The sequence below is a fragment of the Pantoea phytostimulans genome, assembly GCF_046118715.1.
GTDB classification, from domain to species: Bacteria; Pseudomonadota; Gammaproteobacteria; order Enterobacterales; family Enterobacteriaceae; genus Pantoea; species Pantoea phytostimulans.
In genome coordinates this window covers 2,248,668-2,306,338 of the sequence record NZ_CP173698.1, presented here as the reverse complement: position 1 = coordinate 2,306,338, position 57,671 = coordinate 2,248,668, and the positions used below count along the sequence as shown (strand labels likewise).

Annotated in this window: 50 protein-coding genes, 3 tRNA genes and 1 pseudogene (1 of these 54 only partly in view); 37 read left to right on the top strand and 17 right to left on the bottom strand. The window is 51.9% G+C overall.

What is annotated here, in order from left to right; translation table 11 throughout:
• Nucleotides 1-301 precede the first annotated feature (301 nt).
• From prfB to ACF2G4_RS10690, 4 genes and pseudogenes are all read left to right on the top strand, one after another.
• Nucleotides 302-1,400, top strand: a protein-coding gene (gene prfB / locus ACF2G4_RS10705; protein WP_243079038.1) for a peptide chain release factor 2 whose coding sequence is annotated in 2 segments (ribosomal slippage) — nucleotides 302-376 and nucleotides 378-1,400 — 1,098 coding nt in all. Because the reading frame shifts where the segments join, the coding sequence is not laid out codon by codon here.
• Between the two features lie 9 nt (nucleotides 1,401-1,409).
• Nucleotides 1,410-2,930 carry a lysine--tRNA ligase gene (gene lysS, locus ACF2G4_RS10700; RefSeq protein WP_215845699.1) on the top strand — a complete coding sequence of 507 codons (1,521 nt, stop codon included), beginning with the start codon at nucleotides 1,410-1,412 and terminating at the stop codon, nucleotides 2,928-2,930.
• 331 nt (nucleotides 2,931-3,261) lie between these two features.
• Nucleotides 3,262-3,363, top strand: a pseudogene (locus tag ACF2G4_RS10695) (aminomethyltransferase); the annotation flags it as partial.
• A gap of 77 nt (nucleotides 3,364-3,440) precedes the next feature.
• Nucleotides 3,441-3,935 carry a cupin domain-containing protein gene (locus ACF2G4_RS10690; RefSeq protein WP_409074805.1) on the top strand — a complete coding sequence of 165 codons (495 nt, stop codon included), beginning with the start codon at nucleotides 3,441-3,443 and terminating at the stop codon, nucleotides 3,933-3,935.
• Here the strand turns inward: ACF2G4_RS10690 and ACF2G4_RS10685 are convergent, their stop codons facing one another.
• The gene (locus tag ACF2G4_RS10685) at nucleotides 3,936-4,562 is read right to left on the bottom strand and encodes a serine protease (protein WP_409074804.1); all 627 of its coding nucleotides are present in this window, start codon (nucleotides 4,560-4,562) and stop codon (nucleotides 3,936-3,938) included.
• Between the two features lie 366 nt (nucleotides 4,563-4,928).
• Between ACF2G4_RS10685 and ACF2G4_RS10680 the strand changes: the two genes are divergently transcribed.
• Nucleotides 4,929-6,092, top strand: coding sequence for an MFS transporter (locus ACF2G4_RS10680; protein WP_409074803.1), 1,164 nt, complete (start codon nucleotides 4,929-4,931; stop codon nucleotides 6,090-6,092).
• Here the strand turns inward: ACF2G4_RS10680 and ACF2G4_RS10675 are convergent.
• The gene (locus tag ACF2G4_RS10675; RefSeq protein ID WP_409074802.1) at nucleotides 6,089-7,009 is read right to left on the bottom strand and encodes a LysR family transcriptional regulator; all 921 of its coding nucleotides are present in this window, start codon (nucleotides 7,007-7,009) and stop codon (nucleotides 6,089-6,091) included. The genes ACF2G4_RS10680 and ACF2G4_RS10675 overlap by 4 nt on opposite strands.
• Before the next feature lie 123 nt (nucleotides 7,010-7,132).
• Between ACF2G4_RS10675 and lysA the strand changes: the two genes are divergently transcribed.
• Nucleotides 7,133-8,389, top strand: a complete 1,257-nt coding sequence (gene lysA, locus ACF2G4_RS10670; RefSeq protein ID WP_409074801.1) for a diaminopimelate decarboxylase — start codon at nucleotides 7,133-7,135, stop codon at nucleotides 8,387-8,389.
• A gap of 22 nt (nucleotides 8,390-8,411) precedes the next feature.
• Here the strand turns inward: lysA and ACF2G4_RS10665 are convergent, their stop codons facing one another.
• Nucleotides 8,412-8,720 carry a PTS lactose/cellobiose transporter subunit IIA gene (locus ACF2G4_RS10665; protein WP_215845709.1) on the bottom strand — a complete coding sequence of 103 codons (309 nt, stop codon included), beginning with the start codon at nucleotides 8,718-8,720 and terminating at the stop codon, nucleotides 8,412-8,414.
• A gap of 178 nt (nucleotides 8,721-8,898) precedes the next feature.
• Between ACF2G4_RS10665 and ACF2G4_RS10660 the strand changes: the two genes are divergently transcribed.
• From ACF2G4_RS10660 to ACF2G4_RS10640, 5 genes are all read left to right on the top strand, one after another.
• Nucleotides 8,899-10,248, top strand: a complete 1,350-nt coding sequence (locus ACF2G4_RS10660; RefSeq protein ID WP_243079044.1) for a PTS sugar transporter subunit IIC — start codon at nucleotides 8,899-8,901, stop codon at nucleotides 10,246-10,248.
• On the top strand, nucleotides 10,245-11,672 hold the full coding sequence (locus tag ACF2G4_RS10655; protein ID WP_409074800.1) for a glycoside hydrolase family 1 protein: 1,428 nt from the start codon (nucleotides 10,245-10,247) through the stop codon (nucleotides 11,670-11,672). The genes ACF2G4_RS10660 and ACF2G4_RS10655 overlap by 4 nt, the downstream gene beginning before the upstream one ends.
• Before the next feature lie 15 nt (nucleotides 11,673-11,687).
• A complete protein-coding gene (locus ACF2G4_RS10650; protein ID WP_409074799.1) occupies nucleotides 11,688-12,005 on the top strand; it encodes a PTS sugar transporter subunit IIB in 318 nt (105 codons plus the stop codon).
• A gap of 95 nt (nucleotides 12,006-12,100) precedes the next feature.
• Nucleotides 12,101-12,874 carry an FCD domain-containing protein gene (locus ACF2G4_RS10645; RefSeq protein WP_243079102.1) on the top strand — a complete coding sequence of 258 codons (774 nt, stop codon included), beginning with the start codon at nucleotides 12,101-12,103 and terminating at the stop codon, nucleotides 12,872-12,874.
• On the top strand, nucleotides 12,871-13,332 hold the full coding sequence (locus ACF2G4_RS10640; protein ID WP_409074798.1) for a GNAT family N-acetyltransferase: 462 nt from the start codon (nucleotides 12,871-12,873) through the stop codon (nucleotides 13,330-13,332). Before ACF2G4_RS10645 ends, ACF2G4_RS10640 begins: the two co-directional genes overlap by 4 nt.
• A gap of 36 nt (nucleotides 13,333-13,368) precedes the next feature.
• On the opposite strand, the gene ACF2G4_RS10635 is transcribed toward ACF2G4_RS10640, so the two are convergent.
• The 4 genes from ACF2G4_RS10635 to mutH all read right to left on the bottom strand — a co-directional run bounded on the left by ACF2G4_RS10635 (nucleotide 13,369) and on the right by mutH (nucleotide 16,377).
• A complete protein-coding gene (locus tag ACF2G4_RS10635; RefSeq protein ID WP_215845713.1) occupies nucleotides 13,369-14,409 on the bottom strand; it encodes an NADP(H)-dependent aldo-keto reductase in 1,041 nt (346 codons plus the stop codon).
• 141 nt (nucleotides 14,410-14,550) lie between these two features.
• Nucleotides 14,551-14,769, bottom strand: a complete 219-nt coding sequence (locus tag ACF2G4_RS10630; RefSeq protein WP_215845714.1) for a YgdI/YgdR family lipoprotein — start codon at nucleotides 14,767-14,769, stop codon at nucleotides 14,551-14,553.
• Nucleotides 14,770-14,887: 118 nt separating this feature from the next.
• On the bottom strand, nucleotides 14,888-15,598 hold the full coding sequence (locus ACF2G4_RS10625) for a TerC family protein (protein WP_243079046.1): 711 nt from the start codon (nucleotides 15,596-15,598) through the stop codon (nucleotides 14,888-14,890).
• A gap of 101 nt (nucleotides 15,599-15,699) precedes the next feature.
• Complete coding sequence (gene mutH / locus ACF2G4_RS10620) at nucleotides 15,700-16,377, bottom strand: DNA mismatch repair endonuclease MutH (protein ID WP_215845716.1); 678 nt, start codon at nucleotides 16,375-16,377, stop codon at nucleotides 15,700-15,702.
• 684 nt (nucleotides 16,378-17,061) lie between these two features.
• On the opposite strand from mutH, the gene rppH reads away from it, so the two are divergent.
• From rppH to recD, 12 genes are all read left to right on the top strand, one after another.
• Nucleotides 17,062-17,589 (top strand): RNA pyrophosphohydrolase, encoded by a 528-nt coding sequence (gene rppH / locus ACF2G4_RS10615; RefSeq protein ID WP_009087042.1) that lies wholly within the window; start codon nucleotides 17,062-17,064, stop codon nucleotides 17,587-17,589.
• A gap of 12 nt (nucleotides 17,590-17,601) precedes the next feature.
• Nucleotides 17,602-19,848 carry a phosphoenolpyruvate--protein phosphotransferase gene (ptsP, locus tag ACF2G4_RS10610; protein WP_215845717.1) on the top strand — a complete coding sequence of 749 codons (2,247 nt, stop codon included), beginning with the start codon at nucleotides 17,602-17,604 and terminating at the stop codon, nucleotides 19,846-19,848.
• Between the two features lie 119 nt (nucleotides 19,849-19,967).
• Nucleotides 19,968-20,849, top strand: a complete 882-nt coding sequence (lgt, locus tag ACF2G4_RS10605) for a prolipoprotein diacylglyceryl transferase (protein ID WP_243079103.1) — start codon at nucleotides 19,968-19,970, stop codon at nucleotides 20,847-20,849.
• Nucleotides 20,846-21,640 (top strand): thymidylate synthase, encoded by a 795-nt coding sequence (thyA, locus tag ACF2G4_RS10600; RefSeq protein ID WP_409074797.1) that lies wholly within the window; start codon nucleotides 20,846-20,848, stop codon nucleotides 21,638-21,640. Before lgt ends, thyA begins: the two co-directional genes overlap by 4 nt.
• A gap of 196 nt (nucleotides 21,641-21,836) precedes the next feature.
• The gene (locus ACF2G4_RS10595) at nucleotides 21,837-22,307 is read left to right on the top strand and encodes a prepilin-type N-terminal cleavage/methylation domain-containing protein (RefSeq protein ID WP_409074796.1); all 471 of its coding nucleotides are present in this window, start codon (nucleotides 21,837-21,839) and stop codon (nucleotides 22,305-22,307) included.
• Nucleotides 22,304-22,831: a prepilin peptidase-dependent protein gene (locus ACF2G4_RS10590; RefSeq protein WP_409074795.1), complete on the top strand. Its 528-nt coding sequence runs from the start codon at nucleotides 22,304-22,306 to the stop codon at nucleotides 22,829-22,831. The genes ACF2G4_RS10595 and ACF2G4_RS10590 overlap by 4 nt, the downstream gene beginning before the upstream one ends.
• A complete protein-coding gene (locus tag ACF2G4_RS10585; protein WP_215845721.1) occupies nucleotides 22,828-23,232 on the top strand; it encodes a DUF2509 family protein in 405 nt (134 codons plus the stop codon). The genes ACF2G4_RS10590 and ACF2G4_RS10585 overlap by 4 nt, the downstream gene beginning before the upstream one ends.
• Entirely contained in the window at nucleotides 23,183-23,518 is a 336-nt protein-coding gene (locus ACF2G4_RS10580; RefSeq protein ID WP_243079048.1) for a prepilin-type N-terminal cleavage/methylation domain-containing protein, read from the top strand. Before ACF2G4_RS10585 ends, ACF2G4_RS10580 begins: the two co-directional genes overlap by 50 nt.
• 264 nt (nucleotides 23,519-23,782) lie before the next feature.
• A complete protein-coding gene (gene recC, locus ACF2G4_RS10575) occupies nucleotides 23,783-27,160 on the top strand; it encodes an exodeoxyribonuclease V subunit gamma (protein ID WP_409074794.1) in 3,378 nt (1,125 codons plus the stop codon).
• Nucleotides 27,161-27,263: 103 nt separating this feature from the next.
• Nucleotides 27,264-30,155 carry a pitrilysin gene (gene ptrA / locus ACF2G4_RS10570; RefSeq protein WP_409074793.1) on the top strand — a complete coding sequence of 964 codons (2,892 nt, stop codon included), beginning with the start codon at nucleotides 27,264-27,266 and terminating at the stop codon, nucleotides 30,153-30,155.
• The gene (gene recB / locus ACF2G4_RS10565) at nucleotides 30,152-33,691 is read left to right on the top strand and encodes an exodeoxyribonuclease V subunit beta (RefSeq protein ID WP_409074792.1); all 3,540 of its coding nucleotides are present in this window, start codon (nucleotides 30,152-30,154) and stop codon (nucleotides 33,689-33,691) included. The genes ptrA and recB overlap by 4 nt, the downstream gene beginning before the upstream one ends.
• Complete coding sequence (gene recD / locus ACF2G4_RS10560) at nucleotides 33,688-35,529, top strand: exodeoxyribonuclease V subunit alpha (RefSeq protein WP_215845724.1); 1,842 nt, start codon at nucleotides 33,688-33,690, stop codon at nucleotides 35,527-35,529. Before recB ends, recD begins: the two co-directional genes overlap by 4 nt.
• A gap of 51 nt (nucleotides 35,530-35,580) precedes the next feature.
• Here the strand turns inward: recD and argA are convergent, their stop codons facing one another.
• Nucleotides 35,581-36,909 carry an amino-acid N-acetyltransferase gene (gene argA, locus ACF2G4_RS10555; RefSeq protein ID WP_215845725.1) on the bottom strand — a complete coding sequence of 443 codons (1,329 nt, stop codon included), beginning with the start codon at nucleotides 36,907-36,909 and terminating at the stop codon, nucleotides 35,581-35,583.
• Nucleotides 36,910-37,141: 232 nt separating this feature from the next.
• Here argA and amiC point away from each other — a divergent pair, with 232 nt between their 5' ends.
• Entirely contained in the window at nucleotides 37,142-38,386 is a 1,245-nt protein-coding gene (gene amiC / locus ACF2G4_RS10550) for an N-acetylmuramoyl-L-alanine amidase AmiC (protein ID WP_409074791.1), read from the top strand.
• A 206-nt stretch (nucleotides 38,387-38,592) separates the two neighbouring features.
• On the opposite strand, the gene ACF2G4_RS10545 is transcribed toward amiC, so the two are convergent.
• The 3 genes from ACF2G4_RS10545 to ACF2G4_RS10535 form a co-directional block, all read right to left on the bottom strand.
• A tRNA-Met gene (locus ACF2G4_RS10545) sits at nucleotides 38,593-38,669 on the bottom strand.
• 49 nt (nucleotides 38,670-38,718) lie between these two features.
• Nucleotides 38,719-38,795: transfer RNA gene (locus ACF2G4_RS10540), tRNA-Met, on the bottom strand.
• A 49-nt stretch (nucleotides 38,796-38,844) separates the two neighbouring features.
• Nucleotides 38,845-38,921 (bottom strand) — tRNA-Met (locus tag ACF2G4_RS10535).
• Between the two features lie 204 nt (nucleotides 38,922-39,125).
• Here ACF2G4_RS10535 and mltA point away from each other — a divergent pair.
• The gene (gene mltA, locus ACF2G4_RS10530; RefSeq protein ID WP_215848226.1) at nucleotides 39,126-40,274 is read left to right on the top strand and encodes a murein transglycosylase A; all 1,149 of its coding nucleotides are present in this window, start codon (nucleotides 39,126-39,128) and stop codon (nucleotides 40,272-40,274) included.
• A 48-nt stretch (nucleotides 40,275-40,322) separates the two neighbouring features.
• A complete protein-coding gene (gene tcdA, locus ACF2G4_RS10525) occupies nucleotides 40,323-41,123 on the top strand; it encodes a tRNA cyclic N6-threonylcarbamoyladenosine(37) synthase TcdA (RefSeq protein ID WP_215845727.1) in 801 nt (266 codons plus the stop codon).
• Here the strand turns inward: tcdA and csdE are convergent.
• Complete coding sequence (csdE, locus tag ACF2G4_RS10520) at nucleotides 41,120-41,569, bottom strand: cysteine desulfurase sulfur acceptor subunit CsdE (RefSeq protein ID WP_332625950.1); 450 nt, start codon at nucleotides 41,567-41,569, stop codon at nucleotides 41,120-41,122. The genes tcdA and csdE overlap by 4 nt on opposite strands.
• Nucleotide 41,570: 1 nt before the next feature.
• The gene (gene csdA, locus ACF2G4_RS10515) at nucleotides 41,571-42,779 is read right to left on the bottom strand and encodes a cysteine desulfurase CsdA (RefSeq protein ID WP_332625948.1); all 1,209 of its coding nucleotides are present in this window, start codon (nucleotides 42,777-42,779) and stop codon (nucleotides 41,571-41,573) included.
• 222 nt (nucleotides 42,780-43,001) lie between these two features.
• On the opposite strand from csdA, the gene ACF2G4_RS10510 reads away from it, so the two are divergent.
• From ACF2G4_RS10510 to rlmM, 4 genes are all read left to right on the top strand, one after another.
• The gene (locus ACF2G4_RS10510) at nucleotides 43,002-43,226 is read left to right on the top strand and encodes a YgdI/YgdR family lipoprotein (protein ID WP_215845730.1); all 225 of its coding nucleotides are present in this window, start codon (nucleotides 43,002-43,004) and stop codon (nucleotides 43,224-43,226) included.
• 335 nt (nucleotides 43,227-43,561) lie between these two features.
• The gene (locus tag ACF2G4_RS10505; RefSeq protein ID WP_215845731.1) at nucleotides 43,562-44,479 is read left to right on the top strand and encodes a transcriptional regulator GcvA; all 918 of its coding nucleotides are present in this window, start codon (nucleotides 43,562-43,564) and stop codon (nucleotides 44,477-44,479) included.
• A gap of 94 nt (nucleotides 44,480-44,573) precedes the next feature.
• Entirely contained in the window at nucleotides 44,574-44,969 is a 396-nt protein-coding gene (locus ACF2G4_RS10500) for a DUF423 domain-containing protein (protein ID WP_215845732.1), read from the top strand.
• Nucleotides 44,962-46,062: a 23S rRNA (cytidine(2498)-2'-O)-methyltransferase RlmM gene (gene rlmM, locus ACF2G4_RS10495; protein WP_409074790.1), complete on the top strand. Its 1,101-nt coding sequence runs from the start codon at nucleotides 44,962-44,964 to the stop codon at nucleotides 46,060-46,062. The genes ACF2G4_RS10500 and rlmM overlap by 8 nt, the downstream gene beginning before the upstream one ends.
• A gap of 26 nt (nucleotides 46,063-46,088) precedes the next feature.
• On the opposite strand, the gene xni is transcribed toward rlmM, so the two are convergent.
• The 3 genes from xni to queF form a co-directional block, all read right to left on the bottom strand.
• Nucleotides 46,089-46,844 carry a flap endonuclease Xni gene (gene xni / locus ACF2G4_RS10490; RefSeq protein ID WP_409074789.1) on the bottom strand — a complete coding sequence of 252 codons (756 nt, stop codon included), beginning with the start codon at nucleotides 46,842-46,844 and terminating at the stop codon, nucleotides 46,089-46,091.
• A 34-nt stretch (nucleotides 46,845-46,878) separates the two neighbouring features.
• Complete coding sequence (gene ppnN / locus ACF2G4_RS10485; protein ID WP_215845734.1) at nucleotides 46,879-48,243, bottom strand: nucleotide 5'-monophosphate nucleosidase PpnN; 1,365 nt, start codon at nucleotides 48,241-48,243, stop codon at nucleotides 46,879-46,881.
• Between the two features lie 294 nt (nucleotides 48,244-48,537).
• Nucleotides 48,538-49,383 (bottom strand): NADPH-dependent 7-cyano-7-deazaguanine reductase QueF, encoded by an 846-nt coding sequence (queF, locus tag ACF2G4_RS10480; protein WP_243079054.1) that lies wholly within the window; start codon nucleotides 49,381-49,383, stop codon nucleotides 48,538-48,540.
• A gap of 65 nt (nucleotides 49,384-49,448) precedes the next feature.
• On the opposite strand from queF, the gene syd reads away from it, so the two are divergent.
• The 4 genes from syd (at nucleotide 49,449) to ACF2G4_RS10460 (ending at nucleotide 52,152) form a co-directional block, all read left to right on the top strand.
• Nucleotides 49,449-49,994, top strand: coding sequence for a SecY-interacting protein (syd, locus tag ACF2G4_RS10475; RefSeq protein ID WP_243079055.1), 546 nt, complete (start codon nucleotides 49,449-49,451; stop codon nucleotides 49,992-49,994).
• 591 nt (nucleotides 49,995-50,585) lie between these two features.
• On the top strand, nucleotides 50,586-50,915 hold the full coding sequence (locus tag ACF2G4_RS10470; protein WP_215845737.1) for a YqcC family protein: 330 nt from the start codon (nucleotides 50,586-50,588) through the stop codon (nucleotides 50,913-50,915).
• Complete coding sequence (gene truC, locus ACF2G4_RS10465; RefSeq protein ID WP_409074788.1) at nucleotides 50,915-51,694, top strand: tRNA pseudouridine(65) synthase TruC; 780 nt, start codon at nucleotides 50,915-50,917, stop codon at nucleotides 51,692-51,694. The genes ACF2G4_RS10470 and truC overlap by 1 nt, the downstream gene beginning before the upstream one ends.
• An 11-nt stretch (nucleotides 51,695-51,705) precedes the next feature.
• Complete coding sequence (locus ACF2G4_RS10460) at nucleotides 51,706-52,152, top strand: flavodoxin (RefSeq protein ID WP_215845739.1); 447 nt, start codon at nucleotides 51,706-51,708, stop codon at nucleotides 52,150-52,152.
• A gap of 40 nt (nucleotides 52,153-52,192) precedes the next feature.
• On the opposite strand, the gene garD is transcribed toward ACF2G4_RS10460, so the two are convergent.
• Complete coding sequence (gene garD, locus ACF2G4_RS10455; protein ID WP_409074787.1) at nucleotides 52,193-53,752, bottom strand: galactarate dehydratase; 1,560 nt, start codon at nucleotides 53,750-53,752, stop codon at nucleotides 52,193-52,195.
• A 634-nt stretch (nucleotides 53,753-54,386) separates the two neighbouring features.
• On the opposite strand from garD, the gene ACF2G4_RS10450 reads away from it, so the two are divergent.
• The 3 genes in view from ACF2G4_RS10450 to gudD are tightly spaced (at most 10 nt apart) and all read left to right on the top strand, a layout consistent with a single transcriptional unit that may run on beyond the window.
• Nucleotides 54,387-55,733 (top strand): MFS transporter, encoded by a 1,347-nt coding sequence (locus ACF2G4_RS10450; protein ID WP_215845741.1) that lies wholly within the window; start codon nucleotides 54,387-54,389, stop codon nucleotides 55,731-55,733.
• Between the two features lie 9 nt (nucleotides 55,734-55,742).
• Nucleotides 55,743-57,089 carry an enolase C-terminal domain-like protein gene (locus ACF2G4_RS10445; RefSeq protein ID WP_332625946.1) on the top strand — a complete coding sequence of 449 codons (1,347 nt, stop codon included), beginning with the start codon at nucleotides 55,743-55,745 and terminating at the stop codon, nucleotides 57,087-57,089.
• A 10-nt stretch (nucleotides 57,090-57,099) separates the two neighbouring features.
• On the top strand, nucleotides 57,100-57,671 hold the beginning of the coding sequence (gene gudD, locus ACF2G4_RS10440) for a glucarate dehydratase (RefSeq protein ID WP_243079060.1). The gene runs 760 nt beyond the window's last position; only the first 572 of its 1,332 coding nucleotides appear in the window; its start codon is at nucleotides 57,100-57,102; its stop codon lies off the right edge, out of view.

Below are 57,671 nucleotides of genomic sequence, written 5' to 3'. Positions count from 1 at the left end.
TTCATTTTTTATTTATTTTTCAGCCACTTTTTTTAGGTGGGTGTCCTTTTAACCGTAAAAAATGCAGGCTTTTCTTGTGGCTTTTAGCATAACGCGGTCTGTGAAACAGGTTTTTCCTTAATTATCTGTAAATCAACCTCTCTGATGTTTCCAGTAATTAAGCGCGAATTTTTTCCTGTTGTTCAGGTTTGCGAAATGCCTTCCCGTCGCAGACGGTCTCAGCGCTACAAACTGGCGTCGATTTCGGGTAAACTTATGCGTTAATTTCTCACCCATCGAACGCTAAAAAGACGCTAAAGCCATGTTTGAAATCAACCCGGTTAAAAACCGTATTCAAGACCTCACCGAGCGCAGCGACGTTCTTCGGGGGTATCTTTGACTACGATGCTAAGAAAGAACGCCTCGAAGAAGTAAACGCCGAGCTGGAGCAGCCAGATGTCTGGAACACGCCAGATCGTGCACAGGCGCTTGGAAAAGAGCGCTCCTCACTGGAAGCTATCGTTGAAACCCTCGACCAAATGACTCAAGGCCTGGAAGATGTACAGGGCTTGCTGGAATTGGCGGTAGAAGCGGACGACGAAGAAACGTTTAACGAAGCCGTTACCGAACTGGATGTGCTGGAAGGCAAGCTGGGCGAATTAGAATTCCGCCGCATGTTCTCTGGCGAATATGACAGCGCTGACTGCTATATCGATTTGCAAGCCGGTTCTGGTGGCACCGAAGCGCAGGACTGGGCCAGCATGCTGGCGCGTATGTATCTGCGTTGGGCTGAAGCCAAAGGCTTCAAAACTGAAATTATTGAAGAATCTGAAGGTGACGTAGCCGGAATTAAATCGGTCACGATTCGTGTTTCAGGTGATTATGCGTTTGGCTGGTTGCGTACTGAAACGGGCGTGCATCGCCTGGTGCGTAAAAGTCCGTTCGATTCGGGTGGTCGTCGTCATACCTCATTCAGCTCGGCCTTTATTTACCCGGAAGTAGATGACGATATTGATATCGAAATCAACCCAGCCGATCTGCGTATCGACGTTTACCGCGCATCGGGTGCGGGTGGTCAGCACGTTAACCGTACTGAATCCGCGGTGCGTATTACCCACCTTCCAACCAATACCGTGACGCAATGTCAGAACGACCGTTCTCAGCATAAAAACAAAGATCAAGCGATGAAGCAGATGAAGGCGAAGCTGTATGAGCTTGAGATGCAAAAGAAAAATGCCGAGAAGCAGGCGTTGGAAGACAACAAATCCGACATCGGTTGGGGTAGCCAGATCCGTTCTTACGTTCTCGATGATTCACGTATCAAAGATTTGCGTACCGGCGTTGAAACCCGCAACACCCAAGCGGTGCTGGACGGCGATCTGGATCGATTCATTGAAGCAAGTTTAAAAGCAGGGTTATAAGGAACCGACATGTCTGAACAACAACCGCAGAGCGCTGACGTCGCACTTGAGTTAAATAATGAACTGAAAGCACGTCGCGAGAAGCTTGGCGCGCTGCGTGAAACCGGCGTGGCGTTTCCTAACGATTTCCGTCGTGACACCACTTCTGATCTGCTGCACGCCAGCTACGATGAGAAGAGCAACGAAGAGCTGGAAGATCTCGGCATCGAGATCAGTGTCGCGGGTCGTATGATGACTCGCCGCATCATGGGTAAAGCCTCATTCGTTACCCTGCAAGATGTGGGTGGCCGTATCCAACTCTATGTATCGCGTGACGATTTGGCCGAAGGCATCTACAACGAGCAGTTCAAAAAATGGGACCTTGGCGATATCCTCGGTGCCCGCGGCAAGCTGTTCAAAACCAAAACCGGCGAGCTGTCGATTCACTGTTCTGAACTGCGCCTGCTGACCAAAGCACTGCGTCCGCTGCCAGACAAATTCCATGGCCTTGCCGATCAGGAAACGCGTTATCGCCAGCGCTACCTTGATCTCATCGCTAACGATGAATCACGTAACACGTTCAAAATTCGTTCGCAAATCATGGCAGGTATTCGCCAGTTCATGGTTGGCCGTGACTTTATGGAAGTGGAAACCCCAATGATGCAGGTGATCCCAGGCGGTGCTTCTGCGCGTCCTTTTATCACCCATCACAATGCGCTGGATATTGATATGTATCTGCGTATTGCGCCGGAGCTTTATCTGAAGCGTTTGGTGGTTGGCGGTTTTGATCGCGTGTTTGAGATCAACCGTAACTTCCGTAACGAAGGTATTTCGCCGCGTCATAACCCTGAGTTCACCATGATGGAACTCTACATGGCGTATGCGGATTATAAAGATTTGATCGAACTGACGGAAAGTTTGTTCCGCACGCTGGCACAAGATGTGCTGGGCACCACTGTGGTGCCTTACGGCGAACAAGAGTTCGACTTTGGTAAGCCGTTTGAAAAGCTGACCATGCGCGAAGCGATCAAAAAATACCGCCCGGAAACCGATTTGACCGACCTGGAAGATTTTGACAAAGCGGTCGCGATTGCGCAGTCAATCGGCATTAAAGTTGAGAAAAGCTGGGGCTTAGGCCGCGTAGTGACAGAGATCTTTGAAGAGACCGCAGAAGCGCATCTGATCCAGCCGACTTTCATCACCGAATATCCGGCTGAAGTGTCACCACTGGCGCGTCGCAATGACGACAACCCAGAAATCACTGACCGCTTTGAGTTCTTCATCGGTGGTCGTGAAATCGGTAACGGCTTCTCGGAGTTGAACGATGCGGAAGATCAGGCTGAACGTTTCCTGCAACAGGTTAATGCAAAAGATGCCGGTGACGACGAAGCGATGTTCTATGACGAAGATTACGTTACTGCGCTGGAACACGGTTTACCACCAACTGCCGGTTTAGGCATTGGTATCGACCGTATGGTGATGCTGTTTACCAACAGCCACACCATCCGCGACGTGATTCTGTTCCCAGCGCTGCGCCCAACCGGCAAGTAATTTTTGCTGAACCGCTGTTGATGAAGGCCGGGACGCTTCCCGGCCTTTTTTATGCGTGCGTTTTGCTGCTCTGAGCGCTGTCCTCCATCTGCCGGGGCAGGAGACGCTGCTCCATACAGTGTCATTACTCACCTGTGGCAGCATCCTCTCCCCTTTATGGCGGAGGATTGAGGTGGGGGACACATCAAACTAAATTCCTGATGACATTCCGGCGCGCTCTGTGCAGGATGAGACTTTTGTTTTTCAGGGATTTGTAATGAGCGCAAAACCGGCATCGTTAGAAGGCCGTATCCGACAACATTGGGATCAGCTTTCGCTGCATGAACAGCGACTGGCCGATACTTCGCCGGGCGTGCACGATACCTTTATGGCAGCGGGCGATGCACGTCGCTATGAATTGCTGGACTGCACAGAACCGCATCGCAATTGCCACCCGCACAATCTCTCCCTGTCTTGAGCAACATCCCATCATCTGCCAGGCTGAACACTTCAACTCTGGAGCCGATAAACATGAGCAAGCAGCGTCCCGACTTTATTCGCCACTGGCGTGAGCTGGAAGGCGAAGACAATGAGCACTATCCCGATAGCGAAGTGTTAATGTCGATTGGCGCACCGCTGGCGCGCCAGTTGGGGCTGACTCGTCTTGGTATCCATCATGAACGGCTGCTGCCAGGCCGTAGAATGTCCTATCCCCATGCCGAACGTCTCGAAGAAGAGTTCGTGTACGTTATTCAGGGATCGCCGGATGTCTGGATCAATGGTGAACTCTATCCACTCACGCCCGGTGACGCGGTGGCCTTTCCGGCAGGCACCGGCATCTGCCATACCTTTATCAACAACAGCGAAGCAGAAGCCCACTTTTTAGTGGTGGGTGAAGTAAACAAACCGGACAACCAGATCTGCTATCCCCTTAATCCCGTCTATGAAGCCACGCGTGAAGATCGCTGGCTAAATCCGCCGGAACAGAATATGGGCGATCATAACGGTTTGCCTGACAAGCAATAATCAGGATTTTACCGCCTGTTTCAGCCAGGTTTCAAAACGTGCATAGGGCACATACAGCGCCACATTTTTGTATAACGCCTTGCCGCTCTGGTTGTCATTGATGCGGTCGCTGTAGCCGACAATCACCCCCGCGAGCGTATCGTCGGAGGCGTTATACACCGCGCCGCCTGACATGCCTTTCACCACGCCCGCATTCGCGGCCACAACAACGCAAGCGGCTTTATTCCAGGTGTTAGCTAAGGTGGTATTAATCAGGTTCTGTCCGCTAGAGCTGACCGGCAGCGCCGAGATAAAGCTGTAGCCGTAAAGATTAACGCGATCGCCAATGTGGCTGTTACGGAAAATGGGCGGAAGATTGGCTTCGCTGTTTTTGTGGTAAACCACCGCCAGATCACATTCGGGATGCCAGGCTTTCACCCGGTAAAGCGAAAACTTAGCCACATGCGCAGCGGTCAGGCTGTAATCTGCCGTCAGCGGAATGGTGGTGCCGAGTGTGCCTAAGCCCAACACGGTTGGAATGCCGGTTACGGTCATATCGACGCGTTTCGCTGCTTCCTTACTGTACTCATAATGACCGACCGAGCAGCCGGTTAAGCCAAATACCATTAAGGCAATAAGCCGTTGCATTCTCTTTCCCCATGTCAGATTCACATTACATCACCTGGCAATCCATTAGGGGTATCGGCAACGCTATAACTTTATTGATTGATAACGCATGAAAAAGTGGCGATTGGTCGTAGCCAACTCGTTATTTAGCGTAGCGTGGAAACGCTAATCTGTCTTAGTCGACAGACATGAAGGCTTAATAAATCAGCTTTTATCGCGTTTGTTGCGTACCAGGCAAATGAGCTTTGCAGGCATCAGGGTGTATGAGAAGAGAAGGCTATGATTTAATACACACCGTGACGAAGATCAAATTTTAATAAGCGTCCATCGCACCACGTAAAATCTTGCGTGGATCGCCTGCGTTTTCAATTTTATTGGGAGAGTGTTATGCCTGTTGCTTTATTGGCGCTGGCGCTGAGTGCGTTCGCCATCGGCACCACTGAGTTCGTGATCATGGGCCTACTACCGGAAGTGGCGGGCGATTTACAGGTGACAATTCCGTCGGCGGGTTGGCTGATCAGCGGCTATGCCTTGGGCGTGGCGATCGGCGCGCCGATCATGGCGCTGTTAACCGCAAAACTGCCGCGTAAACGCACCTTGGTTTTGTTAATGGTGATTTTTATCATTGGCAACGTGCTGTGTGCGCTGGCTTACAGCTACAACTTGCTGATGATGGCGCGGGTGTTTACCGCATTGTGTCACGGTGCTTTCTTTGGCATCGGTTCGGTGGTGGCGGCCAGTTTGGTGGCACCGAGTAAGCAGGCTTCGGCGGTGGCGCTGATGTTTACCGGTTTAACCCTGGCTAACGTATTAGGTGTGCCGTTGGGAACCTGGTTCGGTCAACTGTTCGGCTGGCGTGCAACCTTTTGGGGCGTGGCCATCATCGGGATTCTGGCATTCATCGGACTGATTATCAGCTTACCCACCAATAAAGAGGAAAAACCGGTTCATCTGGCGAGTGAAATCGGTGCGCTGGCGAACGGCAAACTCTGGCTATCACTGCTGATGACGGTATTTTTCGCGGCAGCAATGTTTGCGCTGTTTAGCTATATCGCTCCGCTGTTGCTGCAGGTGACGGGCATAACTAATCGCGGCGTTAGCTGGACACTTTTCTTGATTGGCGCAGGCTTAACCGTGGGGAATATTCTTGGCGGCAAACTGGCGGACTGGAAAGTTTCTTTTAGCCTGATCCTCAGTTTTTCACTGATTGCGCTGTTCTCGTTGTTGTTTAGCTGGACCAGTCATGCGCTGTGGCTGGCGGAAATTACCTTGTTCCTGTGGGCGATGGCAACATTTGCCACGGTGCCGGGATTGCAAATCAATGTCGTGCGCCACGGTAAAGAAGCGCCAAACCTGGTCTCAACCCTGAACATCTCAGCCTTTAACGTAGGTAACGCATTGGGTGCTTGGGTGGGTGGCGCGGTTATTGGTCGTGGTTACGGCTTAACGGCAGTGCCGGTCGCAGCGGCAGCGCTGGCGGCGGTTGGCCTGGTGATCTGTTTGATTACCTTCCGCAAATCGGGTGGCACCGCTGCCACCGTACAGGCTTAAGTCAGCCGCGCAGCGATGCGTGCTGGAAAGTCGGCCACTTGCAATTGCAGGTGGCTGATAAAAGCATCCAGCAGCGCCGATGCCGGTCGATGACGCGGTTTTACCAGGCTAACGGTAAACGGCACCGCGATACTGAACTTGCGCATTACCACTCCGCTGTCGGCGTAATCCAGCGCCGTCAGCGGATTCACCACTGAAATTCCCACGCCCGCTTTTACCATTGCACATACCGATGCCGCACTGTGCGTTTCCAGCACCAACCGACGTTCTACGCCTTGCTCATGAAACAGCGTGTCGAGCAATTGCCGATAGCTGTCGGTACGTGACAGGCTGACATAATTCTCTCCGGCAAAATCTTGCGGCGTAAGGCAATCACGCTGACACAGCGGATGGGTTTTCGGCAATACACAGACTTCATCGCACGTTAGCAGCGCCAGACGCTCGGTACCCGCTGGCGCGTGTTGGGTTTCGGTCAAGCCAAGATCGTAGCGCTGAGCTGAAAGCCACTCTTCCAGCAGCGGCGATTCCTGCGGGATGATATTCATACTGACGTCGGGATAACGCTGTAGAAAGGGTTGGCACAACAGCGGCAGCAGCGATTGTGAAAACACCGGCAAGCAGGCAATCGATAACTCGCCTTGACGAAACTGCCGTAAACCTTCGGCGGCATCCATAATGCGATCCAGCCCATACCATGAGCGCTGCACTTCTTCGAACAGCCGCAGCCCTTGCACCGTGGGCTGTAAACGCCCGCGCACGCGTTCAAAAAGTTGCAATCCTAACTGCTGCTCAAGCCGTGCCAGTTCTCGGCTCACGGTGGGTTGAGACGTATTCAGCAGCGTGGCAGCTTGCGTTAAGTTGCCGCTGGTCATCACCGCGTGAAAAATTTCTATATGTCGCCAGTTAATCTTTGCCACACGTTTACCTATATCCATTCTGCATAGATGCTATTTAAACAGATATTTTTCGGCATGGTGCGATTCTGGCTTAATAAAAGAATAAGCCGCGCATAGCCAGCGAATTGCCACAGGAGAATTATCATGCCACGTCCGTTAGATAACACCGAAACCGCCTTAACCCGCGCAAATCTGCTGCCTCTGGCGCGTCAGTACAGCGGCCCTTTCTGGGCTTACGATGCGCAGGTTATCCTGGCGCGAATTGGACAGCTGCACGCGTTTGACGTGGTACGTTTTGCTCAGAAAGCGAGTTCAAATATTCACATTCTGCGTTTGATGCATTCAGCGGGTGTGAAGGTCGATTCGGTGTCGCTGGGCGAAATTGAGCGCGCACTGGCAGCCGGTTATCAAGCGGGCGGCGATGAAATTGTTTTTACTGCTGATGTCTTTGATACACCAACGCTGGCACGTATTGCGGAGCTGAAAGTACCCGTTAACGCGGGTTCAGTGGATATGTTGCATCAGCTGGGTAACGTGTCGCCAGGTCATGCGGTTTGGTTACGGGTTAACCCTGGCTTTGGTCACGGTCACAGCCAAAAAACCAATACCGGCGGTGAAAACAGCAAACACGGCATCTGGCATGCCGATTTGTCGCTGGCGCTGGCGGCCATCCAGCAATATGGCTTGCGTTTAGTTGGTATTCACATGCACATCGGCTCTGGCGTAGATTACGCACACCTGCAACAAGTGTGCGACGCGATGGTCAATCAGGTCGTTGAGTTTGGCCAAGATCTGGAAGCGATCTCAGCGGGCGGGGGCTTATCTATTCCTTATCGCTACGATGAAGAGGCGATTGATACCGCGCACTACTTTGGCTTGTGGGATGCCACACGCCAGCGTATTGCTGCGCATTTAGGGCATCCGGTGAAACTGGAGATCGAGCCTGGCCGTTTTTTGGTGGCAGAATCGGGCGTATTGGTTTCTCAGGTACGCGCAGTGAAAGAGATGGGCAGCCGTCATTTCGTGCTGGTGGATGCCGGTTTCAGCGATTTAATGCGTCCTTCGATGTACGGCAGTTATCACCACATTTCACTGATGGCGGGCGACGATCGCCAGATCAATGAGCAGAATTGTGTTGAGTGCGTGGTGGCTGGCCCGTTGTGTGAATCCGGCGATGTATTTACTCAGCTAGAGGGCGGCAAAGTGGAAACCCGTGCGCTGCCTGCGGCGCAGGTCGGCGATTATCTGGTCTTCCACGATACCGGCGCTTACGGCGCGTCGATGTCCTCTAATTACAACAGCCGCCCGCTGATCCCGGAAGTGCTGTTTGAGCAGGGAAAACCACGCGAAATTCGCCGGGCGCAAACTATCCAGGAACTGTTGGCGCTGGAGCTGGGTTAACGCTGCATGGTAGCCTCGAGGCTCAGCTAAACATCTCTTTGCGCAGCATCACTAACTCTTCCGCCAGATCCCGACACAACATCGCGTTCATTAAATGATCCTGGGCATGCACCAGGATCAACGTCACCGGCACTTTGCCACAACCTTCATCGACACCAATCAACTGCGTCTGAATATGATGAGCGCCCTTGGCGGCTTCTGACGAGGCTAACAGCGCTTCGTCTGCGGCTGCCCATTCACGCTTGCGCGCAAACTGGATCGCCATCATGGCTTGAGATCGCGCTTCCCCAGCATTGATCAGTAATTCCATCATAGTTTGTTCAAAATCCATACGATTCTCGCTTTTGGTATGCCAAATTGGTGTTTTTTATCTTACTGGAATGCCAAAAAGAGTTTCCGCGAGTTCGGTCACAGAAACGGATGAGATAAATCGTCATTTTGGTATGCCAATGACAGGGAAGATATCGACCAATACAGGAATGCTGATCTTTTATCTCTGAGGATGACCCATGTCTTTACAGGACCGTCTTATCGATTCTCTGGGAAGCTTTGCCACACGCTTCAACAGTTATCGCTACATCATGGCGATCAAAGCTTCCTTCATAACGTTAATGCCAGTGATCATCGTCGGCGCTTTCTCAGTGCTGATCTCCAACATGGTGCTCGACAGCAAAAATGGTTTAGCCAGCTTCGCCGCGCTGTCGTTTCTGGCGGATCTCAAACCGATTACCAGCAGTATCAATTACGCCACGCTCAGTTTCCTGAATATTGGCGCGGTGTTCTTGATCGGGATAGAACTGGGCCGCATCAATGGTGTGAAAACACTGTTTCCCGGTCTGCTGGCGATTATCTGTTTTATCTCGGTTACGCCAACCACCTTGCAGATGATGGTCAATGGCGAAATGCAGCTGGTCACAGATGTGCTGGCGAAACAGTTTTCGGACACGAAAAGTCTGTTTCTCGGCATGTTTATCGCCATCCTGTCGGTGGAGATTTATTGCCGACTGGAAAGGGTTGAACGTCTGAAAATCAAGATGCCGGACACCGTGCCGCCCAATGTCGCTGCCTCATTTTCAGCGCTGATTCCGTCAATATTCACCGTCACGCTGGTGGCAACTTTCGGCTTTATTTTCCACCGCATTACCGGGCTCTATCTGTATGACGCGGTCTACAAAGTGGTACAGCAACCGCTGGAATCGGTGGTACAGAGCCTGTGGGGCATCTTGATTCTAATGTTTGTCGCACAGCTGTTTTGGGTCATCGGTATTCACGGAAATCAGATGGTGAAACCGATCCGCGAGCCGCTGCTGTTAGGGGCGATTCTGGTCAATATGAACGCCTTTGAGCAAGGCATTGAAGCCCCGAATATCATCACTATGCCGTTCTGGGATGTCTATATGAGTATTGGCGGATCGGGCCTAACGATCGGCTTGTTAACCGCAGTCATGATTGCCACCAAGCGCAAAGAGATGCGTGAAATCGCCAAGCTGTCGTTTGGGCCAGGTATCTTCAACATCAATGAGCCGGTGATCTTTGGTATGCCGATAATGCTCAATCCGATCCTGGCCATTCCTTTCATTATTACACCGCTGGTCACCGGCTCAATTGGCTATTTCGCTACGGTGATGGGTTTTGCTGGAAAAGCCGTGGTGATGGTGCCGTGGACTACGCCGCCGATCATTAATGCGTGGCTGTCGACTGCCGGTTCAATGGGTGCGGTAGTGACGCAAATCGTCTGCATTTTGGTTTCGGTGCTGATTTATCTGCCGTTTGTCAAAGTGGCGTCGCGACGTGCAGAAGCTGCAGAAGCCAAAAACAGGCAGCCTGAACTGGCGCAAAACTCACAGGAGATGTCATGAGTAAGTTGACCCTTAAGGTGCCGCAAGATTTTATTCTGGGCGCAGCGGCTTCGGCCTGGCAAACCGAAGGCTGGAGCGGCAAAAAGCCTGGGCAGGATTCGTGGCTAGATGCCTGGTATCAGAACGATCGTGATGTCTGGCACAACGGTTATGGGCCAGCCGTCGCCACGGATTTTATCCATCGCTTTCGTGAAGATGTCGCGTTGATGAAGGCTACCGGACTGACGCATTATCGCACCTCAATCAACTGGTCGCGCTTTCTGACGGATTATGAAAACGCCACGGTGGATGAAGAATACGCTGCCTATTACGATCATTTGATAGATGAGATGCAGCGGCAGGGCGTTGAACTCATGTTGTGCCTTGAACACTATGAACTGCCAGCGATCTTGCTGGAGCAATATGGCGGCTGGCAGTCAAAACATGTGGTTGAGCTGTTTACTCGCTATGCCGAGCAGGTGTTTAAACGCTATGCCGGTAAGGTGACGCGCTGGTTTGTATTCAATGAGCCGATTGTAGTGCAAACCCGCGTCTACCTTGATGCGCTGCGTTGGCCTTATGAACAGAACACCCACAAATGGATGCAGTGGAATCATCACAAAAATCTCGCCACGGCGAAGGTGGTAAAGCTGTTTCGCGAAAAGGGTTACAGCGGCAGCATTGGCACTATTTTGAATCCAGAAGTCACCTATCCACGCTCTTCTGCACCGCATGACGTAAAAGCAGCGAATATCTACGATCTCTTCTACAACCGGGTGTTTCTTGATCCGGCGCTTAAAGGGGAATACCCGGCGGAGCTGTTAGCGCTGCTGGACAAGCATCAAGTGAAGTGGGATGTGACGCAGGAAGAGCTGGCGATTATCGCTGCCAACACCGTCGATGAGGTTGGGCTGAATCTCTATTATCCGCATCGCGTTAAAGCGCCGTCGCACGCCTGGCATCCTGACACGCCGTTCCATCCTGCCTGTTACTACGAACATTTCGCGCTGCCGGGCCGACGCATGAACAGTTCACGCGGGTGGGAGATTCAGCCGGGCATCATCTGGGATATGGCGCTGCGGATGCGTGATGAGTATGGCAACGTGCCGTGGTTTGTTGCCGAGAACGGAATGGGAATTGAGAACGAAGCGCAGTTTAAAAATGCCGAAGGCGAAGTGCAGGATGATTACCGCATCGACTTTATCAGCGAGCATCTTTATCAGGCGATCCGCGCTCATGAAGCAGGGATCAACTGTCAGGGCTACATGCTGTGGGCATTTACTGACAACGTATCGCCGATGAATGCCTTTAAAAACCGCTACGGCTTGATTGAGATCGATTTGGATAATCAGCGCCAGCGCCGCATGAAAAAGTCCGCGCACTGGTTTCGCCAGTTACGCGACAGCCAGCAACTTACCTTGACCCTTGATGATCAGCCCAAATAACAGAAGGAACAGACGATGAAACGTATCGTATTGGCCTGCGCAGCAGGCATGTCGACCTCAATGGTGGTGTCGCGCATGGAAAAAGAAGCCACCGCGCGCGGTCTGGAATTTGAAATCTATGCGATTCCTGAACAGAACCTACGAGAAGAACTACAAAATTACGGTAATGAAGTGGTGGCGGTGCTGCTGGGACCGCAAGTGCGCTTCAAGCTGGAAGAGAACAAAAAGCTTACTGACAGCTACCAGTTACCGATTGCGGTGATTGATACCGTCGCTTATGGCACCCTAAACGGTGCAAAGGTACTCGATCAGGCGCTGGCTTTGATACACTGAGCCTCAGTTTGTGAGCCTTCTCGCAGGGTTCGCTGATATTGCCGCACAAGGGAGGCGGCGATATCCTCAGCGCATTGATTGTTAAGGGTGACAGCGTGGATAAAGCCGTAGCGCCACAAGAAAAAAAACAGTATCAGGAAATTGGTCAGCATTTGCGTCAGCAAATCAGTGAAGGTCATTATCCCGTGGGATCGCGCTTGCCGCCCGAGCGTCAGCTGGCCGAAACCTGGGGCGTTAGCCGCACCATCGTCCGTGAAGCCTTGCTGATGTTGGAGCTGGAGGGCACCGTTGATATCCGCCAAAGTTCCGGCGTGTATGTGATGCGCATTCCCTCCGCCAGCGATGACGAAGAAGAGGCTTTTTTCCGCAGTGATGTCGGCCCCTTTGAAATGTTGCAGGCACGGCAACTGCTGGAAAGTAACATTGCTGCCTTTGCCGCCAAAATGGCCACCAAAGCGGATATTGAAAACCTGCGTCGCACATTGGAACAAGAGCAACGCGCTATCGCCGCCAACGACAGCAGCCAGGATAATGACAAGCTGTTTCATCTGCTGCTGGCGGGGGCCAGTCAAAATCAGATGCTGCTCGATACCGTAACCAGCATCTGGCGCCATCACGATAGCAGCCCGCTGTGGCAACAACTGCGCCCGCAATTCGAAACCCGCGCTTACCGTCTAAAATGGCTTGGCGATCACCAAACCATTCTTGCTGCGCTGCGCCGTCGTGACGTGATGGGTTCCTGGCAGGCAACCTGGCAACATCTGGAAAATGTGAAAAACACTTTGCTGGAGCTCTCTGATGCCGATGCGCCAGACTTCGATGGTTTTCTGTTTGAATCAGTGCCGATTTTTCAAGGGAAGCTAATGTGATAGAAATCCTGCCACTCAGCGCAGTGCCGCATTTTGCTGAACAGATTATTGAGTGGCAATGGCGCGCATTCGGTGAAGAGAACAGTCGGGATTTTTTTGCCAGCATTGTCGCCAGCAGCATGACGGGCGCAGAGTTTCCCATCACTTTCGTGGCGGTTGAGGCGGGAAAAGCGCTGGGTACGGCGGGGTTCTGGCGTTGCGATTTGATCAGTCGGCAAGATCTGTTTCCCTGGCTGGCAGCGTTGTATGTGGATGAACACGCACGCGGCAAAGGGTTAAGTGCAGCGTTACAACAACATGTCATTGAGTTCGCGCAGGCACGTGGCTATCCGCATTTATGGTTGTGGTCCACTTTTGGTAACTATTACGAACGCTTTGGCTGGATACCCGCGGGCGACGCGCTGGAATATCCGAATAAATCGGTGCGGCTATATACCCGCGCTTTGACTGGAGAATGAATTGCCAGCCACGAAGCCGCAGCTGGCAAATAAGCCTTACGGTGCCGGATAAGTATAGCGGCGATGAATTATTTCTAACTCTTCTAACACGTCGGTACTCAGCGTCAGGTTGAAGCTGTCGATGTTGGTTTTCAACTGATCCAACGTAGTGGCCCCCAACAAGGTACTGGCCACAAATGGCTGCTGACGCACGTAAGCCAGCGCCATTTGGGAAGGATCCAGCTGGTGCTTTTTCGCCAGTTCCACATATTCCGCAATCGCTTTTTCTGACTGCTCGCTGCTGTAGCGCGTAAAGCGGCTAAACAGCGTATTACGTGCGCCTGCCGGTTTAGCACCGTTGAGGTATTTACCGCTCAATGTCCCGAACGCCAGGCTGGAGTAAGCCAAAAGCTCCACGCCTTCATGCTGGCTGATTTCCGCCAAACCCACTTCAAAACTGCGGTTCAGCAAACTGTACGGGTTTTGTATGGAAACGATACGTGGCAGCTCATGCTTTTCAGCCAGTTGCAGATAGCGCATCACGCCCCATGCCGTTTCGTTTGAAACCCCGATATAACGAATTTTACCGGCGCGCACCTGCTCCGTTAAAGCTTCAAGCGTCTCAAGCAGCGTTACCGATGCGGTGTTGTCGCTGTAGTGATAGCCGAGTTTGCCAAAATAGTTGGTTTGGCGCTGCGGCCAGTGCAGTTGATAAAGATCGAGGTAATCGGTATTCAGGCGTTTCAGGCTGGCTTCCAGCGCTTCACGGATGTTTTTACGATCCAGCGCCATGTTCGGACGAATCGACGCATCATTGCCACGCGAAGGACCCGAAACTTTACTGGCCAGAATGATTTTGTCACGGCTGCCACGCTTTTTCAGCCAGCTGCCAATGTAGCTTTCGGTTAAACCCTGAGTTTCCGGGCGCGGCGGCACCGGGTACATCTCGGCGGTATCAATTAAGTTGATGCCGGAACTAACCGCCAAATCCAGCTGAGCATGGGCGTCGGCTTCGCTGTTTTGCTCACCAAACGTCATAGTTCCCAATCCCAACTGACTCACTTCCAGCGTGCTGTGGGGGATACGGTGATAATGCATTGCCGGCTTCCTTTTTCTTTATGGAATGGAATGTTGTGTCCTCAAGGACTATAGCGCGAGCAACAGCGGGGAAGGAAGGGGGGAAATTCGGGGAAATTGCCTGCCAGCGGGGAATTTGCGGCAGGCTACGTAATTTCGCACTTAACGCTCAATGATGGTCGAGACCTCATCACCGTTAATCTGCATATCATGTCCTGACTGATCGGTGTATTGCACCAGCCCGGTTTCTTTATCAATGGCCGGTTTGCCTTCGGTCATGATCATTCGACCATCTTTCGTCGCCATCACATAATCTGAACTGCATCCGCTTAATGTCGCTGCGGTTACCACCAAAAATAGTACGCCAACCAACCCTTTCATCACTCTTCGTCCTCACGCTAAATCAACAGCAAACAGTGTAGTAATAAATTGTTTTGCTGGCTGGGTTAATCGCATGAATCCGAAAAGCATTGGGCGAGCATGCTCGCCCTTGACAACGTTACGCCGTTTTTTTCTTGCTGCGCAATAAGTTCAGGCACTCTACCGCGATGGCAAAGAACATGGCGAAATAGATGTAACCTTTTGGTACATCGATGGCAAATCCTTCCAAAATCAGAGTAAAGCCCACCAAGAGTAGGAAGGAGAGTGCCAATATTTTTACCGAAGGATGTCGCGCCACAAACTCGCCAATAGTGCGCGCAGCAAACATCATCAGCAGCACAGAAATCACGACGGCGGCCATCATAATGAACAGATGATCGGAAAGGCCCACCGCGGTAATAACAGAATCAAGGCTCAAAATGATGTCAAGCATCATGATTTGTACAATCGCGCCAAAAAAGGAGTGCACATTTGTTTGCTGTTCTTCTTCACCACCTTCAATGGTTTCGTGAATCTCCTTGCTGGATTTCCACAGCAGAAACAGGCCACCAAACAATAAGATCAGATCACGCGCCGAGAAGGCGTGATTCATTATGCTGAAGAGGGGATGGGTGAGTTTTATGACCCAAGCGATACACGCAAGCAACAGCAGGCGCATCACCATGGCACCCACTAAACCGAGGCGACGTGCGCTGGCTTGCTGATGTTGGGGCAGTTTTGCAACAACTAAAGAGAGAAAAATGATGTTATCAATTCCCAACACCACTTCCAAAATGGTCAAAGTTCCCAGAGCCAGCCAGGCATTGGGATCGGCAATCCACTCAAACATGCGTACATTCAATCCTAAACGAAAAGTAAACGGTAATTATACGCAATCACTTCAGGTGGCTCTTCGCCAAAATGTAACATTTCACTGGTTGGAACAGCACATTAAAGCAAAAAGTGGCGGGCCAGCAGCGGGCCGGTAAAACTTTTCTTGAGATAAAATCCACGCGGTAATGTCAGGATGGGTTGGCCGTGATCGCCAATGCCTTCGGTCAACGCTTTGCTGTTAGCTGCCTTAGGACGTATTTGTAGCCAGGCACCGTGACGTGCTGTGATGCGTTCGACCTGACCCAGCACAATCATATCCATCAATTCTTCCCAATCCTGACGCAGCATTTCATCTTCGTCAGGACTTGGGCTCCACAGTAGCGGAGCACCGACACGTCGTTCACTTAAGGGAATAGTCCGTTCGCCTTCAACTGGAATCCACAATACCCGCGCCAGCTTATGACGCACATGGCTGGTTAGCCAGGTGACACCGCTGTTACCGGTAAGCGGTGCCACACAGACAAAAGTGGTTTCCAGCGGTTTGCCAGATGCATCAATGGGGATGGTTTTCAATTCGATACCAAGGTGAGCAAAATCCTGCTCCGCTTTACTTCCCGCGCTTGCTCCCAGATGTCTCTCCAATAGCATGCCAACCCATCCTTTGTCGCGCTTGAGGTTAGCGGGCATTGGCAAGTCTGCTTTTGCAGCAAGCGTTTCCAGCGTTAAACCGGCCAATCCCTGGGCGCGTTTCAACAAGGTCGCTTCGTCTTCAGGTGGTCCGGGAAGATGATTCATGTTAATAACTCGAATTGGTTAAAAAATGAGCAATTTTCCGTGGCGGTTTCTTTTCCACAAAAATTAGCTGCATTGGGTGCGCATAATAGCATGATAGATCGTGCTTTTTTGCTGCCCTCTATTTCTCCGTCTCAGGCTGCACGAAAGGTTATCCCAACTTGCTACCAACAATGAACAGGATCACAACCCTACTTATCCACAGAAAAATGGGATAACACCCTTTTAAAGCAAGCACTGGTTCCATTTACAGCCTTGACTTCTGGTTTTGTTAACAGATTTTGACCGGTTTGGCCTAAGGTTAAGCACTTATCTGTGGATAAAAAGGTATGCGGTGGATCTTTCACCAATTGTAAGAATTGACGGTTTTTACCCTGTAAATTTAAGGTGGATAAAGGGGGTTGTGACTTACTTTTTATTTATATATCAAATAAATGAGTGTTTTTTTAAGTGGGTGAGATAAGAATCGTCTCAACATGTTATTCAGTTAACTCCCGCGTTCTGCACAAAGCTATCCACAGAAAAGGTGAATAAGATCCTTTTTTCGACCCTTAATTGTTTATAACTTGGGGTCACGCTGTGAGTTATCCCTGTGTTATTCCGTTTCACCCCGCTAATCCAGTGGTTTACCGTCTGTAAGGAGTGTGAAACAATCAGGCTATTCAAATTTAGCTTTGAGGTAGTCCGGTGATCGATGATGATGGCTACCGCCCGAATGTTGGTATCGTAATTTGTAACAGGCAGGGACAAGTATTATGGGCCAGGCGCTTTGGACAGCACTCCTGGCAATTTCCTCAGGGAGGCATCAATCCTGGTGAAACCGCTGAACAGGCGATGTATCGCGAACTGTTCGAAGAAGTGGGGTTACACCGTAAAGATGTTCGAATACTTGCATCTACCCGTAACTGGTTGCGCTACAAGTTGCCAAAACGTTTGGTGCGTTGGGACACAAAGCCGGTATGTATCGGCCAGAAACAAAAGTGGTTTCTTCTGCAGTTGATGTGTAATGACGCGGATATTAATGTGCAACACAGCAGCACGCCGGAATTCGATGGTTGGCGCTGGGTGAGCTTTTGGTATCCGGTGCGTCAGGTTGTCTCCTTTAAGCGCGATGTTTATCGCCGCGTAATGAAGGAATTCGCTGGCGTGGTGATGTCTATGCAGGAGAGTGCAGGGCAGCGAAATAATCCTGCCCATCGACGTAAGAGAGGATAGGCCACGCCCTTTATGCTCACTCAGTTGCGCGAAATAGTAGAAAAAGTGGCGAGTGCACCGCGTCTGAATGAAGCACTCGACATTCTGGTCAATGAGATCTGTTTGGCGATGCAAACGGAAGTCTGTTCCGTTTACCTCGCCGATCACGATCGTCGCTGCTATTACATGATGGCTACGCGCGGACTCAAAAAACCGCGTGGCCTCACGGTGAAACTGGCTTTTGACGAAGGCATCGTTGGGCTGGTTGGCCGCTTAGCCGAACCGATCAACCTCGCGGATGCGCAAAGCCATCCCAGCTTCAAATTTATCCCCTCGGTAAAAGAAGAGCGCTATCGCTCTTTCCTCGGCGTACCGATTATCAGTCGTCGTCAGCTGCTTGGCGTGTTGGTCGTACAGCAGCGCGAACATCGTCAGTTCGACGAAAGCGAAGAATCTTTCCTTGTCACGCTAGCCACGCAAATGGCAGCGCTGCTGTCGCAGTCACAGCTGGGCCAGCTGTTTGGTCAATTTCGCCAAACACGGATCAAAGCGATTGCCGCTGCGCCCGGCGTCGCCGTAGCGCCTGGTTGGGTGGATGAAACCCAGCCGCTGCTTGATCAAGTTTCTGCTGCCTCGACATTAGATACGCAGCGGGAACGCGAGCGCTTATCGCTGGCGATGAGTGAAGCCGCCAACGAATTCCGCCGTTTCAGTAAGCGCTTTAGCGCCAGCGTGCAAAAAGAGAGCGCCGCGATTTTCGATCTCTATTCGCATCTGTTGACCGATGCGCGGCTGAAAAAGGATCTCTTTGACGAGATTGAACGCGGTTCGGTCGCTGAGTGGGCCGTTAAAACGGTAATCGAGAAGTTCGCTGAGCAGTTCGCCAGTTTAACCGACAGCTATTTGCGCGAGCGGGCAGGCGATCTGCGCGTGTTAGGCCAACGATTGCTGTTTCACCTTGATGATTCATTGATTGGCGCCAATGCCTGGCCGGAACGTTTTGTATTGGTCGCGGATGAACTCACTGCAACGACGTTAGCTGAACTGCCGCAGGAGCGTATCGCTGGCGTAGTCGTACGTGATGGCGCGGCCAATTCTCACGCCGCCATATTGACGCGCGCGATGGGCATTCCAACGGTCATGGGCGCGGATATCCAACCGCATCAGCTCAATAAGCGTTTGCTGATCGTTGATGGCTATCGCGGCGAAATATTGATTGATCCTGAACCGGTGCTGGTGCAGGAATACCAACGCCTAATCAGCGAAGAAAACGCGCTGAGCAAGATGGCCGAAGGTGGCGTTGATCAGCCCGGTGAAATGAAAAGCGGCGAACGCGTGCAGGTCATGCTCAACGCCGGTTTAAGCGCCGAGCATGAACAAGCACTAGGCAGCTGGGTTGATGGCATTGGTCTGTATCGCACCGAAATTCCGTTTATGTTGCAAAACGGCTTCCCTTCTGAAGAAGAGCAGGTCGCGCAATATCAAGGCATGTTGCAGCTGTTCCACAATAAACCCGTGACGCTGCGCACGTTGGACGTTGGCGCCGATAAACAGCTGCCATACATGCCCATCAGCGAAGAGAACCCTTGCCTCGGCTGGCGCGGAATTCGCCTGACGCTCGATCAGCCCGAAATCTTCCTGGTGCAGGTGCGGGCGATGCTGCGTGCCAACGCGGCGTCCGGTAATTTAAGTATCTTGCTGCCGATGATTAGCCATATCGACGAAATCGACGACGCAAAGCGCCTGATTGAGCGCGCCGGTCGTGAAGTCGAAGAGATGTTGGGTTACACCATTCCGAAACCGCGCATTGGTATCATGATTGAAGTGCCGTCGATGCTGTTTATGATTCCGCATCTGGCATCGCGTGTCGATTTCGTCTCTGTTGGTACCAATGATCTCACGCAATACCTGCTAGCGGTTGATCGCAATAATACCCGCGTCGCGAACCTTTATGATTCCTTGCATCCAGCGATGCTGCGAGCGCTGCAGACTATCGCGCAGGAAGCCCATTTAGCGAAGCTGGAGCTCTGCCTGTGTGGTGAAATGGCTGGCGATCCGATGTGCGTTGCGCTGCTGGTCGGGTTGGGTTATCACCATCTCAGCATGAACGGTAAAAATGTACCGCGAGTGAAGTATCTGCTGCGCCATCTTGATTATGAAGAAGTGCAGAAGCTGAGTGAGCAAGGATTGAAAGCGCATACCGCAACTGAGGTACGTCATTTGGTCTCAGCATTTATGGAGCGGCGTGGATTAGGTGGTCTGATCCGTGGCGGTCGCTGACCGATAATCCCGTTTACATTTGTGCGCCAATTCGCAAAACCGGCTGTGCTATTATGCGCAGCCTTTACTTTATGTGCCTGTCGCCCGCTTTTTAAGGGCTGAAAAATGAACGGTGAATGATGAATAACGGCTATATCGCATTTCCTCAATTTGATCCGGTGATCTTCTCGATCGGACCAGTTTCGCTTCACTGGTACGGTTTGATGTATCTGGTCGGTTTTATTTTCGCCATGTGGCTGGCGGTGCGTCGCGCCAATAAGCCAGGCAGCGGTTGGAAAAAAGAGGAAGTGGAAAACCTGCTCTATGCGGGTTTCCTGGGTGTGTTCCTCGGTGGCCGTATCGGTTACGTCTTGTTTTATAACCTGCCACTGTTTCTGGAAAATCCCCTTTATCTGTTTAAGGTCTGGGACGGCGGCATGTCGTTCCATGGCGGTTTGATTGGCGTTATCGTCGTGATGCTGTGGTTTGCGCGTCGTACTAAGCGCACTTTCTTCCAGGTTTCAGATTTTATTGCTCCGCTGATTCCTTTTGGATTGGGCGCAGGCCGTCTGGGTAACTTTATCAACGGTGAGTTGTGGGGACGTGTCGATCCCAGTTTCCCACTCGCGATGCTGTTCCCGGGTTCACGCAGCGAAGATGTCGCGCTGGCCGCAACCAACCCGCAATATCAGGCGCTGCTGAATACTTACGGCGTGCTGCCGCGTCATCCCTCGCAGCTTTACGAACTGATTCTTGAAGGCGTGGTGTTGTTCATCATCCTCAACCTGTTTATTCGCAAGCCGCGCCCGATGGGCAGCGTGTCTGGCTTGTTCCTGATCGGCTATGGTGCATTCCGCATTATTGTGGAGTTTTTCCGCCAGCCCGATTCACAGCTTGGCCTGTTCGACGGCGGCATCAGCATGGGGCAAATTCTCTCCATACCGATGATTGTCGCCGGGATTATTATGATGATTTGGGCGTATCGCCGTCGTCCACAGCAACAATTTCGTGAGGAAAAATGAAACAGTATCTGGACCTAATGCAACATGTGCTGAATGAAGGCACGCCGAAAGCTGACCGTACCGGCACCGGCACGTTATCAATTTTTGGTCACCAGATGCGTTTCAATCTGCAAGAAGGTTTTCCGCTGGTGACCACCAAAAAGTGTCATCTGCGTTCTATCATTCATGAACTGTTGTGGTTTCTGCAGGGTGATACCAACATTGGCTACCTTAAAGAAAACAAGGTCTCTATTTGGGATGAGTGGGCTGACGAGAAGGGCGATTTAGGCCCTGTTTACGGTAAACAATGGCGCAGTTGGGGAACGGCTAAAGGTGAAGAGATTGATCAAATCACCAAGGTTGTTGAACAACTGAAAAGCGATCCCGATTCGCGTCGTATTATCGTTTCAGCGTGGAATGTTGGTGAGCTGGATCAAATGGCGCTGGCACCCTGCCATGCGTTTTTCCAGTTTTATGTGGCAGACGGCAAGCTCTCCTGCCAGCTGTATCAACGCTCTTGCGATATCTTCCTCGGCCTGCCGTTTAACATCGCCAGCTATGCGTTGTTGGTGCACATGGTGGCGCAGCAGTGCGATCTGGAAGTGGGTGATTTCGTTTGGACCGGTGGCGATACGCACCTGTATAGCAATCATCTGGAGCAGGCGCGTCTGCAGTTAACCCGCGAACCGCGTCCGCTGCCAAAGCTGGTAATTAAGCGTAAACCTGCTTCGCTGTTTGATTATCAGTTCGATGATTTCGAGATTGAAGGTTACGATCCGCATCCTGCAATTAAAGCGCCGGTCGCTATCTAAACGTTAATCTTCAAGATTCAAGCCTCGGCGTTGTTGACCACGCCGGGGCTTTTTTTATGGTTTTACTGCGCATTTTTTCGAGCTCGCTCGCAGCGCGATGTCCCGCGTTGTAATCCCCTCGCTGAGGTTGAGAAACCTCATCCAGAACTCGACAGACACCCTTGTTGGACGGGTTAACAGCGAGCAAGCTGCCGCCATGAAAACAAAAATCCCCTACGGTTTTACACTGCCTGAACTGCTGTTTGTTATGGTGATCGCGGGCATTCTCAGCATTGGCGCATTGCAGGGCTGGCAACGTTGGCAGCAGCGCCAGCAATTACGTGACACTGCACAGCAGTTGCAGGGCTTTTTGCTGCGCTTGAGAGCGCAGGCCAACTGGCAGAACCGCAACCTGATTTTGTGGTCGCAAACGGCGATCCCTTGGTGCATTGGCAGCGGAGCCAGGCAACCCGAAGGCTGCGTTATGGGCAAGCGACTGCACTTCATCGTGCCTGACAACGGCGTAAAACTGATGGAGGTTCGCGGTGAGCCTGGTTTTTATGGCCGACGTAATGTGGCGAAGGCCGGCAGCATCGAAATCGGCAATGAAGCGGGTCGGTTGCGGCTCATCATTTCAGCCAGAGCCCGTATTCGCGTGTGTCAGGCTGGTGAAGAGGGGTGTGAATGAAGATGGCCGGATTCAGCCTGCTTGAGATGCTCATCGCCATGGCAATTAGCGCGGTAATGATGATCAGTGCCGGGCGGTTTCTGCCGCTGCTGCTGGGAGAAAATCTAAAGTTGCAGCAGCGAGTCCAGCTTCGGCAGGAGCTAATGCAAATGATCTCAACGCTGGAAAAAGCAGTGCGGCGTGCCGGTTATTGCAACGGCGAGTGCAGCGGCAATGGAATCAAGATCTCCAGCAATTGCTTGTTAGTACGTTGGGATGAGAACAGCAACGGTAAATGGGAGGCGATTAACCACAGTGAAAGCGATTATTACGGCTATCGTCTGCGGCAGAATCAGCTTGAAATGCAACGTGGTGTTGATGCCTGCAATGGCAACGGCTGGGAACGAATTTCCGATCCCGCTTTTCTTACTGTGGAAACATTCAGCGTGGCGCAGGAAGGTAGGCTGATCAAAGTATTGCTGCAGGGCCGCGCCGGTCCCTGGCTTGAAACACGCGAAAGCTGGATTGAGGGCGAAAACTTGTGAATCAACGCGGCAATAGTGCTCTGGGCATGGTGCTGATGATTCTACTCATGGGAAGTATCACGCTGCATGCCAGCCGCGAAATGTTAGGGCAGGGGATGGGGCTGGTGGCAGATGAGCAGCATTTCATTCAGGATTTCTGGCGTGCTCAGTCTGCACTGCAATGGGGTATGACGCTGAACTGGCCCGCCACGAAAGCGTTGCATTGCCAACAGGAGACCAACAACGGTTGGCGTAGCTGTATTATGCGAGGTGAAAATGGAGATGTCCTGCTCAAAGGTGAAGGCAGCGGCAGCGAGCTGGCGCTCTGGCATTGGGTATCGGCGCAGGAAAATCACATCAAGGCGCTACCGCATGGCTGGATTGATTATTGCCCGCTATCGAAACCTGAACTCTGTCCGTAATGCGGGTGGCTTCAGCCTGCCAGAAGCGTTATTTGCTCTGCTGTTAATGGCATTAAGCAGCAGCGCGCTGTTGCAGTATCATCGGGCATTAAGCCTCGGTTTTAGCCAGCAGTGGCAGCAGCGTGAAGCCTGGCGCGTTGCCGGACAACGTTTGATTGGGCGAGAAACAACAGGATGGCAAAGCAGCTTACAGCGCAGCGGTGGACCAAACGGTTGTACGCTGGAGCGCGCTGAAGTCAGCGGACCGCATCAGCGTTCTGCAACCTTGTCACGGCTACGTTGTTAATCCAGTTAATATAGCGGTGATACTTCAAGCTACCCGCGCGTTGGCTGCGCTTGCCGTGACGCCGCCCACCTATCTGAGCCAGCTTCCGACGATAAGCGAGCTTACCCTCTTTCTGCAGCTCGCATTATTTAGGGTATCAGCAAGCAAATTGCCCCTTTTTATGGGCATCAATCCCGATACGCGGTAGAGTTATCCCGCCGCATTTGATGCGCTATTCGTACAGCACAACAGCAGTAATGCCTCGTTCCATCACCAGGAGTTTTCATGTTTCACGTTTATCACTCTAATCAGCTTGATGTTCTTAAGATTTTGGCGGCTGCGGTGATTAAACATGATCCTCTTGATGATCCTTTTGCTTCAGAGATGGTGCTGGTGCAAAGCCCGGGTATGGCGCAGTGGCTGCAAATGGAACTGGCGCAAACCTTTGGTATTGCGGCTAACATCGAATTCCCACTGCCAGCCAGCTTCATCTGGGAAATGTTTGTTTGCGTGCTGCCGGACATTCCGGTTGAAAGCGCTTTCAGCAAAGCCAGCATGAGCTGGAAGCTTATGCACCGTTTGCCGGTGTTATTGCAGCAGGATGAGTTTCTCTCGCTGCGGCACTACCTCACCGATGACGCCGATAAGCGTAAATTATTCCAGCTCAGTTCACGCGTAGCGGACCTGTTTGACCAGTATCTGGTGTATCGCGCCGACTGGCTTAACCGCTGGGAACGTGGCGAAATGATTGAGGGATTAGGCGAGGCGCAGCAGTGGCAGGCAGCATTGTGGCGCGATTTGGTCGTCTATACGGACGCATTGGGCCAGCCGAAATGGCATCGTGCTAATCTCTATGCACGTTTTATTCAGACGCTGGAAACGGCCCAAAGTACGCCGGAAAATTTGCCAAAGCGCGTATTTATTTGCGGCATCTCGGCGTTGCCGCCGGTTTATCTTCAAGCGTTACAGGCGCTAAGCCGCCACGTCGATATTCATTTGCTGTTCACCAATCCATGTCGCGATTATTGGGGCGACATTCAGGATTATGCCTTTCTGGCAAAGCTGCAAAGCCGTCAGCGTCGTCGATATGATGCCGATGAGGCGCGTGGTTTATTCCGCGATGCGGCACAAGCACCGGCGCTGTTCAACGCCTCGGGCGAACAGCAGCTTACCAATCCGCTTTTGGCATCGTGGGGCAAGCTTGGCCGCGATAATCTTTTTCTGCTTAGCCAGATGGAATCAAACGACGACATTGATGCCTTTGTCGATGTTGAACAAGACAATGTACTGCACTGCATACAGCACGATCTTCTTAACCTGCAAGACAATGCCATTATTGGTTTGAATGCTGAGGAACTGGCCTACAGCGGTAATAAACGCTGCCTTGAGGCTGATGACCGTTCTATTTCGATACAGGTGTGTCACAGCGCTCAGCGAGAAGTGGAAGTGTTACAGGATCATTTGTTGTCGCTGATGGAGGCTGATCCGCATCTCAAAGCGCGTGACATCATTGTGATGGTGGCGGACATCGACAGCTATGCGCCCTTCATCCAGGCGGTGTTTGCGAATGCACCGGCGGAACGTTATCTGCCGTTTGCTATTTCTGACCGCCGCGCCAGTCAGGCGCACCCGTCGATTGTCGCTTTCCTTCATTTACTGGCACTTCCCGACAGCCGCTTTGTTTCAGAAGATATTCTGGCGCTGCTGGATGTCCCCGCGCTGGCTAACCATTTTTCCATTGATGAAAGCGGATTACGGCTGTTGCGCCGTTGGGTTAGCGAGTCGGGCGTACGCTGGGGGCTGGATGATGCCAGTGTTGAAGCGCTTTCGCTGCCCATCACCGGTCAACATACCTGGCGCTTTGGTTTGCAACGCATGTTATTGGGCTATGCCATGGAGAGTCATAATGGCGACTGGGAAGGCATACTGCCCTATGACGAATCCAGCGGGCTGGTGGGTGAACTGGCAGGGCATCTGGCCGAATTGCTGGCGCGACTGAATCACTGGCGCGAAATACTGGCGCAATCCCGTCCGTTAGATGAATGGTTGCCGCTGTGCCGTGAAATGATTAATGCCTTTTTCAGTGCGGATGCAGAAGCCGAAGCGGCATTGCTGTTGGTTGAAGAGCAGTGGAAGCAATTGATCGAGTATGGGATGAGTGCACGTTTTGATGAGGCGATTCCCGTGACGCTGCTGCGCGATGATCTGCGTGGACGCCTTGATCAACAACGGATTAGCCAGCGCTTTTTGGCGGGTCCAATTAATTTTTGTACGCTGATGCCAATGCGATCAATCCCCTTCAAAGTGGTTTGTTTGTTGGGAATGAATGATGGCGTTTATCCACGAACATTGGCACCGCTGGGTTTTGACCTGATGCAGCAGCAGTCGCGTAAAGGCGACCGCAGCCGACGTGACGACGACCGTTACCTGTTTCTTGAGGCGATGATTTCGGCTCAGCACCAGCTTTACATCAGCTACATTGGTCGGGCAATCCAGGATAATACGGAACGCTATCCCTCCGTGCTGGTCACAGAACTGTTGGAATATATCGGGCAAAGTTTTTATCTCGACGGCGATGAAGAGTGTGAGTTAGATGAGAGCGCCGAACGCGTGCGTGCACATCTGGAACATCTTCATACCCGGATGCCTTTCGCGGCAGAAAACTTTCAGCCCGATTCTCGCAGCCAGAGCTTTGCCCGTGAGTGGCTGCCCGCCGCTTTGGGTGAGGGTCAGCCCCAGCCAGACTTTGTTAAACCTTTGGATGTACCAACGCTGGAGTCACTGACGCTGGATGCCTTTTTACGTTTCTGGCGTCATCCGGTTCGGGCATGGTTTCATCAGCGACTGGGCGTAAATTTCTGGTTGGAAGATAGCGAGTTGCCGGATACCGAGCCGTTTGCGCTCGACAACCTGGAGCGCTATCAAATCAACGCTGAATTACTGAATGCGCTGGTTGAAGGTGACGATACCGAGCGACTTTATGCGCATCATCGCGCTGCGGGTAATCTGCCTTACGGCGCGTTTGGCGAACTGTTCTGGCAAGCGCAGCGTGAGGAGATGCAGGAAGTGGCGGCAGAAGTTTCCTCCCAGCGTAGCGACGGAGAAAACTGGGAGATAACGCTGCAACCTGGAAATGTTCCCTTAACCGGTTGGCTGACGCAGGTGCAAAGCGATGGTCTGTTGCGCTGGCGCCCTGGCGTGCTCAATATGAACGATGGTTTGTTATTGTGGTTGGAGCACTTGGTCTACTGCGCATTGGGCGGAACAGGCACTAGCCGGATGTATGGACGTAATCACAGTCGCTGGCGTTTCCCCGCCATTGCCGCAGACGCCGCGTTAGAAGCGTTGGCGCATTACGTTGAAGGTTTCCGCCACGGCATGAGTCAGCCGTTGATGTTGCTTAACAAAAGCGGAGGCGCCTGGTTAGAGGCAAGCTACGACAAAAAAAGCCAGCAGTTGATGACGGACGAAGCCACGCAACTTAAAGCCCGTAACCGGTTACTGCAAGCGTGGGTGGGCGGTTATCAAGTCGAGGGAGAAGGTGGTGATCCTTATTTGCAACGCCTGTGTCGGGTATTAGATGAGACACAGTTACAACAAATAACTGAGGCCGCAACACAGTGGTATCTGCCCGTGTTGCAGGCGCATCAGGATGATGATTAGCAGGTCAGAGAGCGCATGCGCTTAATGGCAAAACAGTAAGTTTGCTGTACTTCAGCTATGCGTGTTTGGCGCGCTAGCTTCTTGGGTAAAGTAAGGGGTTTACATGCGTACACACGCACGCTGGATAGCAGCGCTTCTGTTGAGCTTTGCGGCTTTGCAAGCATTAGCACAGACAGAATCGGGCTGGCAGCCAATCAATGACACCATTCATAAAAGTGAGCACGATCCGCGTCAGTATCAAGCGATAACGCTCGACAATGGCATGACCGTTTTACTGGTTTCAGATAACGAAGCCCCAAAATCGCTGGCGGCATTGACCTTACCCATTGGTTCTTTGGATGATCCCAATCAGCAATTGGGTTTAGCCCACTACCTTGAGCATATGGTCTTGATGGGGTCAAAACGCTATCCCCAGCCTGATAACCTTGCTGAGTTTCTTAAGAAACACGGGGGCAGCCACAACGCCAGTACTGCGTCCTATCGCACCGCTTTTTACCTGGAAGTTGAAAACGATTCGCTTGAGCCAGCGGTGGATCGCCTGGCGGATGCGGTGGCTGAGCCGTTGCTCGATCCCGTGAATGCCGATCGCGAGCGGCACGCGGTCAATGCGGAACTGACCATGGCGCGTTCGCGTGATGGATTGCGCATGGCACAGGTCGGGGCAGAAACCCTGAATCCGGCGCACCCGAGTTCGCGCTTTTCCGGCGGTAACCTTGAGACACTGAAAGATAAGCCGGACAGCAAACTGCATCAAACGCTGACGGATTTCTATCATACCCACTATTCTGCCAACCTGATGAAGGCAGTGATTTACAGCAATAAACCGCTGACGGAAATGGCAGCGATTGCAGCCAAAACGTTTGGGCGTGTAACCAATCACAATGCCACCGTTCCAGCGATTAATATGCCGGTGGTCACTGATGCGCAGCAAGGCATCGTCATTCACTACGTGCCTGCGCAGCCGCGTAAACAGCTTAAAATTGAATTTCGCATCCCGAATAACAGCGAACGTTTCCGAAGCAAAACGGACACGCTGATCAGTTATTTACTGAGCAATCGCAGCAAAAATACCTTAACAGACTGGCTGCAAAAACAAGGGTTAGCTGACGGCGTTAACGCAGGTGCAGATCCAATGACTGACCGTAATAGCGGCGTGTTTGCGATTACTGTGTCGTTAACCGACAAAGGTTTGGCGCAGCGTGACGAAGTGGTGGCGGCTATTTTTAGCTACCTTAATATGCTGCGTGAGCAGGGCGTTGATAAACGCTACTTCGACGAAGTGTCACATGTGCTGGCGCTGGATTTCCGCTACCCCTCAATTACGCGTGACATGGATTACATTGAGTGGCTGGCCGATACCATGTTGCGTGTGCCGATAGAGCACACATTAGATGCACCTTATTTAGCCGATCAATTTGATCAAGCTGCGATCAAATCACGCCTTGATGAGATGACGCCAGAGAAAGCACGCATCTGGTACATCAGCCCGCAGGAGCCGCATAACAAGCAAGCCTATTTTGTGAATGCGCCTTATCAGGTGGATCACATTGATAAGCAAACATTTGACAACTGGCAGCAGCGCGCCAGCAAAATTCAGCTCTCACTGCCGACTCTTAATCCTTATATTCCCGATGATTTCGCCTTAATTACGCCTACTGACAAGGCTTACAGCCATCCGGTGAAGCTGGAAAATGATTACGGCATGCGGATTTACTGGATGCCGAGCCAGTTTTACGCCAGTGAACCCAAAGCCACCATCACCCTGGCGCTGCGCAATAAGCAATCTATTAGCGATGCCCGGCAACAAGTGCTATTCGGTTTGAACGACTATCTTTCCAGCCTGGCGTTGGATGAGTTGAGCTCGCAGGCTTCCGTCGGCGGCATTAGCTTCTCTACTGGCGAAGATGATGGTTTGGTGTTTAGCGCCAGCGGCTTTACTCAGCGCTTACCCACATTGCTGAAGAAGCTGGTGGAAGGCTATTCAACCTTCCAGCCAACGGCGCAGGAACTTGAGCAGGCAAAATCCTGGTATCTGGAGCGCCTGGAAGCGGCAGAGAAAGGCAAAGCGTTTGAGCAGGCGATTCAGCCGATGCAGATGCTGTCGCAGTTGCCTTATACTCAACGCGAAACGCGTCGTAAATTGGTCAGCGCGATTACGTTAAAAGATGTAGTGACCTATCGCGACAAGTTGATCCGAAATGCCAGACCCGAAATGTTGGTAGTGGGTAATTTGAGTGCAGACAGCGTGACGCAGCTAGGCCGCGATCTAAAACAGCAGATGCAAAATGATGGTACGCATTACTGGCACAGCAAATATGTGGCATTTGAAAAACCGATCAAAGCTAACCTGCAACAAACAGGCAGCAGCACCGATTCAGCCTTGGCAGCGCTCTATATACCGCTGGGTTACGGCGAATATCAGAGTATGGCTAACAGCTCAATGTTGAGCCAAATTGTTCAGCCGTGGTTCTATAACCAACTGCGTACCGAAGAACAACTCGGTTACGCCGTTTTTGCCTTTCAAATGCCGGTAGGACGCCAGTGGGGAATCGGATTCTTACTGCAAAGTAACAGCAAACAGCCCGCCTATTTGCTGCAGCGTTATCAGGCTTTCTACCCGCAGGCAGAGCGGCGGCTGCGCGAGATGAATAAGGCCGATTTTTCTCAGTATCAACAGGCAATGATTAACGAACTGAAGCAGCGACCACAAACGCTGGACGAGGAAGCCACACGTTATAGCCGTGACTTCGATCGCCAGAACTACGCATTTGATACACGTCAAAAAGTCATAGAGCAGATCCAGCTGATCACGGCTTCCAGCCTTGCGGACTTTTTCCATCAAGCGGTAGTCCGTAAAAATGGCATGGCGATGACATCGCAAATTGCAGGTAGCGGCGTCGGTAAAATGGAGTTTGCTCAGCTGCCAGCGTGGAAAACCTGGAATGAAGTTGCGAAATTGCAGCAATCGCTGCCGGTGAAGAGTGAGACCCAATGACGCAGTCACGCCCCGAATCATTGAATCCACTGACGCTGCCGCTACGAGGCGAGCGGCTGATTGAGGCGTCAGCGGGAACCGGAAAAACGTTTACCATTGGATTACTCTATCTGCGCTTGTTGCTGGGCTTGGGTGAAGAAAATGCATACAGCCGCCCGCTCTCAGTAGAAGAAATATTGGTGGTGACGTTTACCGAGGCCGCCACGGCTGAGCTGCGTGGGCGTATCCGCGATAACATCCATCAGCTGCGACTGGCATGTGTGCGCGGCAAAAGCAGTAATCCCATGCTGCAAACGCTGCTGGGGCAGATCCCCGATTTGCCCCAAGCCGCCTCACAGCTATTGGCGGCCGAACGGCAAATGGACGAAGCGGCCATTTTTACTATTCACGGCTTTTGCCAGCGCATGCTTAATTTAAATGCCTTTGAGTCAGGCATGCTGTTTGAGCAGGAGTTGATTGAAGATGAACAGGCACTACTGAAACAGTCGACTGCCGATTTCTGGCGTCGCCACTGTTATCCTTTGTCGCTTGATGTTGCGCGCGTTATCGCGGCTGAATGGAGCGGTCCAGACAACTTGTTGCTCACGCTGCGTCCGTGGTTGCAGGGTGAATCGCCCAGGCTTAAGCGGCCGCCAACAGCCGAAGAGACGCTGGCAACCCGTCATGCCAGAAATCAGGCGCGCATAGCGGAAATCAAGCAGCGATGGCAGGCGCTGAGCAGTGAAGTCGAAAGCATCATCACGCAATCAGGTGTTGATAAACGCAGCTACAGCAGCAAACATCTGCCTAATTGGATCAGCAAAGTAACGCAGTGGGCGGGCAGTGAAACGCTGGATTACCAATTGCCCAAAGAGCTTGAGCGTTTCGGGCAACAGGTGCTTTTTGAAAAAACCAAGAAAGGTGAAGCGCCGCAGCATCCGCTTTTCGAGGCGATAGATGCGTTTCTCGCGGAGCCTCTGTCGCTGCGTGATGTCATCATTTCTCGGGCATTGATTGAAGTGCGTGATGCTGTGCAGCGCGAAAAGCGTTTGCGTGCATTGCTGGGTTTCGACGACCTGTTGAGCAAGCTGGATGAGGCACTGCAGCAACCCGGCGGTGTTTTATTGGCTGAAACTATTCGCGCCCGTTTTCCCGTGGCGCTGATCGATGAATTTCAGGACACCGATCCGCAGCAATATCGCATTTTCCGCGCACTTTATATTAATCAACCTGAGCAGGCGTTACTGCTGATAGGCGATCCCAAGCAGGCCATTTACGCTTTCCGTGGCGCAGATATTTTTACTTATCTGCGCGCACGAAACGAGGTTAGTGCTCACTATACGCTTGATACCAACTGGCGCTCATCGCCGGAAATGGTCGATGCCGTTAACCGGTTGTTTTCGCAACTGGAAGCCCCGTTTCTGTTTTCAGCAATTCCTTTTTTACCGGTTAATCCCGCCCCGTCGAATCAGGCGTTGAAACTGCTATTCGACGAGCAGCTACAACCGGCGCTGCGCTTTTGGCTTCAGCCGGGTGAAGGTGTTGGCGTCAGCGATTACCAACAGTTTATGGCGCAGCAGTGCGCCTCTGATATCAGCCGTTGGCTGCTTGCTGGGCAGCAAGGTCGCGCGCTGCTAGGTAAAGGAGAGACGCTGCGCAAGGTGCAAGCCTCTGACATCACCGTGCTGGTGCGCAGCCGTAACGAAGCAAATCTGATTCGCGATGCGCTGAATGCGTTATCGATTCCTTCGGTCTACCTTTCCAGTCGCGACAGCGTGTACACCACGCCTGAAGCGCGTGAACTGCTGTGGTTACTGCAAGCTGTACAAGCGCCTGAACAGGAACGACTGTTACGCAGCGCACTGGCGACCTCTATCTTTGCGATTGATGCCGCTACGCTCGACGCGTTCAGTCAGAACGAGCGTGACTGGGATGCACTGGTTGAGCAGTTTGCCGCATGGCAACAGCTGTGGCATCAGCGCGGCATTTTGCCGATGCTTCGTGATGTGATGATCAAGCGTCAGCTGGCAGAAAACATGCTGGCTTCTGACAATGGTGAGCGCAGGCTAACGGATTTAATGCACCTTGGCGAACTGTTGCAGGAAGCGGCGATTCAACTCGACAGCCCGCATGCGCTGGTGCGTTTTCTCGCACAGCAGATTGCGCGGCCTAACAGCCAGGCGGCGAATCAGCAGCTGCGTCTGGAAAGTGATCGACATCTGGTACAGATTGTCACTATCCATAAGTCCAAAGGGTTGCAATATCCGTTGGTCTGGCTGCCCTTTGCCGCCGGATTCCGTGAAGCAGCCAGCGCGCTTTATCACGATCGCGAAAGCTTTGCCGCGTTACTGGACGTGCAGGGCGATGAGCAGAGTATGGCGCTGGCAGAGGAAGAGCGGTTGGCAGAAGATCTACGCCTGCTTTATGTGGCGCTAACGCGATCGGTTCACCATTGCAGCATTGGCATTGCGCCGCTGATTAAAGGTACGCGTAAAAAAGAAGGTGACAGCGATCTGCATAAAAGCGCATTGGGCTATCTGGTGCAGCGCGGCGAAGCAGCGGATTCTACGCAGTTAAGTCAGCAGCTGCAGGCATTAAATGGCGCAGGTATTGAGGTGGTCGCAGGCGAGTTACAAGCTGGCGAAGCCTGGCAAGAGGGTCTGGCTGCCGATGAAGCGCTAAGCAGCCGCAATGTGACGCGAGGACTCGCCGATGGCTGGCGCGTGACCAGCTATTCAGGATTACAGCAGCACAGCAGTTCACCGTTACTGGATGTCATGCCAAGTTTTGATATTGATGCGGCGGGTGAAGAAGGCAGTGATGAAGAGATGACGCTGACGCCACATCACTTCCCACGCGGCGCAGCACCGGGTACCTTTTTGCATGGCTTATTCGAATCCATCGACTTTGCCGAAACACCCGATGATATCTGGCTGGAAGATCAGTTGCTGCAAAGCGGCTATTCGCTGGACTGGCTGCCAGTGGTTAAAGCGTGGATAACGCGCGTTCTGCATACGCCACTTAATGCTGATGGCGTGATGCTGAGTAAAATCAGCATGAATCAACGGCTGATTGAGATGGAGTTTTACCTGCCTATCAGCAACCTGCTCACCGCCACGGATCTGGATGCGCTACTACGTCGTCACGATGATTTATCGCAACGTGCGCCGGCGCTCGATTTTCGACAGGTACAAGGTATGTTGAAGGGGTTTATCGATCTGGTTTTCCGCTGGCAGGGTAAATATTACCTGTTGGATTACAAATCTAACTGGCTGGGTAACAGTCATGTCGATTATACGCCGCAGGCAATGGAACAGGCCATGATCGATCACCGCTACGATTTGCAGTATCAGCTTTATACGCTGGCGCTGCATCGCTACCTTCAGCATCGTCTGCGCGATTACGATTATCAGCGCGATTTTGGTGGGGTATTTTATCTGTTTCTGCGCGGCATGGATGGCACTTCACCAGACAATGGTATTTTTTTCACCCGTCCCAGCGAAGCATTTGTTGAAGAGATCGACATGTTATTTGGCAAGACCGAGGAGATGTCATGAGTGAAATGATGTCACTTTTAATGCAGGCGATGGAAAAGCGTCTGTTGCGTCCTTTAGATATCCAGTTTGCCCGGCTGCTGGCCGATGAATCGCAACCCGCTTTATTACTGGCGGCAGCTTGCGTGAGTGCAGAGGCAGGAGAAGGGCATGTCTGCTTGCCGCTGGAAAACCTGAGTGAGGCGCGACTGTTTGCCGGACGCCAGCCCGCGTTGGCGCAGGCATTGTGGCAAGCGGCGGGCGCACCTGAAAACTGGACAGAACGTTTAGCCGGTTGGTCAGCGTTGAGCGACGGTAGCCTCGTCACACCCTTGGTGCTGAATAATCAGCGACTTTATCTGCATCGTTTGTGGCAGAGCGAAGGAGAGATCGCGACCTTCTTCTCACTTCAGGATCACAGCGCTAAGTTTGATGCGCATAAAGCCAGCGAAGTGCTTAATCACTTATTCGGTAACGAACCGGATAACTGGCAAAAAATTGCTGCGGCCGTCGCGCTTACGCGAAAAACCGCGGTGATTTCAGGTGGGCCCGGCACCGGTAAAACCACCACGGTAGCAAAATTATTGGCGGCGATGATTCGCCTGAATGATGGCGCGTTACGCATCCAGCTCGCGGCACCTACCGGGAAAGCTGCGGCGCGCTTGACGGAGTCGCTGGGTAAAGCGTTGCAGGGTTTGTCCGTTAGCGAAGAGGAGCGGGCACGTTTCCCCGCCGAAGCCACCACGTTACATCGCCTGTTAGGCGCGCAGCCCGACACGCAGCGTTTGCGTTATCACGCCAGTAATCGCCTGCATCTCGACGTGCTGGTGGTGGATGAAGCGTCGATGGTTGACCTTTCGATGATGGCGAAATTGATTTCAGCGCTGCCTGCGCATGCTCGCGTTATTTTCCTAGGCGATCGCGATCAGTTGGCTTCAGTCGAAGCGGGCGCTGTGCTGGGCGATATTTGTCGCTGTAGCGAAAGCGGTTACAGCTTAGCGCGTGCGGAACAGTTGGCGTTGCTAACCGGCTGCTCGCTGGAAGGGTTAGATCATCATCAAGCGCCTGTAGTACGCGACAGCATTTGCCTGCTGAAAAAGAGCTATCGCTTTGATGCGACGTCAGGCATTGGTCAGCTGGCAAGTGCCATAAATCTGGGCGACACGCGCCAGGTTGAAAAGGTGTTTGCTGCTGCATTTAACGATATTCACTATCAATCGCTCGACAGCGGCGAAGCCTATCAGCTGATGTTGGACGACGTGGCGCAAGGTTATCGCCCCTTCCTGAAACTGATTAAGCAAAACGCGCCGCCTGCGGAGATCATCACTGCATTTGGTCGTTATCAACTGCTGTGTGCATTACGCGAAGGGCCTTTTGGCGTGCAGGGTTTGAATCAGCGTGTTGAGCAGCGATTAATGCAGCTGCAACGCATTCGTCGTCCCGGCATGGGCAGCCGCTGGTATTTGGGCCGTCCGGTGATGATTACCCGTAATGACAGCGCGCTTGGGCTGTTTAATGGCGATATTGGGATTACGCTGCGAGATGCAGAGGGCCAGCTAAAAGTCTTTTTCCCGCTGCCGGATGGCTCGATCAAAGCTGTTCAGCCGAGTCGTTTGCCTTCGCATGAAACAGCTTGGGTGATGACAGTGCATAAATCCCAAGGATCGGAATTTGATCACACGGCATTTGTCATGCCAGCCCAATTCTTGCCGGTATTAACCCGCGAGCTGGTTTACACCGCGATCACGCGCGCGCGTAATAAGCTAACGCTTTACAGCGATCTTGGCGTTTTTCAGCGGGCGGTTGCGCTGCAAACTCAGCGACGCAGTGGATTGGTTGAACGTCTGGCTGAATTAGGTTAGTTACAGCCGGTCAGGAGAGAAAGAGGCGGCATGATTGCCGCCCGAAAAGTGTTACGTCAAATCGGCCATCAACACTTTGGAACGGCGCTGATAGTTGTACATCTCTTTTTTACTTTCCGGCAGCGATTCGATGTCTACTGGCGTAAAGCCACGTTCCTGGAACCAGTGAATGCTGCGCGTGGTGAGCACGAACAGTTTCTGCAATCCCATCTGGCGAGCCTGCAAGGCGACGCGTTCCAGCAGCATTTCGCCGCGTGATGAGCTGCGATAATCAGGATGTACTGCAACGCAGGCCATTTCGCCGATTTTCTCATCCATGAAAGGATAGAGTGCGGCGCAGGCAATGGTCAGGCTGTCGCGTTGAATGATGGTGAATTTGTCGATTTCCATCTCCAGCTGTTCACGCGAGCGGCGTACCAAAATGCCTTGCTGTTCCAGTGGACGAATCAATTCCAGAATGCCACCGATATCGTTGATATTGGCGCGCCGGATCTGTTCAGCCGACTCCATCACAATCTGCGTACCAATACCGTCGCGCGAGAACAGTTCCTGTAGCAGCGCACCATTTTCCTGATAGCTGATCAAATGGCTACGGCGCACGCCGCTGCGGCATGCTTTCACTGCGCCACGCAGGAAGCGAACCGTACCAGAAAGGTAATCACCTTCGCGCTCGAACTCTTCAATACGCGCCTGCGCATCGTTAGGGAACAGTTCGGAGACAATATTGCCTTCGCTGTTGATCACGCCTTGCTCAGAGCAAAAACCAATCATCTTTTCCGCTTTGAGTTTAATGGCCAACTGCGTCGCAACTTCTTCTGAAGTCAGGTTAAAGCTTTCGCCAGTGACTGAAACCGCAACCGGACCCAGCAGCACAATCGCATCGTTGTCGAGCTGGCGATGAATCGCTTCTTCATCAATACGACGAATACGGCCGGAGTGACAATAATCTACGCCATCATCCACGCCTAGTGGCTGAGCGATGATGAAGTTGCCGCTAACAACATTGATATGCGCGCCTTGCAGCGGCGTGTTGTTAAGGCTCATTGAGAGGCGGGCAGTAATATCTAACTGAAGACGACCGGCAGCTTGTTTCACTAATTCCAGCGATTGCGCGTCGGTAACCCGGGTAAACTTATGATAAACCGGCTCTAGCTGGTGCGCGGCCAGGTTGGCATCGATCTGAGGACGTGCGCCGTAAACCACCACCAAACGTATGCCAAGGCTGTGCAACAGGCCAATGTCATTAATGATGGTGGAGAAGTTCTCATGCTCAATGGCTTCACCGCCCAGCATGATGACAAACGTTTTATCCCGATGCGCATTGATATAGGGAACGGTATGGCGAAAACCCTGAACCAGTTCAGTACTACGTTCCTTCACGGCCAACCCTCAGTGAATGATTATTCGAATTTTTTGTATTTTTATTCTTTTATGGCTGTTTTTGCAAGCGCTAATCCTGACGTTAATTTACGATTTTCCGCATGCCAAAGCCGCTAACAGCCTGCATTATTTGGGGTTTCCGGGGTGACATCGCATTCTGGATTGGATAAAGTTTTCGCCACCTAATTATTAACTGGCGTTTTTTTAGACATTACACTGTAGTTGGAGCGGCATGTCCGAAGTTAATTCCCATTTCTCACGTAGACGATTCTTGCAGAGTACCGGCGCATTGCTGCTGTTGAGTGTCAGCCGTGTTGGCATGGCAGCCAGTAGCCATATCGTCGCGGTACGCATCTGGCCTTCCTCAACCTATTCCCGTATGACGCTGGAATCGAATGTCCCGCTCAAATACAAACAGTTTGCGCTGAGTCATCCTGAGCGCCTCGTTATCGATATTGAGGGCCTGCATTTCAACACGGTTCTTAAGGGCGTCAATAAACTGGTTCGCGTGGACGATCCCTTTATCAAAAATGCGCGAGTAGGGCAGTTTGATACCCATACGGTACGTATCGTGCTGGAGTTAAAGCGCAATGTGTCGCCAAAAATCTTTAGCCTTCCGCCTGTCGCCACGATCAAAAACCGGCTGGTTGTGGATCTCTATCCAAGCCAGGATCGCATCGAAGATGATCCGCTGCTGGCGTTATTAAAAGATTATAACCAAGGCGATCTTGAGAAAAATGAGCAGGTGCAAGCACCGCTGCCGGGCAAGGCTGGGCGCGATCGACCGATTATCATCATGATCGATCCCGGACATGGCGGTGAAGATCCGGGTGCGCACGGTAAATATAAAACGCGCGAAAAAGATATCGTGCTGAAAATTGGACGCCGCCTGAAAGCGCTGATCGACAAACAGCCGAACATGAAAGCCTACATGACGCGCAATGAAGATGTCTTTATTCCACTGCGCGTGCGGGTCGCTAAGGCGCGTAAGCAGCGGGCCGATCTGTTTGTCTCAATCCATGCCGATGCGTTTACCAGCCGTGCCGCGCGCGGTTCCTCTGTGTTTGCGCTTTCAACCAGCGGAGCAACCTCTGCAGCCGCACGGTTTTTAGCACAAACGCAGAATGAAGCGGATTTGATTGGTGGCGTTAGCATGAGCGGCGACCGTTATCTTGACCATACGATGTTCGACATGGTGCAGCGGCAAACTATCCATGACAGTTTGAAGTTCGGCAAAGAAGTGCTGAGTCGGATGGGGCACATCAATCATCTGCATAAACGGACTGTTGATCAGGCTGGCTTTGCCGTATTAAAAGCGCCGGATATTCCGTCGATTTTGGTCGAAACCGCTTTCATCAGTAACGTTGAAGAGGAGCGAAAACTGCGAACGACGCGCTACCAACAACAAGTGGCCGATGCCATTTTTCACGGTATCAAGGCGTACTTTGAGAAGGGTGCGGCGCTTGCACATCGCTAGAAATAAAAACGGGTAGCTGAAGCTATCCGTTTTGTTATTCAAGAAAGCTTTTATTTCTATGATAGAAATTGCGTCTTAAATTTTTAGCTTTTTTGTTAACCGCTTAATAAGAAAGGATGTTATGCAAAAGATAAGGCTAAGCGGGGATAATCGAGGCGTTAACAAAGGCCAGATACAAAAAAACACCCTTTCAGGTGTTTAAATGTTGGTTGCGGGGGCCGGATTTGAACCGACGACCTTCGGGTTATGAGCCCGACGAGCTACCAGGCTGCTCCACCCCGCGTCCGTATTGCGCTTTGCGACTTTTCACATTGTCTCTTCCAAAGAAGAGTTGGTTGCGGGGGCCGGATTTGAACCGACGACCTTCGGGTTATGAGCCCGACGAGCTACCAGGCTGCTCCACCCCGCGTCCGTACTGCGCTTTGCGACTTTTTACTTTTTCTCTTCCGAAGAAGAGTTGGTTGCGGGGGCCGGATTTGAACCGACGACCTTCGGGTTATGAGCCCGACGAGCTACCAGGCTGCTCCACCCCGCGTCCGTGGAAGCGCACTATACGCTGAGTGCTGATTGTTGCAACCCCTTTTCGGAAGGAAAGTTTAAATTTACAGTCGATTGCTGAAAGAATAGACCATTTGTTGAAATAGTGAACTGATGCAGGCAGTGACAGAGAGGATGGATTTCATTCTTACGGGCGCTTTGCTATCGTCGCCGTGCGAACAGTTTATAAAAAGAGATGATGATGAAAGGATGTTGGGCGAAGTATGCACTTACTGGCGCATTTTTAGCGCTACTGGCTGGCTGTAGTTCCAAACCCACCGATCGTGGACAGCAATATAAAGATGGTAAGCTTGAACAGCCTTTAGCGCTGGTGAATCAGCCTAACGCTAAAGGGCGCCCGGTTAACGGCAAAGATTTCGGTGAGCAGGTGCGTCAGGTTCAATATGCATCTTCTGGACTGTTTGGCCGCCAGAATGGCACTTACAGCGCCATTGAAAGCTGGCTAATGGCGGGTGCCGATACGCGTCAGCTGCGCCAGTTCGGTTTGAATGCATTCCAGATGGAAGGCACCGATAACTACGGCAATGTACAATTCACCGGTTACTACACGCCAGTTGTTGAAGCACGTTATACCCGCCAGGGTGAGTTCCAGTACCCGATTTATCGCTTACCTCCTCGCAAGCGTGGCGAGAAATTACCTAGCCGCGCCTCTATATATAGTGGTGGCATCGACGATCGTTACATCATCGCTTACAGCAATTCGCTAATCGACAATTTCATGATGGATGTGCAGGGCAGCGGCTACGTTGATTTTGGTGACGGACGCCCAATGCGTTTCTTCGGCTATGCCGGCAAAAATGGCTGGGGCTATCACAGCATTGGTAAAGAACTGATCGATCGCGGCGAAGTGAAGCGTGAAGATATGTCGATGCAGGCGATCCGCCAATGGGCGCAGGAACACTCTCCACAGGAAGTCCGCACACTGCTGGAAACCAACCCTTCGTTTGTCTTCTTCAAGGCAGAAGAATATACGCCAGTGCGCGGTGCGAGCGCAGTACCGCTGATAGCGAAAGCTTCGGTGGCCTCCGATCGTTCAATTATTCCTGCCGGAACAGTATTGCTGGCAGAAGTGCCGCAGTTGAACGAGAAGGGCAAGTTCAATGGCAAATATGAGATGCGTTTGATGGTGGCGCTGGATGTGGGTGGCGCAATCAAAGGCCAGCATTTTGATATTTACCAAGGCATTGGCCCCGATGCTGCTCACCTTGCTGGCTTCTATAATCACTATGGTCGCGTATGGGTATTGAAAGCCGCGCCAGGCACTGGGCAGCCTGTGTTCAGTAACCCGCAAAATGGTAATAATGGTTCTCTGTTATTGGGTTCTAATTAATGTCTTATCTGCGGGCCAATCGGCCCGCACGACTTTACAGGTTAAATTATGAGTAGGGTTAACGACGCCTGGCGCCAACGCTTTGGCGGCACTGCGCGTCTTTATGGTCAGGATGCGCTGCAACAATTTGCTGATGCGCATTTCTGCGTAATTGGTATCGGTGGCGTTGGCTCATGGGCAGCGGAAGCGCTGGTGCGAACCGGCATCGGCAAAATTACGCTGATTGATATGGATGATGTCTGCATCACCAACACCAACCGGCAGATTCATGCGCTGAATGGCAATGTGGGAAAAGCAAAAACTGAAGTCATGGCCGATCGCATGCGCGCTATCAATCCAGATTGCGAAGTGATTTGTATTGATGACTTCATCACGCCTGAAAATACCGCTGAGCTGATGGCTGCAGGTTACGACTATGTGATTGATGCGATCGATAGCGTGCGTCCAAAAGCGGCGCTGATCGCGTGGTGCCGCCGTAACAAGATCCCGCTGATCACTACCGGTGGTGCGGGTGGGCAGATCGATCCTACCCAGATCCAAGTCGCCGATCTGGCGAAAACGATTCAGGATCCGCTGGCTGCAAAATTACGTGAGCGTTTAAAACAGCTTGGCGTCGTTAAGAGCAGCAAAGGCAAGTTAGGCATTGATTGCGTTTTTTCTACCGAAGCGCTGGTTTATCCGCAGCCGGACGGCAGCGTATGCGCCTCTCGCAGTACGGCGGAAGGCCCTAAACGCATGGATTGCGCCTCAGGATTTGGTGCGGCCACGATGGTGACCGCGAGCTTTGGTTTTGTGGCTGTTTCACATGCGCTGAAGAAATTCATGGCGCGTGCGGCACGTCAGGCTTAACGCAACGCTTCGTGTGCCTGATGCTTAACCGCATCGGCTAGCGCCTGTAACCCGCTACTGCGTGAAGCGCTAAGCTGAGCGCGTAAGCCTAAATCCTCAAACAGCTGCAAAGGATCTTCATCTACCAGCATTTGTGGCGTTTTACCTTCAACGGCGGTCAGCAAAACCGCCAGCAGGCCGCGCACAATGCGGCCTTCGCTATCACCGTAAAAGTGCAAAGTGCCGTCATGGCGCATCTGACTGCTTAGCCAGACGCGATTTTCACAGCCGCTTAATTCAATCTCCGGTGTTTTCAACGCTTCCTCTAACGCGGGAAGTTGGCGGCTGAGCTGAATCAGCTGACGATAGCGATCTTCCCACTGATGAAAATGCGCAAATTTATCTTTCAAACTTTCAATGGTGATCAGATCGCCAAACGGGTGTGGCGCTAACATTGATGAACTCATATCAAGGCTCCGATAACAACGCGATGGCGCTACGCATGGCGCGTAACAGCGCATCAACATCTTGCAGATTATTATAGGGCGCAAACGAAACACGCAGCGTGCCGCTGACACCTAACGCTGCCAGCAACGGTTGAGCACAATGTTGGCCGGCTCGCAGCGCAATGCCGTGCTCCGCTAGCAGCGTAACGATGTCGCTGTGATGAATGCCTTCGAAGTCAAAAGCCAGCAGACTGGCGTTACCACAGCGGAAACTGCGAAAGCCGGGCAATTCGGCGAGTTGTTCTTCTGCGAGACTGGCAAGCTGCTGGCTCCACATCTCCGCTTTGCTTTGGTCGTGCTGACTGAGCCAGGTTAATGCTGCACTTAACCCCACCACGCCTGCCACGTTCGGCGTTCCTGCTTCAAAACGCCACGGCACCGGTTGAGGCGTAAAGCCACTGAAATCAACCTGTGTCAGCATTTTGCCGCCACCTTGCCAGGGACTCATCGCTTCCAGCAGTTCAGCTTTACCGTACAGCACACCAATGCCCATCGGGCCGTAAAGCTTGTGTCCTGAAAATGCATAGAAGTCGATATCCAGCGCCTGCATGTTCGGCGGGCAATGCACCACGCCTTGCGCGCCATCAACCATCACTTTCGCGCCGAACGCATGTGCTAGCTGAATCGCCTGCGCCAAATCGGGACAGCCGCCCGTAACGTTCGACATTTGTCCAATTGCCAGCAAGCGCGTGCGGTTGTTAAGCAAAGCAGGCAGTAGCGAAATATCGGGCAGGCGATCAGCCCCAATCGGCCATTTCACCACTTTTGCGCCACGCGCTTGCGCCACCATTAACCACGGGACCAGATTCGCGTGGTGTTCGGCTTCACTGACCACGATTTCGTCACCAGCCTGTAAACGTGGCAGCAACCAACTGTTGGCCACTAAATTGATGGCTTCGGTGGTGCCGCGTGTCCAGATAATCTGCCGAGGATCGGCCGCGTGCAACCAATGAGCGACCTGATTGCGGGCCTGCTCGTAACGTTCGGTAAGCTGGCGTGCGGCTGCAAACTGACTGCGATGAACGGTGCCTGCGCTCAGGCTGTAAAACTGCTGTGTGGTATCAATGACGACTTGCGGCTTCAGCGTAGTTGCTGCGCTATCGAGATAGACGCCAGCGTCGTCTAGCGCAGGAAACTGTTGGCGAAAAGCACTGGGATTAAATGCGGTCATGCGCGTCTCTTGATAATGACTCATGATGATAATAAATAGGACCAGACCGAAAGAAAGGGTTCCGCCTGGCAAAGCTGAAAAAGCGCGTTATGCTGAATATTGCAAGGTTTGAACCAAACCCGCATAACGATGCGACCTAATTTAGTTGATCTCACTTATCTGCTGCTTCTGGTCAGCGTAACGCGGGTGGTTTAATGCAATCAATCTGCAAGGAGATAGAAGATGAATAAACTCACCGCAGTGCTGGCCGTTTGTACCATGGCTTTTACCCTGACTGCTTGTTCAAGCAACTACGTTATGCACACTAATGATGGTCGCACCATCGTCGCTGATGGTAAACCCAAGGTAGATGATGAAACCGGTATGATCAGCTATAAAGATGCCAATGGCAACGAACAGCAGATCAACCGTACTGATGTGAAAGAAATGGTTGAGATGGGCCAGTAAGCAGGCAAAAAAAAAGCACCGCAATTTGCGGTGCTGTTTAAAAAATTTCTATGGACAGACAGGGTAAATCTACAGGAATTAAAAGCTTGATCTGCAAAGGTCAGATCAAAAATGCAAACACAACATCACGACCACAAGCCAAAAGCTTTCGGAAAATCTGCGAACTCACTCACAAATCCTAAAACTTTTCGTTCCGGCTCAGGAAGTGCGGCAACTATAGGTATTTGCTGGAGCTTCCTCAACGGACAAATTATAATGTCTCGGATTAAAATTTCTAATACGTAAAGGCTTTGTATAAGCTTTGGTATTTGTTGCCGATCCGGATACGGAAAACCATGTCAAAACGTCTTCCTCCTCTTAATGCGCTGCGGGTTTTTGACGCCGCTGCACGCCATTTAAGCTTTACCAAAGCCGCTGAAGAGCTTTTCGTCACCCAGGCAGCTGTAAGCCATCAGATAAAATCTCTGGAAGATTTCCTTGGTTTAAAGCTATTTCGCCGGAGAAATCGTTCGCTTTTACTGACAGAAGAAGGGCAAAGCTACTATTTAGACATCAAAGAGATTTTCTCTGCGATTAACGAAGCGACACGCAAATTACAGGCACGCAGCGCCAAGGGCGCTTTAACGGTCAGTTTGCTACCCAGTTTTGCCATTCAATGGCTGGTTCCGCGTCTTTCCAGCTTTAATATGGCTTATCCGGGAATCGATGTGCGTATTCAGGCCGTAGACCGTGATGAAGAGAAGTTAGCTGATGATGTTGATGTGGCTATTTTCTATGGGCGCGGCAACTGGCCGGGCCTTCGAGTCGAAAAATTGTACGCTGAATATCTGTTGCCTGTTTGCTCACCTGCATTAATGACGGGCGATAATCCACTTAAAACGCCAATGGATTTGTCGCGCTTTACCTTGCTACATGATGCTTCGCGTCGTGACTGGCAATCCTACATTCGTCAGTTAGGTGTGCAGCACATTAACGTCCAGCAAGGGCCGATTTTTAGTCATAGCGCAATGGTTTTACAGGCCGCGATTCATGGTCAGGGTGTGGCATTAGCCAACAATGTGATGGCGCAAAGTGAAATTGAAGCAGGCCGATTGGTTTGTCCTTTTAACGATGTATTAGTCAGTAAAAACGCTTTTTATCTGGTTTGTCATGACAGTCAGGCAGAACTGGGTAAAATAGCCGCCTTTCGACAGTGGATTCTGGCCAAAGCAGCAACCGAACAAGAAAAATTCCGCTTCCGCTATGACCAGTAACGTTTTGATTCTGCAAAGTTTGATTTCTACATAATTGATTTCTGCACAAGCGATTGATTCAGAATGAATGCAGATGCACCTTGAGGATTGTTTAATGTCCAGTCGTGCCATGTTGATTTTTGCTGCTATCAGTGGGTTTTTGCTGGTGGCTTTTGGTGCTTTCGGCGCCCATGTTTTAAGCGGTTCACTCGGGCCAGCCGAGATGGCGTGGATTCATACCGGTCTTGAATATCAGGCTTATCACACCTTAGCGGTGATTGGCCTTGGCGCTGCGATGTTGCGTCGCGCCAATATCTGGTTTTACTGGAGCAGCGCATTGATGGCACTTGGCATCGTGTTGTTTAGCGGAAGCCTTTATTGTCTGGCGCTGTCGCATTTGAAGTTTTGGGTTTTTGTCACCCCAGTTGGCGGGCTTTGTTTCCTCGCCGGTTGGTTTTTGATGTTGATTGGCGCGCTGCGTCTTAAACGAAAGGCAGATCGCCATGAATAAAGTATTGCTGTATTGCCGTTCCGGTTTTGAAAAAGAGTGTGCGGCTGAAATTGCCGCTAAAGCAGCGGAACGCGAAATCTATGGATTTCCTCGCGTTAAAGAAGATTCAGGTTATGTGCTGTTTGAGTGCTACCAGTATGAAGATGCCGATCGCCTGATAAAGGAACTCCCTTTTGAGGAGCTTATCTTCGCGCGTCAGATGTTAGTTGTCGGTGAGCTATTGCGTAACCTGCCGCAAGAAGATCGTATTTCTCCGGTAGTCGGCATGCTGACGGGTGTGGTTGAGAAAGGGGGTGAACTGCGTGTAGAAGTGCCAGACACCAACGAAGCTAAAGAGCTGACTAAGTTCTGTCGCAAATTTACCGTGCCGCTGCGGGCCAGTCTGCGCGAAAACGGAATTTTGTTAGGTTATGAAAGTTCTAAGCGTCCGGTGGTGCATGTTTTTTTCATCGCTCCGGGCACCTGTTATGTAGGCTATTCCTATCCGAACAACAATTCTCCGCTTTATATGGGCATTCCGCGGCTTAAGTTCCCTTCTGATGCGCCGAGCCGTTCAACGCTAAAGCTGGAAGAGGCTTTTCATGTCTTTATCCCTGCTGATGAATGGGATGAACGTTTAACAGGCGGCATGTACGCCGTTGATCTCGGTGCTTGTCCGGGGGGCTGGACCTATCAACTGGTACAACGCAGCATGATGGTTTATGCGGTTGATAACGGTCCAATGGCACCAAGCCTGATGGATACCGGACAGGTAATGCATGAGCGAGCAGACGGCTTTAAGTTCCGGCCGCCGCGTACCAATATCACTTGGCTGGTTTGCGATATGGTCGAAAAACCGGTGCGCGTGGCAAACCTGATGACAGAATGGCTGGTAAACGGCTGGTGCCGCGAAGCGATCTTCAATCTGAAGTTGCCAATGAAAAAGCGTTACGAAGAGGTTACGCAAATTCTGGCGATGATCGAAGAGCGTTTTCAAGAGAACGGTATTAATGCGCAGATTCGTGCACGTCACCTCTATCACGATCGCGAAGAAGTGACGGTGCATATTCGTCGCATCTGGGCTGCGGTTGGTGGGCGTCGCGACGAGCGGTAATTTAATGAGGCTGAGTGCTGCGGCACTCAGCCTTCATAACGCAGCGTTTTTAAATTCCCTTGTAGTACTAAATCCTGCTTGAGCGTGGCAACTTGCCGGCTGATTTGCGCCATTTGCTGTTCTGCCTGCAATTTTTTGCGCCACTTTGTGGGGACTTGATCCAGTTGCTGATAAATTCCTTCCAGCGTTCCAAACTGCTGTAACAATTCTTTGGCACTTTTGGGCCCAATACCGGCAATGCCCGGAATTTTGCTGCTGCTGATTCCACACAACCCCCAATAATCAGGCAAAAGCTGTGGCGCAACGCCAAATTCTGCTGCGATAAAAGGCACATCCAGCCAGCGTTTTTGGAAGTAGTCACGAATGCGGATTGCCGGGGCCAGCAGCTGACAATATCCTTTGTCTGTAGAAACGATGGTGGCCTGATGGCCAGCTTCAGCCATTTTTACTGCCAGCGTGGCGGCGAGATCGTCAGCTTCGTCCTGATCAGCAATCCAGCAGCTCACTCCCGCAGCGCGAAAGGCCTCCTGCAGTGTAGGCATTTCTGCCTGTAAGTCTTCCGGCATCGGCGGACGTCCACTTTTGTAGTCCGGTAATAAATCGTGACGCCAGCCTTGATGTCGGGTTTCTCCGTCAAAAACCGCAACAACATGGGTAGGTTGCGTATGACCGAGCAGCTGTCGTAATGCAGCTACGCAGCCATCAACACAAGGCGAACCCTGTACGGCATGTAAACGGCGGATAAGGTTTAGTGCATCAATAATGAGAAGATGAAGAGGCATGAGAATATGGGCAGCCCGAAAGCTGCCTCCTGATTTATTTGATGATTTCGTAGCAAGGAATGTAAGCGGTGCCCGGCAGTTTCATGCGTTGCTGAGCGACAAATCCCTGTAGCAGCTCGTCCATGCGGTGCATGATATCCGCATCACCATGCAGCTTGTAGGGACCTTTTTCACGGATTTCACGAATGCCCATCTCTTTGACGTTACCGGCTACAATGCCTGAGAAGGCGCGACGCAAATCTGCAGCCAGTTTTTCCGGCGGCTGATGAGTGTAAAGATTCAGATTGGCCATGTTTTCATGCGTCGGCATAAACGGAACCTGTAAATCTTGCGCAATGCGAATGGACCAGTTGAAGCTATAGGCATCGCCGGTTTCGCGGCGATATTCTTTCACTTCTGGCATCGCTTTTTTCATCAGGCGCGCAACTTCGTGGGCGTCTTCAATGATGATTTGATAATACTTACGTGCCTGCTCGCCCAAGGTGCTGACAATGAAATCATCCAGTACACGGAAGTAGTCAGCACTCTCTTTCGGTCCCGTCAGAATCAGCGGTAACACCTGATCGCTGTTCTGTGGATTCATCATGATACCCAACAGATAAAGCAGTTCTTCCGCTGTGCCCACACCACCTGGAAAGATAATGATGCCATGTGCCATTCGCACAAACGCTTCAAGGCGTTTTTCAATGTCCGGCATGATGATTAATTCGTTCACCAGCGGATTCGGCGGTTCGGCGGCAATAATAGAGGGTTCAGTTAACCCAATAAAACGGCTGTCGCGATAGCGTTGCTGCGCGTGGCCCACCGCCGCGCCTTTCATCGGCGCTTCCATGACGCCAGGACCACAGCCGGTGCAAATATTCAGTTCGCGCAAGCCGAGTTGCGTACCGACATTACGGCAATACTGATATTCGACCGCGTTAATCGAGTGGCCGCCCCAGCACACCACAGTGTTGGGATATTCACCGATATGCAGCGCACGCGCATTACGCAGAATTGAAAAGACCGTGTTGGTGATATTGGCTGAGTCATCCGCATCGAGATTTTGAAAGCGTCCCGAACCCGAAAGCTGGCCACTCACAAACAAAATATCGCGCAATACGGCAAACAGGTTGGCCTGTAATGACCGAATGATGCGCCCATCCACAAACGCCTCTTCCGGCGGGTTGATCAGCTCAAGTTTTACGCCGCGCTCACGGCGCAACACATTGATGTCAAAGTTTTCAAAGCGGGAAAGCAGTTCATGGCTACTGTCAGTCTGGCTACCGGAGTTGAGCACGGCGAGAGAACAGTTACGGAACAGCTGGTAAAGATCGCTGCTGGCCGTGCGTTTCAGCATGTCGACTTCTAACTGAGAGAGCAGGTCCATGGAGCCAAGTGGGCTGATATGAGTGATCATGTAAACTCCTTTACACCCGCCTGGGTGATTGGTGGCACTGCAAATGCAGTGACGAAATACCCTTCACGCTTCAAGCCACAGCGGCGTTAGCATCACTTGTTTTCCCATTTGCCGATTTGATTCAGCGTCTGCGATGTGCCCGTTTGCTGTCGCCCTGCAACCCGAATTATTTTGATTAAAACTCTCTGGACGACGAACCCAACGTTCGCCGCCGTGTTCAGAGTAGCCTTGTCAGCAGGAACAGCTCAAGCGGATCCGTATGCGCTAAGCACAGCCTGCGAGTGATCTCGCAAACTATTGACGAACCAGGCGTGAATAACCTGGAGAGAAAGGCACATTGCTGCGCCACGGATTGATATCTAATCCACCGCGTCGCGTATAGCGTGCATAGACCGTCAGTTGTTCTGGATGACAGAAGCGCAGAATGTCATTAAAAATGCGTTCAACGCATTGTTCATGAAATTCGTTGTGCTGGCGGAAAGAGATCAGATAGCGCAACAGCTTTTCACGTTCGAGGCGCGGGCCTTTATAGTGAATCATCACCGAACCCCAATCAGGCTGGTTGGTGATCAAACAGTTGGATTTCAGTAAATGGCTTACCAGCGTCTCTTCAACCACTTCGCTGCCGGTTGCATCGGCCAAATAATCAGCATTGAAACGATAATCGTCGATTTCGATATCTTGTTCATCAATGCAGTAACCCTCGAAATGGCCGATGGGCTGACCCTCAACTTCGCTGAGTCGAAACAGCGCGACCGTTACGTCACCTTCTGCGCAGGCACGCAGATCGCGCTCTAGCGTTTGACGGACTTCGCCCCAGTCGGCGAATTTGGTCTGATTAAAGCTGTTAAGATAAAGCTTGAAGCTTTTTGACTCGATAAGATTGCGACTGCTTGCACTGAGCACCACTTCACCGACAGCAACCTGCGGTAGGCCTTTGTTGTTGAGCCACGACAGCTCATACAGCGTCCAGATGTCTGAGCCAGAAAACGGCAGGCTATCGGGAAAAAGGCCTAGCGGTTCACGGTTCAGGCTACGCGGAACCGCCTGCAACAAGCTGTTGTCATAGCGATCGTGATAGGCTGTGGGTTTGCCCAGCGTCAGGTTGCTTAACGCCTGATCCTGTTCGTGAGAAGACATAACGGTTTCCATCAAAATTAAACAAAGTGGGTAAGTGTAACCCATCAGAAGTGAGAATATGAACGATGCAGCAAACTGCTGAAGCGCTACACGACTTTACCACCCGATATTGCCAGGTTTGGCAACAACTTTATGGTCATGCTCCTGCCAGTGCTGAGCTTACTGGTGTTCCGTCGCCGTGCGTTATTGAAGAACGCAACGATCGCGTACTGTGGCAACCTCAGCCATTCAGCCTGCCACCTTCGCTTGATGCAGTGGAAAGGGCGTTGGATATTGAGTTGCAGCCCGCCATCACGGCCTTTTACACCAGTCAGTTTGCCGGAGATATGCAAGCGCGTTTCGAACAGCAACAGTTGACCCTGTTACAGGTCTGGAGTGAAGAAGACTTCCTGCGTTTGCAGGAAAATTTGATCGGGCATTTGGTTATGAAACGCCGACTGAAATTACCGCCCACGCTGTTTATAGCCACGACAGAATCGGAAGAGGAAATCATCTCGCTGAGTAATCTGAGCGGCGAAATTATTCTTGAACAGCCTGGCCGTAAAAATCATCGCATTCTTTCAGAAAATATTGAGATATTTCTTAAGCATTTACAACCGTTTAGTCTATGAGATGCAGAGATTGCCCGCTTTGTTTGTGAGATATCTCTTACAGGCGCTGTGAGAGATCATCTTAAAATGCATAAGACTTCTAGATGTCTCCAATGTAAAAAGATTGTGAATCATCGACTTAATGGCATTAGTCCGAAATAGTAGCAATAAGTTAATGGCGTTACGTTTTTTAGTAGCTTGTTTACGCGAAGCATTCTGTCAGAATGTTTCGCACTAGCAGGACGCTAAGGACAAAAGATATCGTCAGGATGATGTTAAGCCATGAGGCGGGAACGTAACGGAGTTTACGGCACAAGGAAGGCTTCACCGGATGAAGCAGGACACTCAGGATTGAGACAGGGACACCTCCAGGATGGAGAATGAGAGCCTCTTAGAATAGGTGGCGGGCCAGGATGCTAAGGATTCATCAAGAAGATGGGCGGCAGGAATGCACGTGGACCAGTTGTCATGGAAGAGCAGGGAGCATAAACGTAGCAGGAAAGCTGCAAACGAACCGGGAGCACTGTTTATACAGTGCTCCCTTTTTTTGTGCCTACGTTAACAAGTGATATGCTTGCCGCCCCTTTTTTTACTGCTCGCTGGAGGTGGCGCATGACGCCGGAACAATTGATTACGCAACGGCTGGAGCAGGTTGAGGCGATAATGCATGAGCACGATCTCTGGCAAACGACGTCGCCCCAGGCCAGCGCTTTCGAGAGTCGTGAACCTTTTTGTCTCGACACCCTGGAACCACTGGAATGGCTGCAATGGGTGCTTATTCCCCACATGCACGCTTTAATCGCCGCACAGCAACCACTGCCGAAGAACTTCGCTATCGCCCCTTATTTTGAGATGGCGTTAGCGCCTGCGCAGGCGGGCCGCCCGCTGTTATTACTTACGCTGCGTCAGCTCGACGCGTTGTTTATGGACGATGCCGTCTGATGTTAGAAATTCTTTATCAAGATGAGTGGCTGGTGGCGGTTAACAAACCCGCAGGCTGGCTGGTACACCGCAGTTGGCTCGATCGCAATGAAAAAGTCTTTGTGATGCAGACGGTACGCGATCAAATCGGCCAGCACGTCTTTACTGTTCACCGTCTTGATCGACCTACTTCCGGTGTGCTTCTGATGGGGTTATCCAGCGAGGTAGGGCGGTTGCTTTCGCTGCAATTTGAACATCATCAGATACAAAAAACCTATCACGCAGTACTGCGAGGTTGGCTGGAAAGCAGCGACACGCTGGATTATCCGCTGATGGAAGAGCGGGACAAAATCGCCGATAAGTTTGCCAATGAAGAGCGTATCGCGCAGCCAGCCGTCACCGATTACCGGGCGTTAGCAACAGCAGAAATGCCGCTGCCGGTAGGGCGTTACCCCACCGCACGTTACACCCTGGTCGAGTTATCGCCGAAAACCGGGCGCAAACATCAGCTAAGACGCCATATGTCGCACCTGCGCCATCCGATCATCGGCGACAGCGCGCACGGAGATTTAAAGCAGAATCGCGGTGCGGCTGCGCATTTTGGTGCAAACCGATTAATGCTGCACGCCAGTAGTTTATCGCTAACACATCCCATCACGGGTGAACCGCTGATGATCCGCGCCGGACTGGATTCAGTGTGGCAAAACCTGATGAATCACTTTGGCTGGCAGAATCTCATCCCTGAGGTTCCGAGGGTTGAGTTTGAGCCGCAGCCACGCCAGGATATCAGTTCAGAATAAGGAGAGCGCTCATGGCAAAGATAGGCATTTTTGTAGGCACGGTTTACGGTAATTCGCTGCTGGTCGCAGAAGAAGCAGAACCGATTTTGCAAGAGCAAGGCCACAACGTAAACGTGTTTGAGGACCCAACGCTGGCGGAGTGGAATGATTACAGCAATGATGTGGTGTTGGTGATTACTTCCACCACAGGCCAGGGCGATTTTCCAGACAGCATTGCCGAGCTGGTCAACGGGGTGAAAGAGAAGTTAGGTTATCAGCCAACGCTGCGTTATGGCGTGATTGCGTTGGGTGACAGCAGCTACGATCATTTCTGTGGAGCAGGTAAAACCTTCGATGCACTGTTGCAAGAGCAAAGTGCACAACGCGTGGGTGAGATTTTATTGGTAGATGCCACAGAGAATCCTGAGCCTGAAACGGTGACATCACCGTGGGTCGAAAGCTGGGGCAAACTGCTGTAATGAGATGCGCGCTTTCACCCTGGAAAGCGCGCTTTTATCATCAGGTTATCGGAGCAGGATTGAATACCGCCAGCTGATTACGAATTCCCCAACGATCTGACCATGTCTGTTTCCTGCCGCTGGCAATCTCCAGAATCAACGTGAATAACCGCCAGCCAACCTGTTCAATGGACTCTTCGCCGGTCGCAATAGTACCAGCATTGATATCCATCAGATCGTGCCAGCGCTCAGCCAGCGCATTACGCGTCGCCATTTTGATCACCGGAATCGCCGCCAAACCGTAAGGCGTTCCACGTCCGGTGGTAAAAACTTGCAGCGTAATGCCAGATGCCAATTGTTGCGTGCCGCAAACGAAATCGCTGGCGGGTGTTGCCGCATAGATTAATCCCCGACGCGTCGGGCGTTGACCCGCTGACAACACTTCAACAATAGGACTGCGACCCGATTTAGCAATTGACCCCAGCGCTTTCTCCACCACGTTCGCCAGACCGCCTTTTTTATTACCTGGCGAAGGATTGGCGCTGCGATCGGTTTGTCCCTGATCGAGGTAATTGTCATACCAGGCCATCTCTTCTAACAGACGCTTACCAACTTCTTCATTTATTACGCGTGGCGTCAGCAGATGAATAGCATCACGCACTTCAGTCACTTCAGAAAACATCACCGTTGCACCGCAGCGCACCAGCAAATCAGAAGCAAATCCAACGGCGGGATTAGCCGTCACGCCGGAAAAGGCATCGCTACCGCCACATTGCATACCCACAATAAGTTCAGAAGCGGGACACGTTTCGCGCTGACGCTGATTCAAACGTTTTAAATGGCGTTCCGCGACCTGCAAAATCTCATCGACCATCGCACCAAATCCCACCAGCTTTTCATCTTGCAGACGCACAATGTCATTGTCATCTAATGAAATAGCCTGCACATCAGGCGTGCCGGTCAGCAGGCGCTCCGGCTGCAACTTCTCACAGCCCAAACTCACAATCATTACTTCGCCACCGAAGTTAGCGTTTAACGCCAGATTATGGATGGTGCGGATCGGCACCACCGCAGCGGGTGCGTTGATCGCCACGCCACAACCATAAAGGTGATTCAACGCCACCACGCCATCAACATTGGGATATTTAGGCAACAGATCGCGCTCTATCAGCTGCACGACAAAGTCCACCACGCCCGCGACACAATGCACGCTAGTGGTAATGCCCAAAAGATTGCGCGTACCGACGCTGCCATCTGCGTTGCGGTAGCCTTCAAAGGTATAACCTTCGAGTGCAGGAAGATCGGGGGGAATATTATTGGCTAGCGGCAAGCTGGCCAGCGGTGGCGCTTCGGGTAACGCCACCAGCGATTCATCAATCCAGCTCCCTTGTGCAATGTCTCGCAGCGCATAGCCAATCACCTCGCCGTAGCGCAGGATCTCGCCATCTTTAGCAATCGCGCTCAGCGCCACCTTGTGACCTTGCGGCACATGCTCGGTCAGTGTCAGGCCATCGGCAAAAGTCGTGCCTGCCGGTAAACCTTGATTGTTCACCACAATGGCGACGTTGTCCGCTTCATGTACTTTGATGTAGAGCGGTTGTTCAGTCGGGTTCAGGGTCATCGCTCACCTTCCAGTCATTCGCGCCGTACTTTTGCGGCGCGGTGTAATGATGTTACTTGTCACACGCTCAGTATTTGCCGACTTCAGTATAAGGAGACGCTGCTGGCCACGCATTGTGCAAATGTCTGGCTTTGAGGCGTTTTCAAACGCTGATTTAGTGTGAACAACCAAAAGCAAGTGAAGAATCTCACAAAGCCCATTCTTTGAACGCTGTTTTGCACCAAATCGGGAGGTTATTTCCGGGTTCCGTGAGCCGTGCCGCAGCCATATGTGCAAACGCCAGATAATTGATATTAACGCCGCGTTATTCTCAGGCGTTTATCCAGTGTCAGCGCTAAATCCTGTTCATATACTGATTTCCGTTATCCAACGTTAGGTTATTTGTCACGACGTACTTTCGATTTGCCAATAAAAAAATCGCCGTGTTTAACCCAACTTCTCTCTGATACCCAACGCGATGTGTATGCAGTCAGAGCGAAAGTCGTGAACGCTATACCCGTCACACTTCGAGCCGCTGGTGTGTTGCCTGCGCTTGCTCACCCCGGGCACTTACCAAGTAAGTTTCCAGGGTTTCACGAGCTTGCCGTCTTCCTGCGACTCGAATTATTAAGGGTATGCAATTCAGGAGTGCATCATGAATAGTTATAGCCAGACCGCGGAGTCGGTACAAAAACGTACCCATGCGCGTTACTGGATTGTGGTGATGTTATTTATTGTCACCTCATTCAACTACGGGGACCGCGCCACCATTTCGATTGCCGGTTCAGCGATGTCCAAAGATATCGGTCTGGATTCGGTCGGACTGGGCTACATCTTCTCTGCGTTCTCATGGGCTTATGTCATTGGTCAGATCCCTGGCGGTTGGCTGCTCGACCGCTTCGGCTCAAAACGCGTCTACTTCTGGAGCATCTTTACCTGGTCGTTGTTTACCTTGCTACAGGGTTTCGTCGATGTGTTCAGCGGCTTTGGCATCATCGTTTCGCTGTTTATGTTGCGATTCCTGGTCGGCTTGGCTGAAGCGCCATCCTTCCCTGGAAACAGCCGCATTGTCGCCGCCTGGTTCCCTGCACAGGAGCGCGGTACGGCAGTGGCTATCTTCAACTCAGCGCAATATTTCGCCACAGTGATCTTCGCACCTATCATGGGTTGGCTGGTCTCTGAGGTTGGTTGGGCACACGTGTTCTGGTTCATGGGTGGATTGGGCATCATCCTCAGCTTTATCTGGCTGAAAGTGATCCACGATCCCACCGATCATCCGGGCGTGAATAAAGCCGAGCTGGAGTATATGGAGCAGGGTGGTGCATTGATCAACATGGATGCCAAAAAGTCCGAGCACAAAGTGAGCTGGGACGAGAAGTGGTTTCAAATCAAACAACTGCTGACTTCGCGCATGATGTTGGGGATTTATCTCGGCCAATATTGCGTTAACGCCTTAACTTACTTCTTTATTACCTGGTTCCCGGTGTATCTGGTTCAGGCGCGTGGTATGTCGATTTTGAAAGCCGGTTTTATCGCCTCAATCCCGGCAATTTGCGGCTTCCTTGGTGGGGTGTTAGGTGGCGTGATTTCGGACTGGCTGATGCGTAAAACCGGTTCACTGAATATTGCGCGTAAAACGCCCATTGTGCTCGGCATGCTGCTGTCTATTTCGATGGTGATGTGTAACTACACCGACACCGAATGGGTCGTGGTGTTCTTCATGGCGCTGGCATTCTTCGGTAAAGGCATCGGTGCGCTGGGCTGGGCGGTGATGGCAGATACCGCACCAAAAGAGATCAGCGGCCTGAGCGGTGGTTTATTCAATATGTTCGGTAACTTCTCCGGCATCGTGACGCCTATCGCCATCGGTTACATCATTGCCACCAGCGGTTCCTTCGAAGGCGCGTTGATTTATGTCGGTATCCATGCCTTTGTCGCCGCATTTAGCTTCCTGGTGATTGCGGGCGATATCAAACGCGTTGAACTGAAAACCAGGCCATAAGGACGGAACATGACTACGCAAAGTTCGCCGATTATCACTGATATGCAGGTGATTCCGGTCGCGGGTTACGACAGCATGCTGTTGAACATTGGTGGTGCGCATAACGCCTGCTTTACCCGCAACATCGTGGTGCTGACCGACAACGCCGGACATACCGGCGTAGGGGAAGCGCCGGGCGGTGAAACCATTTATCAGACGCTGGTAGAAGCCATTCCGCAGGTCAAAGGCCAGCAGATTGCCCGTATGAATCGGCTGGTACAGCAGGTGCACAAAGGTAATCAGTCGGCAGATTTCGATACCTTCGGCAAAGGCGCATGGACTTTCGAGTTGCGCGTCAATGCAGTGGCTGCACTGGAAGCCGCACTACTCGATCTGCTGGGGCAATGCCTTGGCGTGCCGGTCGCGGAATTACTTGGACCGGGCAAGCAGCGCGATGAAGTTACCGTGCTCGGTTATCTGTTTTACCTCGGCGACCGACGCAAAACCGATTTGCCTTATCTGACGGGCGAAAATGCCAGCCATGATTGGTATCACCTGCGTCATCAGGAGGCGCTCGACAGCGCCGCGGTGGTGCGTTTAGCCGAAGCCGCGCAGGATAAATATGGTTTCAAAGATTTCAAACTCAAAGGCGGCGTGCTGCCAGGCGAGCAGGAGATTGAAACCGCAACCGCACTGAAAAAGCGCTTCCCGGATGCGCGTATTACCGTCGATCCCAACGGTGCCTGGCTGTTGGACGAAGCCATCGGGTTGTGTAAAGGCATGCAGGATGTGCTGACTTACGCTGAAGATCCGTGCGGTGCAGAGCAAGGTTATTCAGGTCGCGAAGTGATGGCGGAATTCCGTCGTGCCACCGGTTTACCGGTCGCCACTAACATGATTGCCACCAACTGGCGTGAGATGAACCACGCCGTGATGCTCAATGCGGTAGACATTCCGCTGGCCGATCCGCATTTCTGGACGCTGAGTGGGGCCGTTCGCGTGGCGCAACTCTGTGACGAGTGGGGCCTGACGTGGGGCTGTCACTCTAATAACCATTTCGATATTTCACTGGCCATGTTTACCCACGTTGGCGCGGCGGTGCCGGGTAAACCTACCGCAATTGATACCCACTGGATTTGGCAGGAGGGCGATCAGCGCCTGACCAAAAATCCTCTGCAAATCCGCAACGGTAAAATCGCCGTGCCGGATGCGCCTGGGCTGGGCATTGAGCTGGACTGGGATCAACTGCGCAAAGCCAACGAACTGTATAAATCACTGCCCGCCGGGGCGCGCAACGATGCCACGGCGATGCAGTATCTGATTCCTGGTTGGACATTCGACCGCAAACGCCCGGCATTTGGCCGTGCGACAGCTTAAGGAGCAGCAGATGAGTTCTACCCCTAAAGTCACATCCATGCAGGTCATCCCGGTTGCCGGTCACGACAGCATGTTGCTTAACCTGAGCGGGGCGCATTCCCCTTTTTTCACCCGCAATATCGTTATCATTAAAGACAACGCCGGCCATACCGGGGTGGGAGAAATTCCCGGTGGTGAAAAGATCCGTCAAACGCTGGAAGATGCCGCTTCTTTGGTGATCGGCAAAACGGTGGGTGAATACAAAAATATTCTTAATTTGGTGCGCAGTACCTTTGCTGACCGTGATTCAGGCGGTCGCGGCAATCAAACCTTTGATTTGCGCACCACCATTCATGTGGTAACCGGCATTGAAGCTTCACTGCTGGATCTGCTGGGCCAGCATTTGGGTGTCAATGTCGCCTCTTTGTTAGGGGATGGTCAGCAGCGCGATCGCGTCGAAATGCTGGGTTATCTGTTCTACATTGGCGATCGCAATAAAACGTCGTTGTCCTATCAAAGCCAGGAAAACGACAAGTGCGACTGGTATCGCCTGCGTCATGAAGAAGCGCTGACGCCCGATACCGTGGTGCGTTTAGCTGAAGC

Bases quoted from the DNA above. Each gene is read 5' to 3' on its own strand.
- ACF2G4_RS10505 (WP_215845731.1), top strand. From the start codon at position 43,562: ATGTCAAAACGTCTTCCTCCTCTTAATGCGCTGCGGGTTTTTGACGCC.
- ppnN (WP_215845734.1), bottom strand. From the start codon at position 48,243: ATGATCACTCATATCAGCCCACTTGGCTCCATGGACCTGCTCTCTCAG.
- recD (WP_215845724.1), top strand. From the start codon at position 33,688: ATGAGTGAAATGATGTCACTTTTAATGCAGGCGATGGAAAAGCGTCTG.
- ACF2G4_RS10460 (WP_215845739.1), top strand. From the start codon at position 51,706: ATGGCAAAGATAGGCATTTTTGTAGGCACGGTTTACGGTAATTCGCTG.
- lysS (WP_215845699.1), top strand. From the start codon at position 1,410: ATGTCTGAACAACAACCGCAGAGCGCTGACGTCGCACTTGAGTTAAAT.
- csdE (WP_332625950.1), bottom strand. From the start codon at position 41,569: ATGAGTTCATCAATGTTAGCGCCACACCCGTTTGGCGATCTGATCACC.
- ACF2G4_RS10685 (WP_409074804.1), bottom strand. From the start codon at position 4,562: ATGCAACGGCTTATTGCCTTAATGGTATTTGGCTTAACCGGCTGCTCG.
- ptrA (WP_409074793.1), top strand. From the start codon at position 27,264: ATGCGTACACACGCACGCTGGATAGCAGCGCTTCTGTTGAGCTTTGCG.
- syd (WP_243079055.1), top strand. From the start codon at position 49,449: ATGCAGCAAACTGCTGAAGCGCTACACGACTTTACCACCCGATATTGC.
- ACF2G4_RS10690 (WP_409074805.1), top strand. From the start codon at position 3,441: ATGAGCAAGCAGCGTCCCGACTTTATTCGCCACTGGCGTGAGCTGGAA.
- ACF2G4_RS10630 (WP_215845714.1), bottom strand. From the start codon at position 14,769: ATGAAAGGGTTGGTTGGCGTACTATTTTTGGTGGTAACCGCAGCGACA.
- recB (WP_409074792.1), top strand. From the start codon at position 30,152: ATGACGCAGTCACGCCCCGAATCATTGAATCCACTGACGCTGCCGCTA.
- ACF2G4_RS10450 (WP_215845741.1), top strand. From the start codon at position 54,387: ATGAATAGTTATAGCCAGACCGCGGAGTCGGTACAAAAACGTACCCAT.
- queF (WP_243079054.1), bottom strand. From the start codon at position 49,383: ATGTCTTCTCACGAACAGGATCAGGCGTTAAGCAACCTGACGCTGGGC.
- ACF2G4_RS10650 (WP_409074799.1), top strand. From the start codon at position 11,688: ATGAAACGTATCGTATTGGCCTGCGCAGCAGGCATGTCGACCTCAATG.
- lysA (WP_409074801.1), top strand. From the start codon at position 7,133: ATGCCACGTCCGTTAGATAACACCGAAACCGCCTTAACCCGCGCAAAT.
- ACF2G4_RS10635 (WP_215845713.1), bottom strand. From the start codon at position 14,409: ATGCATTATCACCGTATCCCCCACAGCACGCTGGAAGTGAGTCAGTTG.
- xni (WP_409074789.1), bottom strand. From the start codon at position 46,844: ATGCCTCTTCATCTTCTCATTATTGATGCACTAAACCTTATCCGCCGT.
- ACF2G4_RS10580 (WP_243079048.1), top strand. From the start codon at position 23,183: ATGGCTGGATTGATTATTGCCCGCTATCGAAACCTGAACTCTGTCCGT.
- mltA (WP_215848226.1), top strand. From the start codon at position 39,126: ATGAAAGGATGTTGGGCGAAGTATGCACTTACTGGCGCATTTTTAGCG.
- ACF2G4_RS10510 (WP_215845730.1), top strand. From the start codon at position 43,002: ATGAATAAACTCACCGCAGTGCTGGCCGTTTGTACCATGGCTTTTACC.
- ACF2G4_RS10500 (WP_215845732.1), top strand. From the start codon at position 44,574: ATGTCCAGTCGTGCCATGTTGATTTTTGCTGCTATCAGTGGGTTTTTG.
- thyA (WP_409074797.1), top strand. From the start codon at position 20,846: ATGAAACAGTATCTGGACCTAATGCAACATGTGCTGAATGAAGGCACG.
- amiC (WP_409074791.1), top strand. From the start codon at position 37,142: ATGTCCGAAGTTAATTCCCATTTCTCACGTAGACGATTCTTGCAGAGT.
- garD (WP_409074787.1), bottom strand. From the start codon at position 53,752: ATGACCCTGAACCCGACTGAACAACCGCTCTACATCAAAGTACATGAA.
- ACF2G4_RS10680 (WP_409074803.1), top strand. From the start codon at position 4,929: ATGCCTGTTGCTTTATTGGCGCTGGCGCTGAGTGCGTTCGCCATCGGC.
- ACF2G4_RS10590 (WP_409074795.1), top strand. From the start codon at position 22,304: ATGAAGATGGCCGGATTCAGCCTGCTTGAGATGCTCATCGCCATGGCA.
- ACF2G4_RS10595 (WP_409074796.1), top strand. From the start codon at position 21,837: ATGAAAACAAAAATCCCCTACGGTTTTACACTGCCTGAACTGCTGTTT.
- lgt (WP_243079103.1), top strand. From the start codon at position 19,968: ATGAATAACGGCTATATCGCATTTCCTCAATTTGATCCGGTGATCTTC.
- ACF2G4_RS10655 (WP_409074800.1), top strand. From the start codon at position 10,245: ATGAGTAAGTTGACCCTTAAGGTGCCGCAAGATTTTATTCTGGGCGCA.
- ACF2G4_RS10625 (WP_243079046.1), bottom strand. From the start codon at position 15,598: ATGTTTGAGTGGATTGCCGATCCCAATGCCTGGCTGGCTCTGGGAACT.
- truC (WP_409074788.1), top strand. From the start codon at position 50,915: ATGTTAGAAATTCTTTATCAAGATGAGTGGCTGGTGGCGGTTAACAAA.
- ACF2G4_RS10660 (WP_243079044.1), top strand. From the start codon at position 8,899: ATGTCTTTACAGGACCGTCTTATCGATTCTCTGGGAAGCTTTGCCACA.
- csdA (WP_332625948.1), bottom strand. From the start codon at position 42,779: ATGACCGCATTTAATCCCAGTGCTTTTCGCCAACAGTTTCCTGCGCTA.
- mutH (WP_215845716.1), bottom strand. From the start codon at position 16,377: ATGAATCATCTTCCCGGACCACCTGAAGACGAAGCGACCTTGTTGAAA.
- ACF2G4_RS10470 (WP_215845737.1), top strand. From the start codon at position 50,586: ATGACGCCGGAACAATTGATTACGCAACGGCTGGAGCAGGTTGAGGCG.
- tcdA (WP_215845727.1), top strand. From the start codon at position 40,323: ATGAGTAGGGTTAACGACGCCTGGCGCCAACGCTTTGGCGGCACTGCG.
- recC (WP_409074794.1), top strand. From the start codon at position 23,783: ATGTTTCACGTTTATCACTCTAATCAGCTTGATGTTCTTAAGATTTTG.
- rlmM (WP_409074790.1), top strand. From the start codon at position 44,962: ATGAATAAAGTATTGCTGTATTGCCGTTCCGGTTTTGAAAAAGAGTGT.
- ACF2G4_RS10665 (WP_215845709.1), bottom strand. From the start codon at position 8,720: ATGGATTTTGAACAAACTATGATGGAATTACTGATCAATGCTGGGGAA.
- ACF2G4_RS10445 (WP_332625946.1), top strand. From the start codon at position 55,743: ATGACTACGCAAAGTTCGCCGATTATCACTGATATGCAGGTGATTCCG.
- ptsP (WP_215845717.1), top strand. From the start codon at position 17,602: ATGCTCACTCAGTTGCGCGAAATAGTAGAAAAAGTGGCGAGTGCACCG.